Source organism: Pseudoalteromonas sp. 5Ae-yellow (assembly GCF_014077565.1).
Classification (GTDB): Bacteria; Pseudomonadota; Gammaproteobacteria; order Enterobacterales; family Alteromonadaceae; genus Pseudoalteromonas.
Genome location: NZ_JACGWD010000012.1, coordinates 1 through 57,671 on the forward strand (window position 1 = coordinate 1; position 57,671 = coordinate 57,671).

47 protein-coding genes, 1 tRNA gene, 1 other RNA gene and 2 pseudogenes are annotated in these 57,671 nt (G+C 40.2%); 34 read left to right on the top strand and 17 right to left on the bottom strand.

Features of this window, described 5'->3' with window-relative positions; all coding sequences use genetic code 11:
* Positions 1-488: 488 nt before the first annotated feature.
* Genes H4J63_RS05235 through H4J63_RS05245 form a run of 3 tightly spaced genes read left to right on the top strand, consistent with a single transcriptional unit; the run spans position 489 to position 6,290 of the window.
* Positions 489-1,904, top strand: coding sequence for a TolC family protein (locus H4J63_RS05235; protein WP_024604029.1), 1,416 nt, complete (start codon positions 489-491; stop codon positions 1,902-1,904).
* Positions 1,894-3,210, top strand: a complete 1,317-nt coding sequence (locus H4J63_RS05240) for an efflux RND transporter periplasmic adaptor subunit (protein ID WP_182195023.1) — start codon at positions 1,894-1,896, stop codon at positions 3,208-3,210. The genes H4J63_RS05235 and H4J63_RS05240 overlap by 11 nt, the downstream gene beginning before the upstream one ends.
* Positions 3,207-6,290 carry an efflux RND transporter permease subunit gene (locus H4J63_RS05245; RefSeq protein ID WP_182195025.1) on the top strand — a complete coding sequence of 1,028 codons (3,084 nt, stop codon included), beginning with the start codon at positions 3,207-3,209 and terminating at the stop codon, positions 6,288-6,290. The genes H4J63_RS05240 and H4J63_RS05245 overlap by 4 nt, the downstream gene beginning before the upstream one ends.
* A gap of 136 nt (positions 6,291-6,426) precedes the next feature.
* Here the strand turns inward: H4J63_RS05245 and ssrS are convergent.
* Positions 6,427-6,609, bottom strand: a non-coding RNA gene (ssrS, locus tag H4J63_RS05250) — 6S RNA.
* Positions 6,610-6,802: 193 nt separating this feature from the next.
* Here ssrS and H4J63_RS05255 point away from each other — a divergent pair.
* From H4J63_RS05255 to H4J63_RS05275, 5 genes are all read left to right on the top strand, one after another.
* Positions 6,803-7,366, top strand: coding sequence for a UPF0149 family protein (locus tag H4J63_RS05255; RefSeq protein WP_002962745.1), 564 nt, complete (start codon positions 6,803-6,805; stop codon positions 7,364-7,366).
* 28 nt (positions 7,367-7,394) lie between these two features.
* On the top strand, positions 7,395-8,717 hold the full coding sequence (gene pepP, locus H4J63_RS05260; RefSeq protein ID WP_024604897.1) for a Xaa-Pro aminopeptidase: 1,323 nt from the start codon (positions 7,395-7,397) through the stop codon (positions 8,715-8,717).
* 15 nt (positions 8,718-8,732) lie between these two features.
* The gene (gene ubiH, locus H4J63_RS05265) at positions 8,733-9,920 is read left to right on the top strand and encodes a 2-octaprenyl-6-methoxyphenyl hydroxylase (protein WP_182195027.1); all 1,188 of its coding nucleotides are present in this window, start codon (positions 8,733-8,735) and stop codon (positions 9,918-9,920) included.
* On the top strand, positions 9,917-11,083 hold the full coding sequence (locus H4J63_RS05270) for an FAD-dependent monooxygenase (protein WP_024604895.1): 1,167 nt from the start codon (positions 9,917-9,919) through the stop codon (positions 11,081-11,083). Before ubiH ends, H4J63_RS05270 begins: the two co-directional genes overlap by 4 nt.
* 197 nt (positions 11,084-11,280) lie before the next feature.
* Entirely contained in the window at positions 11,281-13,182 is a 1,902-nt protein-coding gene (locus H4J63_RS05275) for a S9 family peptidase (RefSeq protein WP_259365574.1), read from the top strand.
* A gap of 234 nt (positions 13,183-13,416) precedes the next feature.
* Here H4J63_RS05275 and H4J63_RS05280 read toward each other — a convergent pair.
* A pseudogene (locus H4J63_RS05280) lies at positions 13,417-14,615 on the bottom strand (alpha/beta hydrolase-fold protein).
* Positions 14,616-14,960: 345 nt separating this feature from the next.
* Between H4J63_RS05280 and rpsF the strand changes: the two are divergent.
* The 9 genes from rpsF to alr all read left to right on the top strand — a co-directional run bounded on the left by rpsF (position 14,961) and on the right by alr (position 21,161).
* A complete protein-coding gene (gene rpsF / locus H4J63_RS05285) occupies positions 14,961-15,302 on the top strand; it encodes a 30S ribosomal protein S6 (protein ID WP_149593995.1) in 342 nt (113 codons plus the stop codon).
* A 43-nt stretch (positions 15,303-15,345) separates the two neighbouring features.
* Positions 15,346-15,663: a primosomal replication protein N gene (priB, locus tag H4J63_RS05290; RefSeq protein ID WP_004588456.1), complete on the top strand. Its 318-nt coding sequence runs from the start codon at positions 15,346-15,348 to the stop codon at positions 15,661-15,663.
* 12 nt (positions 15,664-15,675) lie between these two features.
* The gene (gene rpsR, locus H4J63_RS05295; protein ID WP_007378475.1) at positions 15,676-15,903 is read left to right on the top strand and encodes a 30S ribosomal protein S18; all 228 of its coding nucleotides are present in this window, start codon (positions 15,676-15,678) and stop codon (positions 15,901-15,903) included.
* 35 nt (positions 15,904-15,938) lie between these two features.
* On the top strand, positions 15,939-16,391 hold the full coding sequence (gene rplI / locus H4J63_RS05300; protein WP_149593996.1) for a 50S ribosomal protein L9: 453 nt from the start codon (positions 15,939-15,941) through the stop codon (positions 16,389-16,391).
* 234 nt (positions 16,392-16,625) lie between these two features.
* A complete protein-coding gene (locus H4J63_RS05305; protein ID WP_182195029.1) occupies positions 16,626-17,174 on the top strand; it encodes an RNA polymerase sigma factor in 549 nt (182 codons plus the stop codon).
* Complete coding sequence (locus H4J63_RS05310; RefSeq protein WP_182195031.1) at positions 17,161-17,643, top strand: hypothetical protein; 483 nt, start codon at positions 17,161-17,163, stop codon at positions 17,641-17,643. The genes H4J63_RS05305 and H4J63_RS05310 overlap by 14 nt, the downstream gene beginning before the upstream one ends.
* A gap of 9 nt (positions 17,644-17,652) precedes the next feature.
* The gene (locus H4J63_RS05315; protein WP_182195034.1) at positions 17,653-18,591 is read left to right on the top strand and encodes a DUF4097 family beta strand repeat-containing protein; all 939 of its coding nucleotides are present in this window, start codon (positions 17,653-17,655) and stop codon (positions 18,589-18,591) included.
* Positions 18,592-18,702: 111 nt separating this feature from the next.
* On the top strand, positions 18,703-20,082 hold the full coding sequence (gene dnaB / locus H4J63_RS05320) for a replicative DNA helicase (protein WP_182195036.1): 1,380 nt from the start codon (positions 18,703-18,705) through the stop codon (positions 20,080-20,082).
* The gene (gene alr, locus H4J63_RS05325) at positions 20,082-21,161 is read left to right on the top strand and encodes an alanine racemase (RefSeq protein WP_182195039.1); all 1,080 of its coding nucleotides are present in this window, start codon (positions 20,082-20,084) and stop codon (positions 21,159-21,161) included. The genes dnaB and alr overlap by 1 nt, the downstream gene beginning before the upstream one ends.
* A 20-nt stretch (positions 21,162-21,181) precedes the next feature.
* Here alr and H4J63_RS05330 read toward each other — a convergent pair whose 3' ends face one another.
* Positions 21,182-21,421: a DUF2960 domain-containing protein gene (locus H4J63_RS05330; protein WP_011329083.1), complete on the bottom strand. Its 240-nt coding sequence runs from the start codon at positions 21,419-21,421 to the stop codon at positions 21,182-21,184.
* A 100-nt stretch (positions 21,422-21,521) separates the two neighbouring features.
* On the opposite strand from H4J63_RS05330, the gene H4J63_RS05335 reads away from it, so the two are divergent.
* The 3 genes from H4J63_RS05335 (at position 21,522) to H4J63_RS05345 (ending at position 23,402) form a co-directional block, all read left to right on the top strand.
* Positions 21,522-21,773: a hypothetical protein gene (locus H4J63_RS05335; RefSeq protein WP_007587304.1), complete on the top strand. Its 252-nt coding sequence runs from the start codon at positions 21,522-21,524 to the stop codon at positions 21,771-21,773.
* 201 nt (positions 21,774-21,974) lie between these two features.
* Positions 21,975-22,592, top strand: a complete 618-nt coding sequence (pnuC, locus tag H4J63_RS05340) for a nicotinamide riboside transporter PnuC (RefSeq protein WP_182195042.1) — start codon at positions 21,975-21,977, stop codon at positions 22,590-22,592.
* Positions 22,593-22,595: 3 nt separating this feature from the next.
* Positions 22,596-23,402, top strand: a complete 807-nt coding sequence (locus H4J63_RS05345) for a phosphotransferase (protein ID WP_182195044.1) — start codon at positions 22,596-22,598, stop codon at positions 23,400-23,402.
* 3 nt (positions 23,403-23,405) lie between these two features.
* Here the strand turns inward: H4J63_RS05345 and H4J63_RS05350 are convergent, their stop codons facing one another.
* On the bottom strand, positions 23,406-23,588 hold the full coding sequence (locus tag H4J63_RS05350; RefSeq protein ID WP_182195048.1) for a helix-turn-helix domain-containing protein: 183 nt from the start codon (positions 23,586-23,588) through the stop codon (positions 23,406-23,408).
* 245 nt (positions 23,589-23,833) lie between these two features.
* On the opposite strand from H4J63_RS05350, the gene H4J63_RS05355 reads away from it, so the two are divergent.
* From H4J63_RS05355 to H4J63_RS05365, 4 genes are all read left to right on the top strand, one after another.
* Positions 23,834-23,908 (top strand) — tRNA-Arg (locus H4J63_RS05355).
* A 213-nt stretch (positions 23,909-24,121) separates the two neighbouring features.
* A complete protein-coding gene (locus tag H4J63_RS20225; protein WP_259365576.1) occupies positions 24,122-24,373 on the top strand; it encodes a hypothetical protein in 252 nt (83 codons plus the stop codon).
* Positions 24,374-24,513: 140 nt separating this feature from the next.
* Complete coding sequence (locus H4J63_RS20230; protein ID WP_259365577.1) at positions 24,514-24,654, top strand: hypothetical protein; 141 nt, start codon at positions 24,514-24,516, stop codon at positions 24,652-24,654.
* Between the two features lies 1 nt (position 24,655).
* Positions 24,656-25,360 carry an NRDE family protein gene (locus H4J63_RS05365; RefSeq protein WP_182195051.1) on the top strand — a complete coding sequence of 235 codons (705 nt, stop codon included), beginning with the start codon at positions 24,656-24,658 and terminating at the stop codon, positions 25,358-25,360.
* Between the two features lie 119 nt (positions 25,361-25,479).
* Here H4J63_RS05365 and H4J63_RS20235 read toward each other — a convergent pair whose 3' ends face one another.
* Together H4J63_RS20235 and H4J63_RS20240 are read right to left on the bottom strand one after the other, a co-directional pair.
* Positions 25,480-26,754, bottom strand: a complete 1,275-nt coding sequence (locus H4J63_RS20235; RefSeq protein WP_310734710.1) for a GNAT family N-acyltransferase — start codon at positions 26,752-26,754, stop codon at positions 25,480-25,482.
* Positions 26,700-27,239 (bottom strand): hypothetical protein, encoded by a 540-nt coding sequence (locus H4J63_RS20240; RefSeq protein ID WP_241764469.1) that lies wholly within the window; start codon positions 27,237-27,239, stop codon positions 26,700-26,702. Before H4J63_RS20240 ends, H4J63_RS20235 begins: the two co-directional genes overlap by 55 nt.
* Positions 27,240-27,573: 334 nt before the next feature.
* On the opposite strand from H4J63_RS20240, the gene H4J63_RS05375 reads away from it, so the two are divergent.
* Positions 27,574-28,788, top strand: coding sequence for an HD-GYP domain-containing protein (locus tag H4J63_RS05375; RefSeq protein ID WP_182195053.1), 1,215 nt, complete (start codon positions 27,574-27,576; stop codon positions 28,786-28,788).
* Here the strand turns inward: H4J63_RS05375 and H4J63_RS20245 are convergent.
* The gene (locus H4J63_RS20245; protein ID WP_165725768.1) at positions 28,748-29,071 is read right to left on the bottom strand and encodes a hypothetical protein; all 324 of its coding nucleotides are present in this window, start codon (positions 29,069-29,071) and stop codon (positions 28,748-28,750) included. The two genes, H4J63_RS05375 and H4J63_RS20245, sit on opposite strands and share 41 nt — an antisense overlap.
* Positions 29,072-29,354: 283 nt before the next feature.
* Between H4J63_RS20245 and H4J63_RS05380 the strand changes: the two genes are divergently transcribed.
* Complete coding sequence (locus tag H4J63_RS05380; RefSeq protein ID WP_182195055.1) at positions 29,355-30,617, top strand: outer membrane protein transport protein; 1,263 nt, start codon at positions 29,355-29,357, stop codon at positions 30,615-30,617.
* Between the two features lie 113 nt (positions 30,618-30,730).
* On the opposite strand, the gene H4J63_RS05385 is transcribed toward H4J63_RS05380, so the two are convergent.
* The 3 genes from H4J63_RS05385 to pepA form a co-directional block, all read right to left on the bottom strand.
* Positions 30,731-33,586, bottom strand: a complete 2,856-nt coding sequence (locus H4J63_RS05385) for a valine--tRNA ligase (protein ID WP_182195058.1) — start codon at positions 33,584-33,586, stop codon at positions 30,731-30,733.
* Positions 33,587-33,639: 53 nt separating this feature from the next.
* A complete protein-coding gene (locus tag H4J63_RS05390) occupies positions 33,640-34,086 on the bottom strand; it encodes a DNA polymerase III subunit chi (protein ID WP_024600719.1) in 447 nt (148 codons plus the stop codon).
* A gap of 158 nt (positions 34,087-34,244) precedes the next feature.
* Positions 34,245-35,756: a leucyl aminopeptidase gene (gene pepA, locus H4J63_RS05395; RefSeq protein WP_024604878.1), complete on the bottom strand. Its 1,512-nt coding sequence runs from the start codon at positions 35,754-35,756 to the stop codon at positions 34,245-34,247.
* A gap of 575 nt (positions 35,757-36,331) precedes the next feature.
* On the opposite strand from pepA, the gene lptF reads away from it, so the two are divergent.
* Positions 36,332-37,444, top strand: a complete 1,113-nt coding sequence (gene lptF / locus H4J63_RS05400) for an LPS export ABC transporter permease LptF (RefSeq protein ID WP_002962016.1) — start codon at positions 36,332-36,334, stop codon at positions 37,442-37,444.
* Complete coding sequence (gene lptG / locus H4J63_RS05405; RefSeq protein ID WP_024603537.1) at positions 37,441-38,508, top strand: LPS export ABC transporter permease LptG; 1,068 nt, start codon at positions 37,441-37,443, stop codon at positions 38,506-38,508. Before lptF ends, lptG begins: the two co-directional genes overlap by 4 nt.
* An 80-nt stretch (positions 38,509-38,588) precedes the next feature.
* Here lptG and H4J63_RS05410 read toward each other — a convergent pair whose 3' ends face one another.
* The 3 genes from H4J63_RS05410 to H4J63_RS05420 all read right to left on the bottom strand — a co-directional run bounded on the left by H4J63_RS05410 (position 38,589) and on the right by H4J63_RS05420 (position 41,409).
* Complete coding sequence (locus tag H4J63_RS05410) at positions 38,589-39,089, bottom strand: RDD family protein (protein WP_182195061.1); 501 nt, start codon at positions 39,087-39,089, stop codon at positions 38,589-38,591.
* Between the two features lie 170 nt (positions 39,090-39,259).
* On the bottom strand, positions 39,260-40,024 hold the full coding sequence (locus tag H4J63_RS05415) for a DUF6515 family protein (protein WP_182195063.1): 765 nt from the start codon (positions 40,022-40,024) through the stop codon (positions 39,260-39,262).
* 245 nt (positions 40,025-40,269) lie between these two features.
* Positions 40,270-41,409: an alkene reductase gene (locus tag H4J63_RS05420; protein ID WP_182195066.1), complete on the bottom strand. Its 1,140-nt coding sequence runs from the start codon at positions 41,407-41,409 to the stop codon at positions 40,270-40,272.
* Positions 41,410-41,489: 80 nt separating this feature from the next.
* Here H4J63_RS05420 and H4J63_RS05425 point away from each other — a divergent pair, with 80 nt between their 5' ends.
* Entirely contained in the window at positions 41,490-42,407 is a 918-nt protein-coding gene (locus H4J63_RS05425; protein WP_198925109.1) for a LysR family transcriptional regulator, read from the top strand.
* Here the strand turns inward: H4J63_RS05425 and H4J63_RS05430 are convergent.
* The 4 genes from H4J63_RS05430 to H4J63_RS05445 all read right to left on the bottom strand — a co-directional run bounded on the left by H4J63_RS05430 (position 42,402) and on the right by H4J63_RS05445 (position 49,792).
* Entirely contained in the window at positions 42,402-43,469 is a 1,068-nt protein-coding gene (locus tag H4J63_RS05430; RefSeq protein ID WP_182195070.1) for a cytochrome-c peroxidase, read from the bottom strand. The genes H4J63_RS05425 and H4J63_RS05430 overlap by 6 nt on opposite strands.
* On the bottom strand, positions 43,462-46,140 hold the full coding sequence (locus H4J63_RS05435) for a TonB-dependent receptor plug domain-containing protein (protein ID WP_182195073.1): 2,679 nt from the start codon (positions 46,138-46,140) through the stop codon (positions 43,462-43,464). Before H4J63_RS05435 ends, H4J63_RS05430 begins: the two co-directional genes overlap by 8 nt.
* A 16-nt stretch (positions 46,141-46,156) precedes the next feature.
* Positions 46,157-48,901, bottom strand: coding sequence for a cadherin-like domain-containing protein (locus tag H4J63_RS05440; protein ID WP_182195075.1), 2,745 nt, complete (start codon positions 48,899-48,901; stop codon positions 46,157-46,159).
* A gap of 198 nt (positions 48,902-49,099) precedes the next feature.
* Positions 49,100-49,792, bottom strand: a complete 693-nt coding sequence (locus tag H4J63_RS05445) for a hypothetical protein (RefSeq protein ID WP_259365578.1) — start codon at positions 49,790-49,792, stop codon at positions 49,100-49,102.
* 152 nt (positions 49,793-49,944) lie between these two features.
* Here H4J63_RS05445 and H4J63_RS05450 point away from each other — a divergent pair, with 152 nt between their 5' ends.
* The 5 genes and pseudogenes from H4J63_RS05450 (at position 49,945) to H4J63_RS05470 (ending at position 57,609) form a co-directional block, all read left to right on the top strand.
* Positions 49,945-51,306 carry a TolC family protein gene (locus H4J63_RS05450; RefSeq protein WP_182195080.1) on the top strand — a complete coding sequence of 454 codons (1,362 nt, stop codon included), beginning with the start codon at positions 49,945-49,947 and terminating at the stop codon, positions 51,304-51,306.
* Positions 51,303-52,445 (top strand): efflux RND transporter periplasmic adaptor subunit, encoded by a 1,143-nt coding sequence (locus tag H4J63_RS05455; protein ID WP_182195083.1) that lies wholly within the window; start codon positions 51,303-51,305, stop codon positions 52,443-52,445. The genes H4J63_RS05450 and H4J63_RS05455 overlap by 4 nt, the downstream gene beginning before the upstream one ends.
* Positions 52,446-52,447: 2 nt before the next feature.
* Positions 52,448-55,637: pseudogene (locus H4J63_RS05460) on the top strand (efflux RND transporter permease subunit).
* Positions 55,637-56,320, top strand: a complete 684-nt coding sequence (locus H4J63_RS05465) for a response regulator transcription factor (protein WP_182195086.1) — start codon at positions 55,637-55,639, stop codon at positions 56,318-56,320. Before H4J63_RS05460 ends, H4J63_RS05465 begins: the two are co-directional and overlap by 1 nt.
* Entirely contained in the window at positions 56,317-57,609 is a 1,293-nt protein-coding gene (locus H4J63_RS05470) for a HAMP domain-containing sensor histidine kinase (protein WP_182195089.1), read from the top strand. The genes H4J63_RS05465 and H4J63_RS05470 overlap by 4 nt, the downstream gene beginning before the upstream one ends.
* Positions 57,610-57,671 lie beyond the last annotated feature (62 nt).

The window sequence follows — 57,671 nt, forward strand, 5'->3', positions numbered from 1 at the left end:
TGGCTTGCTTTATCAGCGTTTAGGAAATAAGTTGATAAAATGTGAAGGGTACAGGAGCCGTATACGAGGTCCGTACGTACGGTTCTGTGAGAGGGATGAGGCATAAGCCTCACCCTACTCGATGTTTCTATATGTCTAATACCAATCCGCAATAATACTTAATTAATTTGAGTGATTAAACCTGCCGTTAACTGCGTTAAAAATTTCTGATATAAGACAAAAATAACGAAATTTTTGCCTTGTTATCGACACGATTTTCTTACCTCAAAATAGATCACTTAATTAAGCGAATAGGTATAATCTTTTAGATACACTACAAAAAGTTAATTTTAGTATTAAAAATTGCTGATCATTTACTCATTTTTACCGTATAACTGGCTATTATGTTAATTCATCGCTAGCTATGTAATGTTATGTAAAGTAAGTTGAGCAAAATTTGCCAAAGTGCTTGAATTACGTTCATAAATAGCAGTAATTTAGGTTTAATTATGATCTGGCAATGCAAGCCAACCCTACTGGCAATTAGTGTGATGCTGCTCAGCGGCTGTGCGAGTGATTTAAACTCGTCGCAGCGCATGCAAGTCCCTAATAATATGCCTCAGCAATGGCAGCAAGAAGCATCAAGCTCAGTATTAAAAGTACAAGAGCAATGGCTTACACAATTACAAAATCCTACGCTTAATAAATTTGTACAACAAGCACTTAAAAACAACCAACAGCTTTTGCAAACGAGTTATGATGTTGAAATTCAAAAGCAGCAACTTATAGTCTCGGGCGCTGCACTTTGGCCAAGCCTCGATTTATCAACACGTACAAGCCGTAGTAAAGACAACCGCCCTGTAAGTTACGACAACGCAAGCTCCGTAAGTTTAAATTTAACTTACGAGGTTGATTTATGGGGTAAGCTTTCTGACGCCAAGCGCGAAGCTAATCTTAACTATTTAGCTCAGCAGGCACGATTTGAGCAAGCTAAACAGCAACTCGTTGCAGATGTGGTAACAGGTTGGTTTGATGTGGTTACGGCGCAGCAATTACTGGATTTATTTAAGCGTCGCGAAGCCAACTCACAACAAAATCTCGATATTATTGAAGCTGGCTATCGCCAAGGCATAAACGAAGCGCTCGATGTGTATTTAGCGCGTAATGAGCTTAATAATGAACGCTCTCGCATTGCCACTCAAACAGCGAGTTTATCGGCATCAGCACGTGTACTTGAGCGTTTACTTGGTGAATACCCAAAAGGCGCTATTACTGCTAGTAGTGACTTACCTGTTATTAATACCGATATTCCTCTAGGATTACCTTCTGAACTTATAACGCGAAAACCTACTCTACGTGCAAGTTGGTATGAGCTTTTAGCAGCCGACGCATCATTGGCATATGCGCACAAACAACGCTTTCCAAGTTTAGATTTAACAGCTTCATTAAGTGATAGTACAGACAGAGTAAGCGACTTGTTTTCTCCATCAAGCCTTGCATGGTCTTTGTTAGGTAGTATTTCAGCGCCACTTTTTGAAGGTGGGCGCTTAAAAGCCAACGAAGAAATAGCGCGTCTTAACACTCAAAAGCAAGAGCAGCTTTATTTGCAAACGCTTTATGACGCATTTGGTGATGTTGAAAATGCAATTTCGCAGCAGCACTCCCTTAAAGCGCAATACAGCAGTACTCTTGAAGCGCAAGAAAACGCACTTGCTGCAGAGCAATTGTCGTTTGAGCAGTATCAAAGTGGCTTGGTAACTTACACGACAGTGCTTGATGCCCAAGATCGCTCTTTCGATGCGCAAAGCTCCTTAATCGATATTAAAAACCAATTAATAGCCAATAGAATTAACTTACACATTGCCCTTGGTGGTGATTTTGCAAAGCCCTCAAGTGAACTAAAGAGCAATAACGATGAAAACTAAAACAGCAAAAATTATTATTCCAGCGGTGGTTATAGTTGCCACTATTTTAATTGTTATGTTTATTAAAAATAACACGCCTGAGGCTAAACGCTTTGGGACACCTCCTAAGGCATCAATAAGTGTGGCTGCGCTTGAGCTAAAACCACAAAATTATCAAGTGATGATAGACAGCTACGGTACTGTAAAACCACGTACACAAAGCTTGTTAGTGGCTCAGGCATCAGGACAAATAATTGAAGTAAGTGATGACTTTAGAGAAGGCGGTTTTTTTGAAAAAGACGATGTACTTTTAAAACTAGACGACAGAGATCATCAGGCTGAAGTTAAATCTGCTCAAGCCAATTTATTAACCGCAGAGCAAGGTTTGCTAGAAGAGAAGGCGCGTGGGCAACAAGCTATTACCGATTGGAAGCGCCTTGGCGGCTCAAATCAGGCAAGCAGCTTAGTACTACGTGAGCCACAACTAGCAGCCGCTGAAGCTGAGGTTTTATCGGCGCAGGCAGCACTTGAAAAAGCGATGCTTGATTTAGAGCGCACTAAAGTAACGGCGCCATATGCGGGGCGTATACTCAGCCGCAGTGTTGATTTAGGGCAAGTTGTTACTAACAACACACAGCTAGCCACCATTTACGCAATCGATAGCGTTGAGATTCGCCTACCAATTAAAAATAAAGATCTCCCATTTGTAAATTTACCAGAGCAGTATCGCGATGGTGCTAAAAACCAAGCGGGTTCAATTGTTAAATTTACTTCTGACTTAGTAGGTGAGCAAACGTGGCAAGGGCAATTAGCACGCACAGAAGGTGCTATAGATGAAGGCGCACAGCAGCTTTATGTAGTTGCTAAAATTAATGACCCGTATAAAGCAACAGCAAATAACCAGTACCCAATAAAAATTGGGCAGTATATAAAAGCGCAAATTACCGGCAGAACAGTATCTAACGCACTTATAATTCCTAACAGTACAATTTATCAAGGAACGTACGTTTACATTGTTGAAGGTGGCGTACTTAAGCGCAAAGACATCACACTAGCTTGGCAAAATGCGACTCAGGCGATGATAAAAACCGGTTTAAACGCAAATGATAAACTTGTTATTACTCCACTTGGCCAAGTAAGTTCAGGAACTCAAGTAAGTATTTTAGGTGAACAAAGCGCAGATCAACCTAAAAGCCGTGGAGCGAATGGGCAAGGTAAAGGAAAGCGCCCTACAGCTGAGCAACTTGAACAAAAAGCAAAAGAGCTTGGTATTAGTGTTGAAGAGTTAAAAAAACGCCGTCCAGCAAAGCAAGGAGATAAGCCATGATAGCTTGGTTTGCCAAAAACCATGTTGCTGCTAACTTATTGCTAGTAACGTTGCTGCTGTCGGGGCTTTTTAGTTTATCGACTAAAATACCGCTTGAAGTATTCCCTTCATTCGAAACCGACATGATAAGCGTGAACGTAAGTTTGCGCGGCTCAACACCAGAGGATGTAGAGCAAGGCGTAACAATTCGTATAGAAGAAGCCGTACAAGATTTAGAAGGTATTAAGCAAATATTTAGCCGCTCTTCTGAAGGCTCAGGCTCTGTAACAATTGAAGTTGAAACGGGCTACGACCCGCGTGAGCTTTTAGCTGATATTAAAAGTCGTGTAGATGCAATTAATACCTTTCCAGCGGATGCTGAAAAGCCAATAGTCGCGCTTGCGGAACGAATTCGCGAAGTTATCGCGGTTACCGTATCAAGTGATTACGGCGAAAAAGAAACCCGTGAATACGCAGAAACAGTACGCGATCAAATTCTACGTTTACCAAATGTGACGCAGGTAGAGCTAAGTGGTGTTCGTGATTACGAAATTGCCATTGAAGTAAGCCAAGACGTTCTTCGCCAGTACGATTTAAGCCTTGCACAAATATCGAGTGCCATTGCTAATTCAAGCTCTGATATTTCTGCTGGTAACTTAAAAACTGAAGGTGGGGACGTACTTATAAGCTCTAAAGGGCAAGCATATCGTAAAGATGAATTTGCCAATATTGTTGTTAAAAACCAAGCTGACGGCACGATTATTCGTTTAGGCGATATTGCAATAATTAAAGACGATTTTGAAGAAACCCCAGTACGTACTCGCTTTAATGGTAAGCAGGCTGCATTTATCGACGTATATCGAATTGGTCCACAAAGTGCGATTACTGTTGCTGACGAAGTTAAAAATTACATAAAAGAGCAACAAAGCTCCCTTCCACAAGGATTTGAACTAAGTTACTGGGATGATGATTCGGAGCTGGTTAAAAGTCGAATTGCCACACTAACGACCAATGCCCTACAAGGCGGTATTTTAGTACTTGCTTTACTTACTTTGTTTTTACGACCTGCAATTGCATTTTGGGTATTTATTGGTATTCCGGTATCGTTTATGGGCGCGTTTATAGCGATGCCTATATTTGGCGTAACCCTTAATATTATGAGTTTATTTGGCTTTATATTAGTACTTGGGATTGTTGTTGATGACGCCATAGTTACTGGCGAAAATGTCTATACCCATTTAAAAACAGCTAAGTCGGGGGAGCAGGCCGCAATTTTAGGTACTCAAGAAGTTGCAACACCAGTAACATTTGGTGTATTAACTACCGTTGCCGCCTTTCTACCTTTGGCCTTTATTGAAGGGGCACGCGGTGCTTTGTTTGCACAAATACCGGTAGTGGTTATTCCGGTATTATTGTTTTCATTGATTGAATCTAAATTTGTACTACCCGCACATTTAAAATATATAAAACTACGCCACGAAAAAGGCGAACCTTCAAAGTTTGATGTTATTCAACAGCGTTTTGCAGATGGATTTGAAAACGCGATTTTAAAATATTACCAACCAACTTTAAATTTAGCACTTCGCCATAAATTGGCTTCGGTAAGTTTGTTTGTTGGTGTGTTTATAATAATTTTAACCATGATCACTAGTGGTTGGACTAAGTTTGTATTTTTCCCGCGTATACCAAGCGAAACAGTCCGCGTTAACTTAACACTACCAACAGGTACGCCGTTTGAAGTCACTAATAAATACGTAATTGATATGTCGCAAAAGGCGCAGCAATTACAAGAAAAATACCGCGACCCAGGTACAGGTGAAAGCGTTATTTTAAATATATTAGCCACAACAGGTGGGCGCGGTGGTGTATCTAATTCAGGTTCTGTACGCTTTGAAATAACACCGGCTGAAAAGCGTGAATCAGAAATAGGATCAAGAGAGCTTGCCAGCGAATGGCGCGATTTAATTGGTGTCATTCCAGGTGCTGAAAGCTTAACATTTAGAGCTGAAATTGGCCGAAGTTCTGACCCAATTGATGTTCAGCTTAGCGGGACTTCGTTGACTATTTTACAAGACGTGGCTGATCACATTAAAACCCGTTTATCGACCTACCCAACGGTATTTGATATTGCCGATAGCATGTCTGATGGTAAAGAAGAGTTACAAATAGAGCTTACGCAGCAAGGCTTAGCGCTGGGATTAAATAGAGTCAATGTTGCAGGTCAAGTGCGTAATTCGTTCTTTGGCTCGCAAGTCCAACGTATTCAGCGCGGGCGTGATGATGTACGAGTAATGGTACGCTTGCCCATAGACGAGCGCCGCTCTGTAGCCGATTTACAAAATATACTCATCAATACACCTACTGGTGGCTCGGTGCCGTTATCGCATGTTGCAACTCTTACTGCAGGGCAAAGCCCGTCAACTATTAACCGAATAGACCGCTACCGTACTTTAAATGTAACAGCGGATATCGAAAAAAATAACACCAACATGACCATACTTCAGGCTGACCTAACGGAGTATTTAGATGAGTTAATGCAACAATACCCTGGAGTAGATTATAAACTAGAAGGTGAGGCTAAAGAGCAGCGAGAGTCGTTTGGGTCATTGGCTTGGGCGCTTGTGTTTGTATTTTTCATAATTTATGCGCTATTAGCAATACCGCTTAAATCTTACTTACAGCCAATTATAGTAATGAGTGTAATTCCATTTGGCATGATAGGTGCTGTAGTCGGGCATTGGATTATGGGCATGGATTTAACCATTATGAGCTTGCTTGGTATGCTCGCTCTAACTGGGGTGGTAGTAAATGACTCGCTTGTACTAGTTGATTTTATCAATAAAAAGCGCAGTGAAGGCGGCAAATTACTAGATGCAGTTAAACTTGCCGGTGCATCGCGTTTTCGCCCTGTAATGCTAACAAGTTTAACGACCTTTATTGGCTTAATGCCGTTATTATTTGAAAAAGCAACTCAGGCGCAGTTTTTAATACCTATGGCGGTAAGTCTAGGGTTTGGGATTATTTTTGCGACCTTTATTACTTTATTGTTAGTGCCAATAAACTACATGATGATGGAGCGCTTTCAAGGTTGGTTTAAGTAAATAAGCGTAAGCATTTAAAATTTAGCTGTAAGTAAGAAATTGCTTGCAGCTTTTTTTGCCAAAAATTATAAAAATAATGTACGAAGGTATAGCAAAAAAATGAATAAGTAATAAGAGGGGGTATTAAAATAAGAAGGTGTTCCCCAAGATACGGTACCCGGTTTCAGTCCTGAAACCAGAAGGTTTCAGGGCGGAAATCTGCGGTTTACCGTAGGCTTCTCGGTACATGCCGAGCTTGCACAATAGTAGACGAACAGAAATCCTGGTATAAAATTTATCGGCTCAGGGACTTAACCAAGCTCCGGTACCCCAGGGAACAATTTAAGTATATAAGACATAATCCAATCCTTAAACCCCAAACGTAAAAAATTAAACCGTTCGCTTAGTTTTCCCGCACCTTTAACTCGCCATTTACTTTATCGCATGGTTTTTGAGCTTGATCATACAATTAATTGGAGTTGCTTTTTATCGAGTGGTAGCATTGCCTTAACTTGCAAAGCGAAGATTCGATTATGAACGATTTACCCGATTACGAAAAAGCTCAACTGCTTTTAGAAAAAAACGAAATATTTGTATCACCTGCCGAAGCGCATGGTGTAATTAGTGGTTTACTTGCGTGTGGTTTAACCATTGACGACAAAGAATACTTAGGCCTTTTGAGCGATGTGTTTAACGATGGTGAATCATTTAGTAACGATTTAAAGCAATTTTTTGGCACTATTTATAAGCAAGTAGTTGCGAGCTTTAATGATGACGAGTTTCAGTTTGATTTATTTTTACCAAACGATGACGAAACACTCATCGATCAGGCTAATGGCCTCGTATCATGGGTAGCAGGGTTTATGCTTGGTTTTGGCTTAAAGCAAAAAGATTACGGTAAGTTATCAAGCGATGTTAAAGAGGTTATTACTGACTTTAGCGAAATCACTCGCCTAGATACCACTTTTGAAGAAACCGAAGAAGACAGCCAAGCGCTGCACGAAGTGATTGAATATGTGCGAGTATCAGCACTACTTTGTTTTGCAGAGCTTGGTAAAGAGCAAAACACGCAAAGTACTAAAAAAACACTTCATTAGTTTAAAAAGTTAAACGGGTTGGTTAATAATGGTTGAAGTACAAAAGTCAGAATTTAAAGCACGCCGTGAGCGTTTACTTGCGCAAATGGATAAAAATAGCGTTGCTATTATTCCCGCTGCGAGCGAAGTTACCCGTAGCCGCGATACCGAATATGCATTTAGACAAGATAGCGACTTTTTCTATTTAACAGGCTTTAACGAACCCGACGCTGTACTTGTACTATGTAACAACAGCGATGCACCTAGTACTTTATTTTGCCTAGATAAAGACAAGCTTGCCGAAATTTGGCATGGCCGCAGAGTTGGCTTTGATAAAGCTAAAAGTGACTACTTGTTTGATGAAGCTTACCCGTTAAGTGAATTAAACGATAAGCTACTCGATATACTAAATGAAAAAGATGCGATTTATTTTGCACAAGGTGCTTATCCTTCATTTGATACCAAAGTGTTTACGTTACTAGGTACACTTAGAAGTGGTGCGCGAAAAGGCCTCAAAGCACCGAGTACTTTAAAAGAAATACGCGGCCTTATTCATGAAATGCGTTTGTTTAAATCGCCAAGCGAGATAGATGTTATGCGAGAAGGCTGTGAAATTAGTGCGCGAGGGCACATGCGCGCTATGCGTTTTTCACACCCCGGAGCTACTGAATTTCAGCTAGAGGCTGAGCTACATCATCATTATGCTATGAATGGTGCGCCGCATCCTGCGTACGGCACAATTGTTGGTAGCGGCAACAACGCCAATATTTTACATTACACGCAAAATAGCGATGTATTAAAAAATGGCGACCTGGTACTTATAGACTCCGGTTGTGAACTACAAGGTTACGCCGCCGATATCACCCGTACTTTTCCAGTAAATGGTCAATTTAGCGAAGAGCAAGCCGCGCTTTACAATATTGTACTTAAAGCGCAAGAAGTTGCCTTTGATGAAGTGAAACCAGGTGGTTATATGTCGCACGCTAATAAACTAGCAATGGAAGTAATGACCCAAGGTTTACTTGATTTAGGTATTTTAACCGGCGACTTTGACGAGCTAATGGCAAAAGGTGCATGTAAAGAATATTACATGCACGGCCTTGGGCATTGGCTTGGTTTAGATGTACATGATGTTGGCGATTACAAAGTAAGTAACGTTGAGCGTGCATTTGAGCCGGGTATGGTACTCACCATAGAGCCTGGGCTTTATATAAGTGAAGACTCAAGCGCACCGCAAAAATACAAAGGCATTGGTATTCGTATTGAAGATAACTTGCTAGTTACCGAAACCGGCCATGAAAACTTGACCCTAAGCGTGCCTAAAAAAATTAGCGATATAGAAGCACTTATGCAAAGTGCTAAAAACGTATAAAGCTCGGAGAGCAAAGTGGCTAAGCAGTTTGATGTAGTTGTTATTGGCGGTGGTTTAGCGGGAGCAAGCTGCGCGTTAAGTGTGGCTAAAACTAATCCGACGTTAAATATTGCCGTTGTAGAAGCGAATCAAGTAACCGGCGACTACCACCCAAGCTTTGACGACAGAAGCATTGCACTTGCTCAGCAATCGGTAGAGTATTTACAAAGCCTCAATTTATTTGAACAAAATGCCCCTTACACCGCAGCAATCAAAAAAGTGAGCGTGTCTGATCGAGGCCACTTTGGCAAAGCGCATATTAATTGCGACGAATTTGCTAAGCCTTCACTTGGTTACGTAGTAGAAGTTAACCCATTTGGCCGAGCGCTTCACCTGCGTTTAACGCAGTCAAACATTGCGCTTTACTGCCCCGATAGCGTAATTGCTATTGAGCAAACATTGCATAGCAATACACTTACCCTGCAAAGCGGCGAGCAATTAAACGCAGCGTTATTAGTTATTGCAGATGGTGCACAATCTCCCACACGTAATTTACTTGGGCTTGGTTTTAATACCCAGCCTTATGAACAAGGCGCAATTATTGCTAATGTAGAAGTGGCTGGTGGGCATAATAATCATGCCTTTGAGCGTTTTACACAAAGCGGGCCTATGGCGTTATTACCCATGAGTAATAACCGTTATTCGTTAGTGTGGTGTATGAGCCAAGATCAGGTTGAACAGCACATGGCACTTAATGAACAAGACTTTATAAGTGCCCTACAAAGTGCGTTTGGTTATCGCGGTGGTCAATTTACTAAAGTAGGCATGCGCACGAGTTACCCGCTCGTTTACGGGCAAGTCGAGTCTTTAATTACGCACCGTACAGTGGTTATTGGTAATGCCGCACATGCTATTCATCCTATTGCAGGGCAAGGTTTTAATTTAGGCCTTCGCGACGTGCAAGTACTAAGTAATTTAATAGCAAACAGCCAACACTGTTTAGGCAGCTATGCGTTTACACGTGAATATTCTAAAAGGCGCAGTGATGATATAAAAACCGTAATGAGCTTAACCGATGCACTTGTTAGGCTTTTTTCAAACTCATCGCGAGTGCTCGCATTGGGGCGCAGTATTGGGTTGTTTTCGATGGATTTATTTCCCGCATTAAAAGCGCCATTAGCCAAACAGTTAATGGGGCAAGTTAAACAAGGTAGGCGTTTATGAAGCAAGCACAGGTTTGTATTGTAGGTGGTGGCTGCGTAGGGCTAACACTAGCACTTGGATTGGCAAAAGCCGATATAAGCGTCGTTGTACTCGACGGCGCACCAACACAAGCGTTGCCAACTGACGAATATGGTTTGCGCGTAAGTGCGCTAAGCATTACAAGTCAAACCTTGCTTGAGCAATTAAACGTATGGCCAGAAATTATCGCACAGCGAGCGTGCGCTTATACGCATATGGATGTACGTGATGCCGACAGTTTTGGCAAAATAGCGTTTGATAACAAACAACTTGAGCTTGAGCATTTAGGCCATATTGTTGAAAACGACATTATCCGCTACGCGCTCATAAAAGAGTTGGAACAACAAAGTAGTGCCACGTTAATGTTCGATACACAGTATCAGCAAATACATCAAAGCGAATCAGATGTATTTATAACGCTTAAAAGCGGCGAGCCAATTATTGCAAAACTGCTGGTGGCCGCTGATGGGGCAAACTCAGCTATTCGCAAACAATTTAATATGGCGCTTAGCTTTAAAGATTACGATCACCATGCGCTAGTTGCGACTGTTAAAACTAAAGAGCCGCACGCAAATACCGCACGCCAAGTGTTTTTACCAACCGGGCCGCTGGCATTTTTACCTCTGAGCGATGCAAATACCCATTCAATAGTATGGTCTACTAGCCCAAACCACTGCGATGAGCTGCTTGCAATGGACGATTGTGCCTTTAATAAAGCCGTAATGGCAGCCATAGATGGCCAATGCGGGCTATGTGAAGTGCAAAGTGCGCGCGCAGCTTTCCCACTTAAAATGCGCTACGCCCAGCAATGGGTTTCAGGCAAAGTAGTGCTCATTGGCGATGCTGCACATACAATCCATCCACTTGCAGGGCTTGGTATGAACCTAGGCCTAAAAGACGCCGCTTATTTAATTGAGCTACTCACAAGTGATAGCAAGGAGTTTGCAAGCACTCGTACACTTCGCGATTACGAACGTACCCGTAAGCTCGATGCGCAAAAGCACATAGCCATGATGCAAGGGCTAAAAGAGTTATTTGAAGGTGCAAACCCGGTTAAAAAACTTATTCGCGGAGTAGGGCTCTCACTCATTGATAATTTAGGCCCAATAAAACACCTGTTCGCCAAAGAGGCGATAGGGAAGTGATGTAGGTTGAGTGAAACAAAACTCCACGAGAAAAGCGGTTAGTTATTCGCTTTTAATAAAAAACCGATGTTTAATTTAAGCATCGGTTTTTTATTAAAATAAATTAAGTACTTACTTTGTATGTTTTTTCGGTAAACTTTGTTATTTTTACATTAAATATAATAAAAAGTTTTTACTAAATTTTAAGGAAGAAATAAATGTTAAAAATAACACTCTTATTTTTTTTATTAACTGCGTCTGTAGTTCATGCAAAAGATAAACCGTGGGAGTCTTACGCTAAACTTCCAATGGTAGAGCAACCACAAATATCGCCAAATGGAGAAATGATAGCAACACTTTATAATACTGCTGAAGGCCCTACTATCAGTTTAGCTAAATTTCCTAGTATCAAATTCAATATATTAGCAAGTCTCAAAAAAGATAAAGACAGAGTCGACTTTATTCGTTGGTCAGGTAATAAATATATCATTGTTTCTGCTAGTTACCCTGAATATGTCAATGGTCAATACATGAGAGTTTCAAGGTTATATTCGATCAATGTTGAAACCAATGAAAGTAAAATGCTAACTACGCGACGTTTTTCTGAATATAAGTGGTATAGATATCAGAGTTTCAGACTCGTTTCCTCACTTAAAAATGAGCCAGATTTCGCGCTAGTGTCAACGTTTGATGAAAAAGATAAAGCTTATTCTGTTTTTAAAGTTGAATTAGGTGATTCTAGTTTTGATAAAATTCAGAGGAATAAAGAAAATATTGGAAGTTGGTATGCAGACCCTAAGGGAGTTTTACGCCTGGGGATCGCAATTGATAAAAAAGATGATAAGTTTATTGCTTCAATATGGTATCGAGCAAAGAAAGATGAAGCATTAAAAATGATTCATACCCATATTTTGGGTGAAGATAGTACTTTCTCCATCCAAGGCCTTAATGAAGATGGTACAAAAGCTTACGTCCTTTCTGATCGTGTATTAAACAGACAAGCTTTATGGTCATATGATATCGAGTCAGGGGAGTTTGAAGAGCTTGTTTATAGCAATGATAAATACGATATAAATAATGCAATCGTTAATAGTGAGGGCGATTTTATAGGGGTTGGCTACTATGATGATTTCTACAAGAGCCATTATTTTTCAGAGGTAGACGGTAAGCAAGAGCTTATGGTTGCTAATTTATTTGGTGATAAGCAAGCTAGTATTGTTAGCCGTAGTAAAGATAGAACACGAATTCTTGTAAATGTAATAAGTGATTCAGTCAGCCCTACTTATTATTATTTTGATTTAAACACAAAGAAGGGCGGCGCTTGGCTATCTAAATTTCCTTATTTAGCACGTAATAAATTTGTACCAGTGCAAAACTATAGCTTTAAAGCGAGCGATGGAGCTGAAATCTCAGGCTATTTTACAAAACCAGAAGGAATTAAAACTCCGCCGCTAATTGTAATGCCTCACGGAGGACCGCATAGTCGAGACTACAAATACTTTAATCGAGAGCTTCAATATTTAGTTAGTTTAGGTTATGCGGTATTGCAAGTGAACTTCAGGGGCTCTGAAGGTTTTGGTAGTGCTTTTGAAACTGATGGTTATTATCAGTGGGGTAAACGTATGCAACAAGATGTATATGATGCAATGGATTGGGCTACTAGAACAGGATTAACATCAAAAAATAATGCATGTATTTATGGCGCAAGTTATGGTGGTTATGTTGCATTAACAGCTGCATGGCAAGAGCCCGAACGCTTTAAATGCATTATTAGTATTTCTGGAATATCGGATCTAAAAGGGTTAGTTGAAGATGAAGAGCGACAAGATGCCTACCTAGGTAATATTGTTGATATGACTGATAGTAAAGCCGTTGATGCATTATCTGAGGTTTCGGCAATCAATATGATTAACCGAATTAAAGCCCCAATTTTGCTTATCCATGGGACAAAAGATACGAGAGTCGACTATCGACAATCAAAATATTTTTATGATAAAGCAAAGCGAAACCTAGATATAAAGTATGTTGAAATTGATGACGGAACACACTTTTTTGATGATCCAGAAAGCTTAAAAGTACAATACAAAGAGGTTACTGAGTTTCTTAAAAAGCATTTGTAAGTAAATCAAATGAGCTTTTTTATTCAAAACCGATGTTTAGTTTAAACATCGGTTTTTGTTTTATGGTGGTTTTAAATATATTAAAAGCTTCGCTTTTCACGCGAGCAAGCTCGGCGTCTACATGCAAAGTTTCACACTGAGCTTAATTTTACCTGTAGGCGTTTAGCTTGCTGACGCGACGAGCGTTGCTCGTAATTACTATCGTTAGCTAAAAAGTGCTTTGCGTTAAATCAGTTACAAATTCTCTTGCGCTTCATTCACCATATCTTTGAGTGCATCAATTAACATTGGATCTCGCGAGTTTTGCTTAGCAAGTTCTAATGCGTATTTCATACTGGTGACGGCCTCTTTGAACTGCTTATTCGCAGTATACCCTTGCGATAAACGCATGTGAGAATAGGCTGCACTTGGGTAATGGGTAGTAAAGTGTTTAAGCGTGGTAATAGCTTTAGCTGTGTTACCAAATTTTTGCTGGCTATGCGCAAATTCTACGTACACATCTTGTGGAATTTTAAGCTCAAATCCGTATTTATCACTCAGTGCTTGGTAGTAACCGGTAATAAGCGATACATCAGCAAATCTTCCGTGCTCATCAGTAACTTTAAATATTAGGTCGCCAAATAAGTGAATTAGGCTATCGCTAAGTGCTGGTAGTATGGTGCCCATATGAGAAAAAGTAGGGTAATGCTTATATTCCCATTTTAGCTGTGTGGGCATTTGTTGCTCTAAATTTACTAAAGTATTTAATACGCCAGTATAAAAGCGTGCTCCTTCGCTTGCTACACTAATAAACAATGATTGACCGCCTTTCGGTTTTTTAGCGTATTTTGTAATATTAGTTTTTAATTCCTCATCACTCCACCAACTGTTTGGGCTTATAGCTATATAGTTGTTAAATAATTCAGGCTGATTAACTAAGGTATAAAGCGCTAATGTACCAGCATTAGAGTGACCAATTAAGGTGCTGTAGCCGTTAGTTGAGTAGTTGCTATTTATATAGGGCATGAGTTCGTCAGACACAAACTTTAAAAAATTGTCAGTTTGCCCAGCGTCAGGCCATTTATTTTTAACAAAGGTTTGAAACTCAGTTTTAGGCTCACCTTGTACTTTAGGTAAGTAATCACGAACGCGGTTAGTTGTATCAATGCCAACAAGCATTACATTAGGTATTTGCTCGTAATCAACAAGGGATTTTATAACACCAGACGCCGTATGGAAGTGCTCAACACCATCAAGTAAATAAATAACATAAAGCGGCTGATCATCTTTTACAGTATCAGGTATAAAGATTTTGATAGGCCTGTCTTCGTTAAGTATGTTTGATTGTAGAATGACTTTTTACCAACGGTAATGTCGGCTGTAGAGGTGTCTGCGTAGCTTAAAAAAGATGTACTAAAAGTAAGTGTTAATACAAGCGATAGTAAGACCTTCATAAATATCCTTATTTAATAATGTGTTGCTCAATAATTGCACGACTTTAGGTTTGAGTAAATGTTTATATTTTACGGGCAAATGTAGAATTCAAGTAATTAAAAGCAACGTTTTTCACGCGAGTAAGTTTGGCGTCTACTTATAGGCGTGCAGCCTGGTGGTGCGATGAGGGAAGCCCATAATAATTACCTTTAGATACTTATCTATAAAAGCTTAAAAAACCTGCTTGCTTAATTATCCATCTAAGCGTAAAATGCGCGCTCATTTCGGCTTTTAAACTATTAATTCCTTGCCTTAAACCGACCGGCCGAAACGGTAGAAGGCTCTATTAACCGTAAGGAATATCCATGCGTCATTACGAAATCGTATTCATGGTTCACCCTGATCAGAGTGAGCAAGTAACTGGTATGATCGAACGTTATACTGGTTCTATCACTGAAGCTGGTGGTACTATCCACCGTCTTGAAGACTGGGGCCGCCGTCAACTGGCTTACCCAATCAACAAGCTTCATAAAGCTCATTATGTTCTTATGAACGTTGAAGCACCTACTGAAGTAATCAGCGAGCTAGAAACTACTTTCCGCTACAACGATGCAGTGCTTCGTAACTTAGTTATCCGCACTAAAACTGCTGAAACTGAAGCGTCTCCTCTTGCAAGAGAAGAGAAGAAAGAAGCACCAGCTGCTTAATTGTTTTGAGTCCTAGCATGGCACGTAGTCAGCAGTTAGTGTAATGGTTAGCCCATATATGAATCAGCTGGTTATATCTGGGGTAGTTTGTAAAACGCCCAAGTTTAGCCAAAGCCCTGCAGGCATCCCGCATTGTATTTTTGTTGTAGAACATAAATCAATGCAAACCGAAGCAGACCTTAACCGTAATAGTTATGTGAGGCTTCAGGTGGTTGCTAGTGGAAAGCAAATGCAACAACAGACTCAACATTTGCACGTTGGGCAGGCATTGCAAGTGAGTGGTTTTTTAAATCGCCACGAAGGTCGTAACGGCCTTAGCCAATTGGTTTTGCATGCTCAGCATATAGAAAGAATTATTTGAGGAATTAATCTCATGGCACGTTATTTCAGACGTCGTAAGTTCTGCCGCTTTAAAGCGGAAGGCGTAAAACAAATCGATTACAAAGATCTAGCTACTCTTAGAAACTATGTTACAGAAAGTGGCAAAATCGTACCTAGCCGTATCACAGGTACTAGCGCTAAATTTCAGCGCCAGCTAGCAACTGCTATTAAGCGTGCTCGCTACTTAGCCCTTCTTCCATACACTGACTTACATAAGTAAGCAGCGGATTAACAGTTTTTAAAAGGTGTAGAAACATGCAAGTTATTCTACTAGATAAGATCGCTAACCTAGGTAGCCTAGGTGAACAGGTTGTAGTTAAATCTGGTTTCGCACGTAACTTCCTTTTCCCTCAAGGTAAGGCAGTTCCTGCGACTAAAGCTAACATTGAAACTTTTGACGCACGTCGCGCAGAACTTGAAGCGAAAATTGCTGAACAGTTAGTTGCTGCACAAGCACGCGCTGACAAACTAGAAGCATTAGCAGAAGTTACATTAGTATCTAAAGCTGGTGACGAAGGTAAGTTATTCGGTTCAATCGGTACTCGTGACATCGCTGACGCTATCTCAGCTGTTGGTGTTGAAGTTGCTAAGTCAGAAGTTCGTTTGCCTCTAGGTACTATCCGTGAGACAGGTGAATTTGACGTATCAATTTCAGTTCACTCAGACGTAACGGCTACTATTAAAGTAATCGTAATCGCTGAAGCTTAATTTTTAATTAAGCGACAAAAGCCGTGCTATTTATTAGCGCGGCTTTTTTGTGTCTGTAATTTGGCTAACTTCGTTTATTAGTTACTAGTTAAGGGCACAGTTAAATACAACCTCGTACAACCCTCTTTTTTATTCAATTATTTTTTCATTCCCTTTAAACCTTTTCGAACTGTTATTACGTCTAACTTATCAATACACTAACCCAATAATAATAATTAAAAGGCGACATCACGGATGTTACACGTTAAACCCGAACAAACGCCTTTATGCGAAGCTACACTTATTGAACGTGTTAAGTCGGGTGAGCAGGCGGCATATACAACGCTTTATGAGTTACATATAAAACGAGTCTACGGTTTATGCTTACGTTTATTAGCCGACCAAGCGCATGCTGAAGATGCAGCGCAAGAAGTGTTTGTACAGGTGTGGCATAAAATAGCGCAATTTGACGGTCGCTCGCAGTTTTCTACTTGGCTTTACAGTGTTGCCAGCAATATTGCGATTAACTACCTACGCAAGCAAAAAAATTGGCTACAAAAAGTAGTGAGCATTGAACACAGCGGTATGGATGAGCAATCAGCTAACGACTGCAAAGGCTTAAATGGCCTTGATAAATTAATAGTAAGGCTTCCTGAGCGTGCACGTATGGTGTTTGTGTTGTTTGCAATTGAAGGTTACAGGCATGAGGAAATAGCCGAACAGTTAGGTATGGCTGTTGGTTCAAGTAAATCGCAATATCATCGTGCTAGGCAGTTATTACAAGAGTGGTATGAAAATGAATAAACCAAATTTTGACGATTACTTAAACAAATCATTAAATACGCTTGATAAAGAGATACCACCACAAAAAGATTTATGGGCAGGGATTGAGCGAGCAATTGTTAATAATAAGCAAAACCCAAAAAATACTGGCACTTGGCCAAAACTAACGGCAATAGCTGCGTGCACATTAGCTACTTTAATTGCTGTAAATATATTTTTTATAGCGCCCGAGCCACAGCCCGTAGTGGCTATCAGTGATTACTTTTCGGCGAAAAAAAACAGTTTGTTAGTTGAATACGAAAATAAAGAAGCATTGACCACTAATTGGCAAACACAACTACAAGAATTAGAAGAGGCTGAACAAGCAATAAAGCAAGCTCTTAAAAATGAACCACAAAACCAAGCGCTTCTGACAATGTTAGCGCAAATATATCAGCAACAACTTGATTTAATTAACAAGGTGCACGCGCCACGTTGGCAGCACATTTAGGAGTACGACATGAAAGCGATTTTATTAGGACTAAGCTTATTTCCATTGGCGGTATTTGCGGGTGAAAAAATAGATAAGCAAATAGACGTACCAAATGGCGGCACTATTTTTATTGAAAACCAACGCGGTGATATACATATTACAGGCTGGGATAAAAACGAATTTAAAGTATCTGGCGAGCTTGATGACAAAGCAGAAGGTTATGAGCTTAAAACGAGTGGCGATAAAACACAGTTCATTGTAAAAATGCCACGTAAATCAAATTGGAATAATAATGGCGATGGCTCAAGTCTAACTATATTCATGCCAAAAAGCAGTAGCTTAGAGTTTGCTGGCGTTAATGTATCGGTGACTGCAAAGGAGCTTAAAAACGGCGCTGAAGTTGATGTGGTTAACGGCGAAATTATGGTAGATGATATTGCCGGTAATATTAAATTGACCACAGTTAATGGCGACGTAAATGCACAAAATTTAAGTGGTAATATTCAATTTGAAACCGTAAACGGCGAAATTAACGATAGGCAATCAAGTGGTGAACTGCGTTTTAGCGCTGTTAATGGTGATATTAAATCAACTTCCAGTGCTAATGATGTGCGCCTTGAAAATGTAAATGGCGACATAGAATTTTCGCTATCGGCTATTAAAAACTTACGTATTAACACGGTGAATGGCGAAGCCGAAGTACACATTAAAGAGCTTTTAAAAGGTGGTGATGTACGTTTTGAATCGGTAAGTGGCGATGGCGATTTTTACTTTCCTGACAGCGTATCTGCAAATTTTGAAATTAAAGCCCATGCTAATGGCAAAATCATTAATAAAGTTACTAGTGACAAAGTCAGTAAAGCTAAATATGGCCCAGCTAGTGATTTAGAGTTTAGTATCAATGGCGGTAATGCTAATGTTGAAATGGATACCATTAGTGGGCGCATAGAGCTTCGTATTAAATAACGCTCTTACCTTTACGATTACAAAAAGCAGGAAAAGATTTCCTGCTTTTCTATTTGCACAGCTCCTTCAAGTCGATAGAATAGAGCCATTCAATTTTACTACTGTGAAGTTATGGCCAAACCAGATAAGCAAGTCGATACTCTTAAAGTTCCTCCCCATTCAATAGAAGCTGAACAATCTGTTTTAGGTGGCTTAATGCTTGATAACCAAGCTTTTGACCGCGTAGCTGAACTTGTTGTATCACAGGATTTTTATACCCGCACGCACAAGTTAATTTTTGAAGCGATGACGGCACTTGCTGAGATTGGCGATCCAATAGATTTAATCACTATTTCTGAAAGTTTAGAAAAAAATAATAAACTTGCAGGAATTGGTGGTTTTGCTTATTTAGCTGAAATAGCTAAAAACACGCCAAGCGCTGCTAACATTGACGCTTACGCAAGTATTGTACGCGAACGCGCTGTTGTACGTGAAATGATTGGCGTAGCGAACGAAATTGCAGAAGCGGGTTTTAATACTGAAGGACGTACTAGTCACGATTTACTTGATTTTGCCGAAAGCAAAGTGTTTAAAATTGCTGAGCAACGAACAAAAAGTAATGAAGGTCCGCAGAGCATTCATAGCATCCTTGAAAAAACTGTTGATAAAATAGAAGAGCTTTATCAATCGCCACAAGATGGTGTAACAGGTGTAAGTACAGGTTATGCCGATCTTGATAAAATGACGACGGGCTTACAGCCATCCGATTTAATTATTGTTGCAGCACGTCCATCAATGGGTAAAACCACCTTTGCGATGAACCTTGCAGAACATGCTGCAATGACTCAAGACAAACCAGTATTAATTTACTCTCTAGAGATGCCTTCAGAACAAATTATGATGAGGATGCTAGCGTCTCTTGGTCGCATTAACCAAACTAAGGTGCGTACTGGCCAGTTAGATGATGACGATTGGGCACGACTTTCATCAACTATGGGTTTGTTGATGGAAAAAGGCAAAATGTACGTTGATGATGCGTCAGGCTTAACACCTACCGATGTGCGCTCACGTGCAAGGCGTATAGCCCGCGACCATGGCGGTATTAGCATGATCATGGTCGATTACTTACAGTTAATGCGTGTACCAAGCCTTGCCGATAACCGAACGCTCGAAATTGCCGAAATTTCGCGTTCACTTAAATCACTAGCAAAAGAGCTAAAATGTCCGGTTGTTGCGCTTTCGCAGCTAAACCGTACGCTAGAGCAACGTGCCGATAAACGCCCAATTAACTCAGATTTACGTGAGTCAGGGTCGATAGAGCAGGATGCCGATTTAATTATGTTTATTTACCGTGACGAAGTTTACAACGAAGACAGTACCGATAAAGGTATTGCTGAAATTATCATAGGTAAACAACGTAACGGCCCAATTGGTAAAGTGCGTTTAACGTTCCAAGGTCAATTTTCTCGCTTTGATAATTACGCGGGACCAGCGGTAGATGACGATTACTAATGCGCTTAGCCACTGCTGAAATTAACTTAACGGCACTTGCGCATAATTTAGCGCAAGTTAAGGGCTTTGCACCTAACAGCAAAGTGATGGCGGTGCTAAAAGCAAATGCTTACGGGCATGGATTAGTAACGATTGCGCAGCATTTAAATGATGCTGACGCATTTGCTGTGGCGCGGATAGATGAAGCGTTAGCTCTGCGAGCGGGGGGCCTAACAAAGCCAATAGTTTTACTCGAAGGCTTCTTTAATAAAGCCGACATACCTATTTTACTTGCTAATAATTTTCAAACTATTATTCACGATGAGTACCAATTAGCGGCGCTTGAAAAAGCAAAGCTAGATGCACCAATAACATGCTGGTTAAAAGTAAATACAGGTATGCATCGATTGGGTATTGCGCCAGAGCAGTTTGAAGCGTTTTATAACCGCTTGCAAAAAACACCTAACGCTAAAAACACTGTTAATCTGATGACCCATTTTTCGTGTGCTGATGATGTTGATAATGCTAAAACGGTTCAACAAATTACGTTATTTGATAACTTAGTGAATGGTATTGACCAAGCGCATTGTTTATCAAATTCAGCGGGTATTATCGCGTGGCCAAATGGTCATGGCGATTGGGTACGTCCTGGTCTAATGCTATATGGCGTATCGCCTATGGCAAATAGTATTGGGCAACAACATAAATTAAAACCAGTTATGCGCTTAACTACGCGCGTAATTGCAGTACGAAATGTGCCTGCTAATGAGGCGGTCGGGTATGGCGGTCGTTGGAAAAGCGATAAACCAACCAAGTTAGCTGTTGTGGCTATGGGTTATGGCGATGGTTATCCTCGGCACGCTAAAGAGGGGACCCCCGTTATAATTGGCAAGCAGCGTTATGGTATTGTCGGTAGTGTAGCTATGGATATGATTAGTGTAGATATAGGCACTAATGAACATAATATTAAAGTTGGCGATAGGGTTACTATGTGGGGCCCTGAGCTACCAGTTGAAGAAATAGCACTATGCGCTGATACTATCCCTTACGAGCTATTATGTAATATTACACCGCGCGTAAGTTATGAGTATCAGCGTTAATACAGCTATAAAGCTTGTATTTACTCTTTTATAAAGTAAATATCGCTAAAGCCCATGCGGGCAAATTCTTGGTCGCGAAAGTTACGAACAGAGGCCGACCCTTTTGAGGTCATTTCTATTTGTTGTACCATGCTTAAGTAATTAGTTAGGTCAATACCTTCAGCAGCAGCAATTGCTTGATACATGTCGTGGTATTTATCTTTAGCGAAATTAATCTCGCGTGGTTGGTTTTTAAATGTATAAGTGATTCTGCGTGCCATATTTAGCTCATTTCGATTGAGTGTTACGGTGATTTTACACTGTATTGAACTGGCATTGAACGATTTTTTGAAATCAAATAATTAATATAAAGAGTTTAAAATGAAATTATCAGTAGAGATCAGTAAATACCCATTGCACCAAGATTACATCCCGTTTATTCAGGGCTTTATTGACCGATTAAATGAATACGATGACTTAAAAGTGATTACAAATACACTATCAACCCAAATTTTTGGTGATTATGATTTAGTAATGCAGGTGTTAAATACCGAAATTAAACGTTCATATGAAGAGTTTGGTAAAGCTATTTTTGTGTGTAAGTTTCTCTCTGGCGACTTATCGCCTGAATAGCCTATAATACCAACCTGCATAAATATTTGATCAATTTAACGAATTAAATTGCACTATAACGTCGTTAAAAATTTTTTATTTAGAACAGCTAGATACAAAAATTTTTGCCTAGTTCTAGCGTAATCTTCTTAACGTTAAATAGGCCCCGTATATAAGCAGATTGGTATAACAATCGGCACAACTAAACGGTAACTGCATAATATGGACTTTTTAACACAAACCTTAAGTGGTTTTACAGCAATGTCGCATTGGGAATACATTGCGGTAGGGTTGTCTATGGCCTACTTATTATTAGCAATAAAAGAAAGCCTATGGTGTTGGCCTGCTGCTTTTTTTAGCACGCTTATTTATACAATAATGTATTGGAATGGCGCATTACTTATGGAGTCATTACTTAATTTTTATTATATGTACATGGCTGTATTTGGCTGGGTTGTGTGGCGTAAAGGCAAAGCTGCAAATTTAAATATTACATCGTGGTCAATGAACCGCCATGCTGTTTTAATTAGTTTAACAACTATAGCTGCAATAGCTATTGGTTACGTTATGCAAAACTATACTCATGCTGATTTTGCTTATCTTGATAGCTTTACAACATGCTTTGCAGTAGTAACTACTTACTTAGTTGCTAAAAAAGTCCTCGAAAACTGGCTGTACTGGATTGTTATAGATGCAGCTTCTATGTATTTATATTACGAAAAAGGTTATTACCCAACGCTAGCACTCTTTATATTTTATACCATTATGGCAGCGTGGGGCTTTAAAACCTGGTACGAAGAGTATGAGCAAAGCCAAGCTAAGCCATTAGCACAGCTTTAATTAATGATTGATTATCATGAGTTAGTAAAAATATGTAGTGCGTTTATAGAGCCTACAAGCATTGTTTCAAGCGAGCGATTACTTAATGGCTTTAGTAACGATAATTTTTTAATACGTACTAAGCAACAAGGGTATTTATTAAAATGTTATAAAAGCCACTGGCCAAATATCGGCCTTGAAGCACAGCGTTTTTTAAGTGACCTTAATATATGTCCAGCGCCTATTTGGCTTGATAAAGAAAACGGCCGTGCGGTATTTAATTATATCGAAGGCAAAAGCGCGCAATCGGATATAACGCTTAGCTTTATTAATAAGCTTGCTCAAGTGCATAAGTACAATGTGTTTACCACGCCAATGGACATAGCTAAAGAGCTGTATTTTTATCAAAACACCGATGTATACACACAATACAAATCTCAAATAGAGCATGTACTCAAAGCAGTTGCGGCTATGCCATTTAATGAAGGCTTTTGCCATAACGATTTGGTAAAAGATAACATTATTGTAAATGCTTCAGGTATGTATTTAATTGATTTTGAATACGCGCAAACTAACGATGTGTATTTTGATTTAGCTGCCCTTGCTGTGAGCTTTGACCTTAACGAGCAAAGTAAAAAAGAGTTGCTGAACAACTATAGAAATAGCGTCGATAAAAAAAGCTCGTTTAGCCCTTCAATGGCCAAGCTGAATTGTTATAAGCTGTTGTTTTTGGTGTTATGTATTGGCTGGTATGAGGAGCGCAGCATAACTAATGAATCTGCAATGTTACGTGCGCAGCTAACTAAACTCGTTAATAGTACTTTTGTATAAAGGCTAAAGGCCACCAAAGCGTTCAGCAAGCTCTTTATACTTTGTTACTTCACCTGTATCAAATTGTGGTTCGCCATTTTCATTTTCTGATTTAGCAATTAATAAACTTTCTCTAGCAAGACGTTTTACACGCTCTGCTTTTACACCTAAAAACTCAGCAACTTGCTCAGTAGACATTAAACTCATCATTATTTCCTCGTATTAAACCGATCTGTACAGTGACAATCATAGTTTCAATGTTGCTAAACCGTTACTGTTTTTTATTTAATTAGAATAAATAGCCTGTTTTTAAGCCATTGTGAAGTGTTTTATTTAAAAGAGTTTAATTAATAAGCATATAAGCTGATGTTACTGGTATTTATTTGAAGATCTCTTTATCATTGTGGGTGCTAAAGCACTGATATCGCGAGTTGGTGTGGCGGCACAAATGTGCTCTCGTGGTGAAATGGATATCACGTGGCCCTCCGGAGGCTGAGTTGTAGGTTCGATCCCTACCGAGAGCGCCATTTGCTTTTACATTTATTAATTATCCCCTCCTACATTATCTAGCTTCTCATTAATTACTTTTGTATTTAAAAATGCACTTACTGAATAAACTTTGAAAGTTAATTTTAAAAAACAGCTTTCTAGTTATTTATACAATGCAAAATTAGCATCCAAAAATCATGTTGTAATTATTTACATATAAGATTTAGTGATAAATGAGGAAGACCGATTCAATGTTAAATAGTCAATTAGAGATACTAGCTCAAGGACACGCTTATCTTGAAGGTGTAACTAAAGAGGACTATTCCCAAGTCATTACTCCTAACTTTATTAGCTCGGCAGGATCTCATATGCGACATATTATCGATCATTATCAATCTTTAATGACCGGCTTTAGCACGCAAAAAGTAGATTATGATTGCCGCTTAAGAGGAGGAGATATTGAAAACTCTCCAACTGCTGCAATAAAAAAATTGCCGAAATAACAACGTGGGTTGAGCAGCTAAGTCCAGATGATTTTAATAAACCGTTATCACTTTCAAGTGAAGTTTCGATTAAAAGCAAAAATGTACAAACAGTAACAACATCACTTGCGCGAGAGCTTATTTTTGTAGGCAGTCACGCTGTGCACCATTACGCGATGATTTCACAAATTTCTTTTGCTCAAAAGTCGCAGCTCGATCAAAGCTTTGGTTTAGCACCAAGTACAGCTACCTTTTTAAGAGAAAATAGCCAGCCAGCACAACCAAAATCGATGCAAAATTAAAATGTGCACGTTAAGTTACTTTTTAACTGATGATGGCTACGAGCTATTTTTAAATCGCGATGAGCAAAAAACACGAGAAACGGCAATCGCTCCAAGTAAGCACACAGGTAACGCAATTTACCCTATCGATCCGCAAGGGGGAGGTACTTGGCTTGGTGTATCGCATTGGGGGCAAACATTAGCTTTATTAAACGATTATCAAAGTGTATTCGACACAACTGCGGTAAAGCACAGTAGAGGCCTTTTAATACCGCATTTACTGAGTAATAAAACTCCTGTGTTGGCTCAGTTACAAAATATGGATTTATCGGGTTATGCGCCTTTTAAATTGTGTATTTTTCCGGATAAATTATCCCTAAATAATAGTCACATCGTTTTTGTTCGGTGGGACACAAAACAATTAATCGATTGCCAAGTTGAATCGCTTGCAACGTCATCTGGCGTTGAGCTAGAAACAGTTACACAAAAGCGTAAACAACAATTTAAGCAACTTATTGACGTAAGGCATCCCACAAGTGAGCAGTTTTTAGCATTTCATTACAGTAAAGCCGAACAAGGGCAATATGGCGTAAACATGCTAAGAGAAGATGCAATGACGGTCAGTATTAGTCATATTAAAGTTGGTAACACTATACGCTTTAATTATTTTGATAAGCAGTCTCAGCTCATTAGTAGCATTGGTTGTTTAAAAGTGGCTGCAGCTTAACTAAATATTTTTATAGCTATAACTATTACATAATTAAAAACAAAAAAGTCGATGTCATTAATTACATCGACTTTTTTGTTAACTGTATTTTACCTGCTGTATTAATACAGCGATAAAAATTATAAGTGATTTATATAACCATCTTTTTTATCGCCAAGATAGAGCTTAAGTAGCTTTTCAGGCGCGCTTGGTAGGTGCACACTTAAAAGTAATCCTGGGGTGTGATTAATTGCTATCAATGCCATACAATGAAATTGAGCGCCTAGCTTATGATATTGCTTTAATAAAATCGGTATGTCTTTTTTATCTTCTTCTATTCCCATAACCAATGTTGATACATGATCTATGTTTAACGTGTGATCATTAATGAAGTCTTCAAACTCTGGATGAATTTTATTATTAAAAGGCGTATTGGCGCTAACACCTTGTTTATTATTAACCATAGCATGGTCAATAATTGCGACAGAACGAGGGTCGTAAAGCTTACTTAATGAAACCGTGCCATATAAAGTCCTATAACGTGGGTTTTGCGCCATAAACGCACCAATCCCTTTAAATAGCAGTAATAAGCCATGGTAACTGCCTTGATGTTTTTGAACTATAAACGAGCGACCCATTTCCAAGCACGGCTGTTGTTGATTAATAAAAGAGGGTTCAAAATTAAACATTTGCGATAAATAAAGGGCGCTCACGTCGCTATTTTTTTGTAATAAATCAGTTTGTCCAATTCGATAAGCTCCAATGATCTCTTCATTTTTATGATCAAAAATAAATAAATGCATGTAGGTTGCGTCAAACTTATCGGTATCACATGGCTCGCCACTTCCTTCGTTTAATGTACGAAAGGTTATTTCTCTAAGGCGTGTTATTTCAGCAACACAATTAGGTATTTGATCTTGATAACCGTAATAAACGGAGTAACTTTTAAAGTCTAATAAGTGCTGCTCGCTTGGCAAGTTGGCAAGCTCATTTTTCATTTTTGTTTTATCAACTTCCTGCATAATGGCTTTGAGCTGTGTTGATTGGTTATCCTCTTGCCAAGGCGTTACAAAGCGCTCATCGTTTAAGTAACATTGCAAGCGCGCAAGTGCGTTTATGTCGTCAGTTTTTTCAAACTTATTTAATAATTTGGGTGTAAGTAAATTACCAGCGCTTAAGCTAATAGAGCTTTTTTGAATTTTAAGTAATTCGCGTATTAGCATTAATAATCTAAATCGGTAGTAAACACGCCCCAAGTTATAAAAGGTTGAGCTATTCTGACCGCTAATAAATACAGGCAATAGAGGAGCTTGTGTTTTTAAAGCTAGTTGAGCGGTTAAGCGATTCCATTGCCCGTCAGTTACACGTTGTTTTTCTGATTGAAAAAATGACACTCTTCCCGCAGGAAAAACCACAAGTAAGCCATCATTTTAACATGACTAAAACACTGTTTTATTGAGCTGGTATTAATGGCTGCTTTTGGTTTTAGTGGGTTAGCAAAAATAAAATAGTCTTTAATTTCTTTAAATATTTTTAAACCCACGTTAGCCATTACTTTTGTATCGCTACGATAATGGGTGAGTAAATTTGCAATAATTACGCCCTCAATCATGCCATAAGGGTGATTACATACCACTATGCAAGGACCATGCTTTGGTATTTTGTTAATAACATCTTGTGCACCAAGCACATTAATACCTAATACATTTAACAGCTTTTCACTAAACTCTTGTTTATCTAAACCCGATAAATTATTACAGAGGTATATATCACGTAGCTTATTGATGCCCAATAGGCTATCGAGCAGCGGAGCGGCTATTTTTAGTATATGACCCAAAGGCGAGGCTGTGTTTATTGCAGCCACACTTAGGTTTGATACGGGGTGGTTTAATTTTGTCATATACGTTGATGCTCTTAAATTTTTATAGCTGTTGTGTATATTTAGACCGAGAAAAAACCACATTATGTTCAAATTAGGTTAATTAAGTTTGTTTAAAAGCTTAAAAATAATACTCAAATAGTCTTTTAAGTGCTAAATGGTTGTAGGTTATTAAGAAAATAGAAGAGGGTTTTAATTATCCATAAAATAAGGTTACCCACTACAGCTAATAAGAGTGATACAGCAAGTAATCCTTTGTAGTTATATATCACTACTTACAACTCAAAAACTAGACTTTTAGGCTTAATTAATGATATTTAAGGTACATATTCCTTAATAGAAAAATCCCGCCTTTATGCTAATTACTTTGCCCGTATCTGAGCTTACTCCTGGTATGTACGTTGATAGCGTTACTAAGCAACATGAAGGGATCAATAGCATAAAAATTAAGACCAGTGGCTTAGTGCGCGACAAATCTATTATTAAGCGTTTAGTCTCTGAAGGGGTGCTTGAGCTGCTTATAGATTTTGCTAAAGGTGATGCCCCAGTTCCTGCCAAATATAAGCCTCAAAGCAAACCTAAAACATCTAATAGCCAGCAAAAAGCCGAAAAAACACCTATAGCAATCTCAATTGAACAAGAATTTGCTAAAGCGAGTGTCAATTACGATCAGCATGGCCGAAAGTTACAATCATTATATGGCGATTTAACATCTGGCCTGAGTGTTAATATAAAAGTGCTTGATGAAATTGCCAGCGAGATAGTCAGCTCAGTCTTTCGTAATGCTAACGCTATGACTATTCTTACTCGTATAAAAGACAAACATAGCTATAACTGGCGGCATATGATCAACTGCGCCATTTTTACTGCTGTATTTGCTAAATACTTAGGGTATGAAAAAGCTGTTGTACAAGAGCTTGCAATGGGGGCGTTACTTCATGACTTAGGCCAAGCTAAATTACCGCAGGGTATATTTTCCAAGCCAACTAAACTAAGTAATAACGAGCTAGCAGCAATTAAAAAGCATGTTGCGCAAGGTTTAGGTTTAGTTAAAGGTGAGAAGGGTATAACTCCCCTTATGCTCGATATGATAGTAAATCATCATGAGCGTTTAGATGGCTCTGGTTATCCGCGAGGCCTGCAGGCTGAAAAGTTAAGTCGCCCGGCGCGTATAATGGCAATTGTAGATGTGTACGATGCTATGACAGCCGATAGAATGCACCAAGATGGTGATGAGCCTATTAATGCATTGCGGTACTTATTAGCCAATAAGCAATTGTTTGATGGTGAGTTAGTACAGCGTTTTATAAAGTGTTTAGGGGTTCATCCGGTAGGAACTATTGTAAAATTAACGAATGAACGTTTAGCTTTAGTGCTTGAAGGGAACGTATTAAATCCTATTAAACCTAAAATTAAGCTATTTTATAATGCTAAGCACAATCATCATGTTACACCGAAAGACATCGATTTAAGTGAGCACACCCAAGAGCTTAAAATACTATCGAGTGTTAAGCCTCTTGATTATCAGATTAATTTGTCTCGCCTGCTAAAAGAGCATTTGTTGAATTAGCCTTACTGCATTGCCTTTTTTTAGTTTGTTTTGCAGAAATAAACGCACCCAAAAAGCAATTTCCCATCAGTGTTAACCATAACAAAGTGCCTAGCTCTACGTGCAATGCAAAACAACACAGCGCTAAAGATATTAACGCATTTAACATTGCCCCTAGCCAATAATGGTTTACGGGGTTATCGCATTGTCCTGCTTGAGTACATGCGCAGTAGTTTGCTTTGTAAAAGCAAAACACACTCGCCCCACAAAATATTAGCCCTGTAATAATAAATAAAATGATCACAGTTTTACTTCCATTGCGATTTTATAATGAGTGTAAGTTGCTACTAATTTCAAGTCAATCTAAATGATAATTAATTACATTTAGAGTGTTTACTCTAATACCACACTTCTCATCCGATGAGTTTTAAATAGTTGTTAAAATGTCGTTAAAAAACATGTTTTTTACTGTCTTTTGACGCATTCATAGAGTTTTTTACAAAAAATTAAGGTAGTGTAATCACGTTTTAAATCCTAATAACAACACACATAGTACCCAGACAGTCAGTTTGGTTAAGGACTCAACAATGAAATTTTCTAAAACTCTTATTGCAGCTTCGCTTGCATTTGTTTCAGCTGATAGCTTTGCAGCTGCGTTTCAATTATCAGAGCAAAATGCATCGGGTTTAGGCCGTGCATACGCTGGTGAAGCTTCTATCGCAGACGACGCGTCTGTAGTTGCACGTAACCCTGCACTAATGACTTTATTTAAAGAAAAGCAACTAAGTGTTGCTGCTATTGGCGTAATCCCAGATGTAAGCTTAGAAGGTGAAGGCGCGCCAACTGGTATTGATCAATCTTCATTAGATGACGATAGCATTGCACCAAGTGCAGTGGTACCAGCAGCTTACTTTACTATGCCTTACAACGATAAAGTATCGCTTGGTTTTGGTGCATTTTCTAACTTTGGTTTATCAACAGACTTTGACGATGACTACTCAGCAGGACAGATTGCTGGTAAAACAGAAATCTTCACCGTTAACTTAAATGCAAGCGTTGCTTATAAAGTTACTGAAAAGTTTAGCTATGGTATTGGCTTAAATGTAATTTACGCTGATGCAACTATTGTGCGTCACCTAGGAACAACTCCGCTGCCTATTCCAGATCAAACTGAAGTTGTAAATCTTGAAGGTGATGATACAGGCTATGCTTTGAACATTGGTTTAATGTATCAATTAGATGAAAACAGTCGTTTTGGTTTTAATTATCGTACAGAAACAGATATTACATTTGAAGGTACTTACTCTAACCAGTTACCTATGACAGACTTTACGCCACAAGGTTTGTCTGGAACTGAGCTTCCAGGATCTGTTGATATTACACTTCCTGCAATAGCTGAATTTTCAGGTTCTCATCAGTTAGATGAAAAACTTGGTCTTCATTACAGTATTTTATGGACAGGTTGGAGTAGCTTTGATTCATTAGAAGCACAAGTTACAGCTCCAACTGGCGATAAGTTTAGCGCATTTAATAAAGATGAAAGCTTCTCTGATTCATACCGTTTCGCTGTTGGTTCAGATTACCAATATAACGAAGATTTATTACTTCGTGCCGGTGTTGCATTTGATCAGTCTCCAGTATCACAAGATCACCTGTCGATCTCTATCCCAGATACAGATCGTTTTTGGTTCTCATTCGGTGGTAACTACACAATTGATCAAAGCTCTAACGTTGATCTTGGTGTAAGTATTATCCGTGGTAAAACTCAGAACTTTGAAGAAGATGGATTTGAGTTTGAGTCAGAAGGTAATGCAGTACTAGTTGGTGCTCAGTACAACTACAAATTTTAATGTAGAAGTGTCTTGTGGTTAATCACAGGGCACAAAAAAGCCGCTCACTTTAATTAAAGTGAGCGGCTTTTTTAATGCCTATTAAATAATGTTAATAGGCATTTTATGAAAGCTTATAAGCTTTCTATTTTAGTTTTTTGCTCAAGTAGCTTAGTTTTAGCATCGCTAAACTCAGCCAGTTTTGCATTTTCTTTAGCAAGTACCGCTTCAGGTGCGTTATTAACAAACTTTTCGTTAGCGAGTTTGTATTGCACTTGTGCTAGGCCTTTTTCTGCTTTTTCAAGTTGCTTATTAATACGCGAAAGCTCGGCTTCTACATCAATTAAGCCCGCCATTGGGATCATGATCTCAAGGTTGCCAACATAAGAAGTCGCACATGCAGGTGCCCCGTCTTTGTTTTCAAGCATTGTAAACTCTTCAATTTTTGCAAGTGATGCTAAAAATGATTTGTTTTCTTCAATGCGGCGCACGTCGTCGCTTGATGCATTAGCAAGTAATACGCTAAGCGGTTTACTTGGGCTAATATCCATTTCACCACGAATATTACGAATAGCTAAAATGAATTGTTTAACCCACTCTAAGTCATCCATTGCCTTAGCATCAACGCTTGACTCGTTATATACAGGGAACGGCTGAACCATAATGCTGGTGTTCTCTGTTTCAAGGCCTGCAAGTGCTGCAACACGTTGCCAAATAGTTTCAGTGATGTACGGCATCATTGGGTGCATTAAACGCAGTAAGCTTTCAAGTACCGTTATTAACGTATGGCGTGTACCACGTTGCTGTGCTTCATTGCCTTTAAACAATACTGGTTTAGTTAGCTCTAAATACCAATCACAAAATTGATTCCAAGTGAATTCGTAAAGCGTGTTAGCAGCTAGATCAAAACGGTAGTTATCTAAGTGCTCAGTGTAGGTTTTAACGGTAGCTTCGTATTGACCTAAAATCCAACGGTCAGCTAATGAGAACTCTTTATCAGCATCGTTTGCAAAACCACAATCGAGCTCTTCTGTGTTCATTAGCACGTAACGGCTTGCGTTCCATAATTTGTTGCAGAAGTTACGGTAACCTTCAAGGCGGTTCATATCCCAGTTAATATCACGACCGGTAGACGCCATTGCAGCAAGGGTAAAACGAAGTGCGTCGGTGCCGTGTGCTTCAATACCGCCGGCAAATACTTTACGCGTATCTTTTTCGATTTTGGCGGCAAGTTTTGGCTGCATCATGTTACCAGTACGTTTTTGTACTAGGTCTTCAAGTTCAATGCCGTCAATCATATCTAGTGGGTCAAGTACGTTACCTTTTGACTTAGACATTTTATCGCCATTGTCGTCACGTATTAAGCCAGTTACATACACGGTTTTAAATGGAACTTGTGGTTTGCCATTTTCGTCTTTCACAAAGTGCAGCGTCATCATAATCATGCGCGCAACCCAGAAAAATATAATATCAAAACCAGTTACCAATACGTCAGACGGGTGGAAGGTTTTTAAATCATCGGTATTTTCAGGCCAACCTTGTGTAGAAAATGTCCAAAGCGCTGATGAGAACCACGTATCAAGTACGTCTTCGTCTTGGCTAAGCGCAACATCATCTGCAATGTTGTTTTCACGGCGTACTTCAGCTTCGTCGCGACCAACAAATACGTTGCCTTCATTGTCGTACCAAGCTGGGATGCGGTGACCCCACCAAAGCTGGCGTGAAATACACCAATCTTGTACGTCGTTCATCCACGAGAAGTACATGTTTTCGTATTGCTTAGGTACAAATTGAATATCGCCGTTTTTAACAGCGTCTTTTGCAGGTTCTGCAAGTGGTGCAACACGCACATACCATTGGTCGGTAAGTAGTGGCTCAATTACAACGCCAGAGCGATCGCCGTAAGGAACCGTTAAACCATGGTCTTCAATTTTTTCAAGTAGGCCTAGTTCTTCAAATTCTTCCACAATCGCTTTACGCGCAGCAAAACGATCTAGTCCATGTAGGCGCTCAGGAATTGGCGCATCAAACTCAAGCTCTTTACCGTCAAAGGTGTATGTTTCACCTTGGGTAAGAATAGCGGCGTCTTTATCGAAAATGTTGATCATCGGCATTTGATGACGCTTGCCCACTTCGTTATCGTTAAAGTCGTGCGCTGGGGTGATTTTTACACAACCCGTGCCTTTATCTTTATCGGCATGTTCGTCAGCAACAATTTTAATACGACGATTAACGATTGGTAATAAAATCTCTTTACCGATTAAATCTGTGTAGCGTTCGTCATCAGGGTTTACTGCAACACCCGAGTCGCCAAGCATGGTTTCAGGGCGAGTTGTTGCTACTACTATGTAGTCTTTACCGTCTTGTGTTGTAACGCCATCAGCCAGTGGGTAACATAAGTTCCACATGTGGCCTTTTTTGTCTTTGTTTTCAACTTCAAGATCAGATATAGCGGTGTGTAATTTAGGATCCCAGTTTACTAGGCGCTTACCACGGTAAATTAGGTTTTCTTTATGAAGGCGTACAAACACTTCTTTAACAGCTTCAGATAAACCATCATCCATGGTAAAGCGTTCACGATCCCAATCAACCGATGCGCCAAGGCGACGAAGTTGTTTGGTGATAGTGCCGCCAGATTCTTTTTTCCATTCCCAGATTTTATTAATAAAATCTTCGCGGCCTAAATCGTGGCGTGTTTTACCTTCTTCTGCATGAAGCTTACGCTCAACCAACATTTGCGTTGCAATACCTGCGTGGTCAGTACCTACTTGCCATAATGTGTTGTTACCTTGCATACGTTTAAAACGCGTTAGGGTATCCATTATTGTGTCTTGGAAGGCGTGGCCCATGTGTAAGCTACCAGTAACATTTGGCGGCGGAATCATAATTGAATATGGTACGCCTTTGCCAGATGGCTTAAAGTAGCCTTTTTGTTCCCAGTCTTGATATAGAGACTGTTCAATATCTTGCGGATTGTAGGTTTTATCCATTACACAGAACCTTAAATAAGTACTTAAATTAGTTGGTTAGTTTGCCTGATTGGCTAGCTATTAATATCTTGCGTGGTGAGATTGGCACCGAGTTGGCGTAGCTTTTTAAAACGCTCGCGGGCTGCCTGTTTAGCAGCTGCTTCTACGGGTACAAAATCAAAAACTTGGTTAAACCGACGAATGTAATCCGGTAACTGAGTAGCCAAGTTAATTAAAACTTTACGATTGCCAACAGGTGGCGTAATACCAATTTCTACAGGTGCGCCGCCTTTAGGGCCTTCACCTTGTAAATTATGTGGCACAAAACTATCTGGATCGAATGCCCAAATTATTTCATCAATGGCACAGGCTGCTTCATTATCGTTAACACAAATAAACACACGCTGCCCATTTCGATACTGATCGGCCGCAATTTGAGCAGCCAAAGCAAAATGATCGTCAGCCTTAGCTGTTAACTCATCTTGTTGCTTTAGAACGAAAAATTTAGCGTTCATGTTCATTGTATCGGGGTTTCCCATGACATTGAATGTATACCAAATTGATATACATAAATTAAGAGGCAGATTTTGCCATATAACGGGGTTTGCTTCAATTAATACACAAATAAATAAGGCGCCAAACGGCGCCTTATAAACAGATATTAATTTAAACTAAACGTTTAATCTTGAGCTGCTTCACTTACACCAGCTCTATTTAGTAAATACTGAGTAAGCATTGGAACAGGGCGACCCGTTGCGCCTTTTTTAGCGCCACTGCGCCACGCTGTACCAGCAACATCTAAATGCGCCCAATTATACTTTTTAGTAAATTTAGACAAGAAACATGCCGCAGTAATTGTTCCTGCAGAGCGTCCACCTAAGTTTGTAAAGTCAGCAAATGGGCTATCTAGTTGATCTTGATAGTCATCCCATAACGGTAACTGCCATGCACGGTCGCCACTTTGCTCTGACGCTTTTAACAAATCGTGTGCAAGTGGGTTATGGTTTGATAGCAAACCAGTTGCATGCGCGCCAAGGGCTACAATACAAGCGCCTGTCAGTGTTGCCACGTCAATAACAGTATCTGGGTTAAAGCGCTCAACGTACGTTAGTGCGTCGCACAATACTAAACGACCTTCAGCGTCGGTGTTTAACACTTCAACTGTTTGGCCCGACATTGTTGTTAAAATATCACCCGGGCGATATGCGTTTGAGCCAGGCATGTTTTCACAGCCAGCTAAAACACCAATAACGTTAATCGGCAATTGCATTTGTGCAAGTGCACGCATTGCACCAATAACACCAGCAGCGCCGCCCATGTCGTATTTCATCTCATCCATGCCTTCGCCTGGTTTTAATGAAATACCGCCTGAGTCAAACGTCAAGCCTTTACCAACAAGTACAATAGGGGCTTGGTCGTCAGCGGCGCCTTTGTAGTTAATAATCGACATAATTGATTCGTTATCACTACCGCGGCCAACAGCTAGGTATGAGTTCATACCTAGTTCTGCCATTTGCTTTTCGCCAATAATATCAACGGTGATATTGTCAAAATTAGTTGCCAGCTCTTGTGCTTGTTCCCCTAAGTACACTGGGTTACAAATATTTGGTGGCATATTAGCCACGTCTTTACACAGCTTACTACCTGCGGCAATGGCTAAACCATGCTCAATAGCACTTTCGCCAATCGTTAGTTCGCGTCGAGTTGGTACGTTAAACACCATTTTACGAAGTGGACGACGAGGGTCTACTTTTTTACTTTTTAATTGGTTAAACGTGTATAAGCAATCTTGTGTTGTTTCTACTGCTTGACGTACTTTCCAGTAAGTGTCGCGACCTTTAACGTGTTGCTCTGTTAAAAAGCAAACTGCTTCCATAGAGCCCGTTTCGTTTAAGGTATTAATAGTTTTAGAAATAATTTGTTTATATTGCTTATCATCAAGCTCACGCTCTTTGCCACAACCAACAAGCAATATGCGCTCGCTTAATACGTTTGGTACATGATGCAATAATAAAACTTGGCCTGGCTTACCTTCTAAATCGCCACGGCGAAGTAAATTAGAGATATAACCATCGCTAATTTTATCGAGTTGTTCACCAATGGGGGATAACCTACGTGGCTCGTAAACGCCAACCACAATACATGCGCTGCGCTGTTTTTCTGGGCTACCACTTTTTACGTTAAATTCCATTGTCACTCCTGATTTTGAGTCATTTAAGTTAGTAAGTTGGGGCTAAAAAAGTATTTTCTAGTCTTATCTACGTAACTTATGTAAGGATAATTCTTATTTTAGCTGATTTTGTTAGGGCCTGTTGACCTTTCAGGATTAAAATTTGTTCAATCTAGGGGCTATTTAATCGCGGCGCGAGGTGTGTAACTTAGTGGGCTAAGTAAAAACCGAGCAACAAAGAGTAAATTGCCCCTAGGCAGAACCCTTCGGGCAGCGCATGTTTGGCATTTATGCTGCGTTATCGCCTATTTATGGGGAATAACCACACTACATAGGCTCTGCCTTACCTAAATACCAAACGTACTGCTGCAAATTTAACCTCGAAAGATAAACAGGCCCTAGACTCTTACTGTGTAATTGAACTTTATATGCTTAAGGGCTACTAATGCAACATTATATCGTGCACTTAGGTAGGATAATTAATTTTGATGGCTTATAATAATAGCCTATTTGCCGGTATTAATTGGGTAAAATAGCTATTTAACTATTCAATTCTCACTATCGTAGTGAAATTCCATGTTTAACAGGGGCGAGCATTGCTAATTTTCCGTTATTTGACCGCTGAGGTTTTAAAATCGCAGGTCGCCGTATTTTTAACTTTGATGACAATATTTTTGTCACAAAAGTTAGTTGGTATTTTAGGTGATGCCTCTGAGGGCAGCATTCCTGCTAAATTAGTGCTATCGATGATTGCACTAAAACTTCCACAACTAGCCTCGCTAATACTTCCGCTGAGTATATTTTTAGGCATTATTTTAGCCTACAGCCGTATTTACGCCGATAGCGAAATGACCGTACTTAAAGCCTGTGGCGTAAGTGAATGGTATGTTGTGCGCGTAACACTTATATCAAGTGTAGGGCTTGCTATATTAGCCGCAGCACTGACTATGTATATAGCGCCGTGGGCAAGCGAGCAAGAGTATCAATTAAAAGAACAAGCCAAAGCCGATGCGGGGCTATCCGCACTCAGAGCTGGGCGGTTCCAAGAAACCGGTAACGAAAAAGCCGTGGTGTTTATTCATAATATTGAAAAGGGTGGCAAAGAGCTCAATAAGGTATTTGTTGCACAGTTACCCGATAGCGAAAAAGGCAACCTAGCGCGCTTAGTATATGCAGAGCAAGGTGTTGTGGTTGAAGCAGTAAATGGTGAGCAACAGCTCGTGCTAACAGACGGTAAACGTTACGAAACAGATGGCACAACGCCTGCACTTAACTTAACAGAATTTGATGGTTACAGCGTACAAATACGAGAACAAGAAATAGAGCACCAACGCCGTAAATTAGAGGCTGTGCCTACTAATCAATTACTCGCCATTAATACTCCTGAATCTATTGCTCAATGGCAGTGGCGACTCGCTATTCCATTATCAATTCCGTTACTTACCTTACTGGCAGTACCGCTAAGTGTGGTTAATCCTCGCCAAGGTAAATTTGCAAAACTAGTGCCTGCTATAAGCTTGTACTTAGGCTATTTTATTTTACTAAATGCCGCTAAATTTGCAGTTGAAGATGGCAAAATTCCGCCTTCAATTGGCTTGTGGTGGATTCACCTAAGTGCCTTGTTTATAGGTGGATTATTAATTATAAAAGGGCGGCCGCTGGGCGCTTGGCTTAAAGCCGTTGTAACTAAGCGGGAGTTAGGCTCATGATGAAAACGCTTGATTGGTATTTAGGCCGCAGTATTTTACAAACTACCGGCTTTGCATTGTTGGTACTTGTTGGTATTAGCACCTTAATTAAGTTTATCGACCAGCTAAAGTCGGTAGGGCGTGGCAGTTACGATTTAATGACCGCAATGCTTTACACGCTTTACACAATACCTGGCGATTTAGTGGTGTTTTTTCCGATGGCTGCGCTAATTGGTGGCTTAACGGGGTTGGGGGCACTTGCCTCAAACAGTGAGCTGGTAGTGATGCAAGCGGCTGGTATGTCGCGCTTACAAATAATTGGCTCTGTAATGAAAACGGCTATATTTATGGCTGTATGCATGATGGCACTTGGCGAATGGGGTGCACCTGAAGCGCAATTACACGCCAAAGAAATGCGTAACCAAGCAATACATGGCGGCGATGTATTTAACACACAAAAAGGTGTATGGGCTAAAGACGGCAGCAATTTTATTAATATTGAAGATGTTGACGAAAACGGCAGGCTCAACGGGGTACACATGTACCACTTTGACAAATCGTTAGAGCTTACCCAAATCACTAAAGCAAAAGATGCACTGAGCCGAAAAGAAGGCTGGCTACTTCGTGATGTAAATAAGGTTATTATTACGAGCGAAAAAACCACAACAGAGCAACTACCAGAAGAGTTTTACCCTTCACAATTGACCGCTGAAAAGTTAGGGGTTGTTTCGGTAAAACCAGAGTCACTTTCATTTACTGGGCTATGGTCGTATTTAACTTACTTAGAGCAAAACGAACAAGACACCAGTACCTACGAGCTCGCTCTGTGGCGTAAGCTTATGCAGCCTGTATCTGTAGCGGTAATGCTGCTGGTGGCGCTCTCGTTTATATTTGGCCCGCTGCGTACCGTTACTATGGGCGCACGTATTATTATGGGTGTTGTAACGGGGATCGTGTTTCATTTAACTAATGAAATATTTGGCCCTGTAGTTATGGTTTACCAAATACCTGCCATTATAGGTGCGGTATTGCCCAGTATTATATTTATAGGCTTTGCGACATATTTGATGAATAAACGGGTATAGAGTACCTATTCAAAGCATTAAAAAGGGTGACCAGTAGTCACCCTTTTTGCTTTTTAATTACCAGTTTTGGAAAGCTGGTATTAATCAAGCTCACTATAAATACGTCTGTTTTCTTCTTTAGTAAGTGCAATAACTTCTGTTTTAGAGATGTAATCTTGCAGTGCTTTTTTGTTTTTAAAATCGACTAACACCACCAAATTACCTAGACCGAGTAAAGCGCTAACGCTGCGGATAATTGATTGCGGCCAGCTAATTAAATTACCTTCAAGAGTTTGTACTTTTAAACGCCATGCACGCATGCCAATGGTTTGCCCGCTTTTAGTCCAAAAGTAGCCAAAAAATACTAAGCTAACAATAATTAAAAGAGCGGTACGAATACCCGAAAGAAGATTTGAATTTTGAATAAATGCAGATACATCCTCTGCGCCATTTAAACTAATTACATCGAGAGAAATAAACCCCTGTACTGCAAATAAATACAGCACTACAGTTAACATCGCAAACGCAATAATGGCTAACGTATCGTAGACCAACGACGCAAAACGGCGCCAAAAACCAGCACGTGGAAACTCACCCGACATAAATACACTCTCACTATTAATATGCGAGCTAGTTTAACAAAAAAGCTTACAAATACTAAGACATGTTAATGTTTAGAGAGAATTGATTTTATTGCTGTAAATTACTACCTACGGAGGGGAATGAAAAAGACCCTACTATTTACAGTAAGGCCTTTTAATTTATAGCGAGTTTAACCTAGCTTAATGGCAAGGTATTTTATGTCGTCACCACTTATTTGCGGTAAAAAATAAATATCGCCGTATTTAAAATACTGCTGTGAGTTAATGATTACGGCCTGTGCAGCCTGAGGCAGTGAGTCGTAAGTTTGGCCCAAGCTATAGTCATTCACATTACCCACTTTTACTGCCTGATTAAGGCGAGTTGATGGCTCATCAACAACCGTATAACCATCATTATCCGCAATGTAGTACACATTTTGATAAGTGTAGTAAGTCGTATTATGGTGTTTAAAATGCCTGTAATTTCTTGGTAGCGTATTTATACGCAGGCCTCTAGGTGGTTTAACAACATGATAGCCTCTTTTAGCTTTACGGTAATAAAGGCCGTCGTTAAACGTAAACGAAATACCATTAAATCTGATTGATGCGCTATTGCGTGGTAAATGGTTTATAAATCGATTTTGTCTGTAAGCGACTGAATTGTGATGGCTTGTTAAGTAGTTATATTTTCGCTGGTTGTAGCGGTGTAGTTCACGCTTTTCCTGTTTGTACTTAGCAAGTTTACGTTTGTCTTGCTTACGGTCTTCTCGTTTTTCTTTTTTATGTTCAATACGCTGCTTTTTTTCATGGCGGCGTTCATCGCGTTTATATTCAACACGTTTTTCGTGGTCACGTTTAAAGCTTTTATCATTCTCTCGCTCGTTTTGTGCTCCAAGCGCAGAGCCTGATACTGTGCCAATGGCGAGCAGGGCAGGTAGTAAAAAAGTAAGTTTCATAGTATTGCCTCGTTTATGTTTTTACATAACTGGGTTCAATACTAGCGGCTCAAACTGAATGTTAACTGACATACAACAGCAAACGGAGTTATGCTTACAGCTTTTTACATTTTACTGACGGTTCTTGACATAATCTCTAGTTTTTGACGATTTTAGGAACGTTTTAATATATCAAAATGATTAGTCGTGTCACAAAAAATGGATATGAAATTAGTAATTAAGCCTTCCTTGGCTTTGCAGGTTAATTACTTTTGATAAAAAGGATAATCGCTATAACCTACTTCGGTGCCGCCATACATAGTGGCTGCATCGGCCTCGTTAAACGTCCAATTATTTGCTATACGCTCTGGTAAATCAGGGTTAGCTATAAATGGGCGACCAAATGCAAATAAATCACCGTAACCTTCACCTAAAATACGTACCGCTTTTTCTACTGTGTATTTACCTGCATAAATAATGCGACCTGAAAATTCAGCTCGTACTGCTTTATAAAACTCTAGTGGTAAATCGGGAGCGTTATCCCAATCAGCTTCAGCAATCGATAAGTAAGCAATACCCGCTTGCTCAAGTAATTTAACGGCTTGGATATAAGTGTGATGAGGGTTTGATTCAACAAGCCCTAAATACACTCGTGTTTCATCTGTGCTTTCAAATAAAGGAGCAAAGCGAACACCTAAACGGTTTGCGCCTACAACGTCACTTACCGCTTCAACTATTTCTTTTAAAAATCGCAGGCGATTACTAAGCGTTCCACCGTATTGATCGTCACGGTTATTAGTATGCTCAGAAATAAACTGATTAACTAAATACCCGTTAGCACAATGAAGCTCCACACCATCAAAGCCAGCTTCTAGAGCATTGCGTGCAGCTTGCGCATACATGTTTACTAGCTCGCCAACCTCAGTAGTACTTAATGCTCGGGGCTCACTTGGGTCAGCCAATACGCCTTCACCAGGTGCGGTTTCAATAAATACTTTTACGTTTTCAGCAATAATATCTGAAGGGCCAACCGGTTTACCTGAATTTGGTTGTAGCGTGGTGTGCGATACGCGCCCTACATGCCAAAGCTGAGCAAAAATAACACCGCCTTTAGCGTGTACTGCTTGTGTTACTTTTTTCCAGCCTTCAATTTGTGCTTGCGAGTGAATACCTGGGGTCCAAGCGTAACCTTGCCCACGAGGCTCTATTTGTGTGCCTTCGGTAACCATAAAACCAGCCGATGCACGCTGCGAGTAATACTCAGCCATTAATTCATTAGGAATATTGCCAGGCTGAGTACTGCGAGAGCGAGTAAGAGGTGGCATCACAATACGGTTTTTAAGTGTAAAAGGGCCAAGCTCAATTGATGAGAATAAAGGAGCGGTATTAACTAATTCTGATTTCATTTTAAATTCTCTTATAAAGCAAACAAAGGCTTAAATAGTGGTTAAGTAACATTGGCAGCATAGAGATTTAAGGATACAATTTGAAACAACACTTTTTTGTACAGCATACAATTATGAATGGTATTAGTCGGCTCGATATAAAGCAGTTAAGAGTACTCAGTAGCTTATTAGAACTGCAAAATCTTTCGCAAGTAGCCAAAAAAATGGGGTTAACGCAACAAGCCATTAGTGAGCAACTACGAAAACTACGAGACTTATTTGACGATCGCTTGTTTATTCGCCAAGGCAATAACATGGTTGCTACTCCTAAAGCGCAAGGGCTCAAGGCACCTATTAATAATATTTTAAAGCAATTAGAGTCGTTACTAGAGCCCGAGCAGTTTAGCCCGCAAACTTATAAAGGTGTGTTTACCATAAGCGCAACCGACTACGCCACGCAGGCCTTATTGCCGCAATTATTTAATATTACTCGCCGCGAAGCCCCCGGTTTAAAGCTGATAGTGCGCGACTTTGCATCCGATAACGTTAATCAACTTATAATAGCAGGCGAGCTTGATTTGCTGATTAGCTTTCCGGAATTTATACCCGACAATCTTTCTTATATTACTTTGTTTGAAGAGCAGCATTTGTGTATTTCTGGTGTTGGTAACAGCACTTATACGGAGCCTTTGAGCTTGGCGCAATTTGCAAAGCATCCTCAGCTAGTTGTATCGCCATCGCGCGCTAATTTACGCGGATCGCACGATCAGTGGTTTGAAAGCCAAGGGCTAAAACGTAATATTGTTATGTCGGTACCAAGTTTTTCTGCGGTGCCCGACATTTTACATACAACCGATATGCTCGCGTTTTACCCATCAAGATTATTACCAAACAGCAAAGTTAAACAGCTAAAAATAGAAGCTCTGCCCCCTACATTTAAAGTAATAGCCGCATGGCACCCGCGTACTAATAACAGCCCTATTCATAAATGGTTGATAGAGCAATTACAAAACTTATAAAATCCGTAAAAATGCAACAAGATCTAAACGCTCTTGCTTGGTGAGTTTTAATGGTTTTAACAGTTTCGTCGTTTTAGGAAAGTGTGGATCGTTTAATTGGCTTTTCCTAGGCTTAGGTCTTGCTCCACCATGGTTGTACATGTTTACTATGCCTAGTAGGTCATCAAAAAGCCCATTGTGCATCCAAGGAAATGTTTCAGTTAAACCAAGTAGAGAAGGGGTTCTAAATAACCCTATATTACTTGGATTATTTGTAAAATTAAACCGCCCTTTATCTTCAAAACTACGGCCGTAATAATGAAGGCCAGTGCCATGAAATTGGTTGTCACTTAATAGTGCGTCATTGTGGCAAGTCATACATTTTGCTTTGGTTCTAAATAAATGTAATCCGTTTAATTCATTATCGGATAAACGTCTAAGCGCTTTTTTTGGATTACTCTGAACCTCATTAATAAATGATTTAAAGCGAGTATTAGGTGCAATGAGTGTTCGCTCAAAAGCTACGAGGGCTTCTGCCATTTGTGCCATAGAGAGCGTATTTGAATTAAAAGCACTTTTATTAAATGCCGTATAGCTTTTATCTTTATTGACCCGCATTAAAGCTTTTTGTGGATCTAAGTCCATTTCAATTGGGTTGCTAATGGGCATAAGTGCTTGTTGCTCAGCTGTTTTAGCGCGACCATCCCAAAAAAAACTTTGCCACTGATCTATACCAAAAATTGCAGGGGTATTGCGTGTGCCTATTTTCCCATCAATACCCACTGCGGTTGTGCGGCCATCATGAAAGCCTTTGTCGCGCTCATGGCAGGTTGCGCAGCTAACGGTATTATTACGCGAGAGCTGCACATCATGAAAGAGCTTGTCACCTAAAGCAACATGCTCAGGTTTTGGCGAGGCTACAGGCAAAAGCGACATGGGCTCAACGCTTCTGCCATCACTGGTTTGAATAGCAGGCCAGTGTGCTTGGCCTTTGCTATACAGTGAGCGTAAATCGTGGCTACTTGTTGGTGTGGCGTTTAAGCTAAATGAGCACAGAAAAAAAATGCTTAATAACCTAATCATAGTTATAGCTAACTCCTAGCCAGAACATACGCCCAGGCTCAATACCAGATGCGCCTTCGTTTACTGTGTAAGTACGTGCATTCAACAAGTTAGAAATATCTGCTCTTATTTCAACTGACTGGGTTTTTGTTAGGTTGTGGCTATAGCGCAGGCTAAGGCCTAACATGGTTCTGGCACGAATTTCTTGTTCTTCGTATACATCAACAAGTGTTGATTCTGCAGGACAATTTGCACAGCTCTGTTCAAGGCCTATGCTTTCGCTTGCGCCGGTACTCACTGCGCTGGTGTAGCTATCACTGAAGGTTACGTTAAGCCCTGTGCTTAATGAATTGCTCCAATCAACATTCCAACCTAGCGCACCGGTAATCGGAGTGCCAAAGTTTGTACGAATTTGATCAAGTTGTCCAAGCGTTACAAGCTCGCCGCTGCCACTTGCATTTACGTAGTAAACGAGTTCGTCAAGGGGGGTATTTTCAGCAGTGGCATTGTAGTCGTCGTTAGAGACTTTGTTTTCAGCGTATGAGGCGTTAGCCCATAATGAATGGCTACCAAACTGCGCGCTCCACGAAATAGAATAGCGCTCTGAGCTACCATCACCTTCGTTGGTCATACGAATATATTTATAGCCATCGCTACCTGCTTCTTCATCGGTAACCTGAGAAAATTGCTGATGCTTTTTACGTTTGACATATTTAAGCGATACATTACCTGCTTTTTCAAATGAATGTGCAATACCTAATGCGAGTTCGTCATCGTACGGGGTGTTTACATCATCAAAGCGGTACTTAAACGCGCCAGTATAGTTAGAAGGTAGCCACCCTTGCAGGTAACCGTTTTCAATTGGGCGGTATTCTCGATATGAAAAACGCTGCTGTTCTTTGACTTTATAACCAATAATGGCAGAGTCGTAATAGCGGTTAACGCCTGCACTAATAATAGTGCGGTTGTCGTTAAATACGTCGTAACCCAGCGATATACGTGGCGCGATATTATGATTTGCTAAAAAGTCATCATATTCGTAGCGCATACCTAAGTTTAGGTTTAGCTGCCCTAATGTGATGCTATCGGTTACATAAAACGAGGCACGATTAAGTGTTACGTTAATGTATTCGGCAGGGGTGACTAAACGGCCATTAAAATACTGCGCTGTAGCGGTTACATTATTTGTATAGGCAGTAATGTGCGATTGATTATTAAAATCAATTTCGCCACCAAGTTGTGCTGCTAACTCATCAATAGAAATAGTGGTTTGAAGTGCTTGGCAATCAAGTGTGTAACCGCTGCAATTAAGTGGCGTACTCGCGCTAGACCATATAATAGGGGAGTCGTAGCTGTAGCTATTTTGTATGCGTTCGCGTTCTACTTCTTGGCGAATAAGTTCAATACCGGCTTTAATGCGGTGCTCAGTGCCTGCAAACTCCAGCGTTTTAAAATCAAGGGTGTTTTTCCAGCTGGTGGTGTATTGGGTATTATCTAGGGCGCCATATCCCCCTTGGCGAGAGTAACGAGTTTGCGCATCGCCTTGGTCGGCGTATTGCCCCCAATCTTTCCCTTTGGCTTGTAGCCAGCTATAAAAGTGAGCTGGGCCTTCTCGGCTGCTGTCACTCATACTAAAATTAAGATTACTGTGCCACGATGCAAAGTCAAAATGCTCGGTTAATGCCGCAACGGCGCCAATAGCACCGCCTTCTAAATGAAAGTCACTGTCTTTGGCATCCGTTATAAAGTTATCAACTTCGTAGGGGGAGTACATTAGTGTTAAATCTAGTGCATCTACCCAGCCATTTCGGTAGCCATACTTCACAATCGCATTTATGTTTGTTCTGCTTTGGGTTTTTACTTCCCCTAGCGATAAATCGCTGATGTCGCTGGTTAAGTAATTAACGCTCATCATTAATCCATGGCGCTCATTAATTTGTTTATTAGCACGCAGGTTATAGCTAATTTTTTCGTATTTAGGCTCTTCAAGAGTACTTTGGTCAACATTTTGCTGTGAACTGTCTTGATCAGCCTCAATAAAATGATAACTCCCCCAGCTACTTTGATTCCCCCGCACGCCAAAACTAAAGCTGTTGTTTGCAAATACGCTTTTGGTTTTACTATCAACAATACCACCCGAAAAACCACCAAATTCAGCCGGTATGTTATGGTCGTAAACTGTGATTGATTCAACTATATCGGAGTTCACGTTCATACTTTGTACGCCACCCGACACATCGTCTGATGAAGAGCTTAATCGGCTGCTGCTTGCTGGGTCTATACGGTTATTGTAATTTAACCCATCTAACGAAAACCCTGTTTGCCAAGGCTGCGCCCCTGAGATTGATATTTCTGGCGCGCTGATCTCAGCTAAGCTACCAATAGAGTACGCTTCGTTACTTAGCTGCACGCCAGGGAGCAATGCAATTAGCTCATTTATATCGCCATTGCCTTTAGGTGTGGCGTTTATAAAATCACGGTTTAAATAAGAACGCCCAATAACTTCGGGTACTTCTATGCCTATGTACTGGCCTTTTACTTCAATATGCTCAAGTGCTTCACAGCGCTCTTTTTGCTCATCTTTAAGTTCGTTACATGGCTGTGGCTTTGGTTCGGTCTGCTGTTGCTGCTCTGCGGCGTATACACCCTGAGAAAGCAAAAGCAGACACGCGAGGGTAGTCGGTGTCTGCATTTATTACGGCTCTTATTTAAATACCTAGTGGGGTAGTGTCTTCGCTATCAATGACGCCATCGTTATCGGCATCTTGGTCGGCAATTAATCCTGCTAAGGCTATGTCTTCATCGCTGGTGTTAGGTAAAAAGAAGTTAGGTAAGCCGTCGTGGTCGGTATCTACGCTTGCTATCGCTATGCCTCTAAAGTCATCGCGAGAGGCGACTAAGTTGGTCATGCCTATGTAAAGCTCAAGCTGATCGGCTTCGCCATTAACCCCGTTACTAATTAAGCTTTGTGCTTTGCTAATATCGTTAATTAACGTAAAACTGTTAACTAAGTCTGCCATGTTGTCGGCAATAATTGTATCGGCAAAGCCCAAAATAAGAGGCTCAAGCGTATTTAAAAGCGTGCTAGCTTGTGTTTTTGCATTACTATAATTTGCTGAAAAGTCGCTAATGTTCGCTGCGTTTGAACCCATACTTGAAAGCATAGAATAACGTAAAAATTCACCTGTTTGAGCTTCTTCTAAACCAATTACTTCGGCTTTAACAGCGGCTAAAATAGTTTCTAGCTGATCGCTTGTTAACTCATTTAACGCAGGTGTTATTTCTGTAATTGCATCATTTAAAGTGGTGCTTGCAAGCGATGTTTGGTTTGCATTAACTAAGTAACCTAAGGTTTCTAGGCGGGCTTCAAATCTGTCTTCGGTATCTTCATCTAGTGCAATATAGCTAAGTAGTTGATTGTGTACACCGGCCACTTGCTCCGCTAAGCCGCCTTCAATTAGCGATACTATTACTTGATTATGCGCCGTAATTGATGAGCTATTACTTAGCGTGCGTATGTCGCCATCATCAAGCGTATTAAGTATGGTTAAACATTTATTAGCCGCACTTGCTGTATCACCACCAACTCGCGCTGTTAAGCTTACTAATGACTTACAGCCTTTGAAACCCGTTAAAAACGTGGTTGATGACTCTTTGCTAATGTATTCATCAGAGGCTAAAAAATCGCCCGCATAGGTAAATACTTGCTGTGCTAAGTCGTTTCTGCCGGCCTCACTTAAAATTAGGCCTGTGCCTGGGACGTTATCAAGTTCGGTAAGTGCTCTAAAAAATTCGTTGTAATCGCCATTTTCAGTAAAAAAGTTGCGAGCTTGTGCTGCGGCACTTGTTATATCTTCACCGGCAAGTAGGCGGTTAGCTATATTAAAGCCATATACTTGCTCTTGCGCGTTGTTTATATCGGTTTCGCTGTCTGACAGCGTTATTGCTGGGTTTTCGTCGCTTTGGTATAAGCCTTCAATTAAGCCCGCTAAAAATTGAATAGGGTAAGTGTAGTTATCTAATGTAGCGGCGCTGTATGGCGACGCTGAGTAGGCGTAGTTACTATCAAAACCGGTAGAGTCATACATAGCAAGGACTTGGTTAGTGTAATCTTTTGCTGTTTCAAATTCGCCAGCTCTATAAAGGTATTGCGCAGCCCAAGCCCCGTGCAACGTTTTGTATTGCTCGCATGGTTGGCCTTCGTATTCGCCGCTACGTACAAGTCTGTAACCCGTTTTTACCGCAAGTTGCGCGTAGTTATTGGCAAGTAATTTGGCTTGAGTTAAATCGCTTTCATCTAGGCTTTGTGCATAGCTTTGTAGGGCATCATCTATTGATAAGCGTACGCTATTTAAAAAGTAGCCATAGCTTGATGTGTATTCGTCTTCGCGTACTTGCTCAGCGTATAACGAAATTGTATTCAACAAATTACTTGCTTGCGAGACTTGATCGGCGTCTAGGTAGCTTTTTACTAAAGAGTAAAGTGCTGATGCGTCTGATGAGGCAATGTTATCGAAACCTTTATCAGCTAAGTATTGGTTGTAGGCCGCTACCGCTTGAACGCGATAATCGTTTGCTTGCTCTGTTTGGCCTATTTCATCAAGTGCTTGCGCCACATCTTTTAGTGCCGAAGAACGCGCCGTTTGCTCGTTTATAAGTGCTAAATAGTCGTTAGCAGTATCTAAAAATCCTGCACGCGCATAGGCCGCAGCTTGGGTTGCGTATATATCGTAACGAGACAGTTCGTCAGTAATATTTGCGCTTAGTTCATCTGCTTGTTTTAGATGAGATAGTCTAGAACTGTAGTAATAATTAAGTTTGTCTTCGTTAGTTACATAAGAAGGGCTTAACGAAATAATTGCAGTTAATGGCTCGCTAATTAGGCCATCTGTGTAACTAATTTCAAATTGCTCATCAATGCTGCTTAGAGTTTGTGCCTCATAGGTAAATTCACCCGTGGTGCTATTTATGCTCATTACACCATTACTAGGTGGTGTAATTAAGCTAATAGTTACGGTGTCACCATCTAAATCTTGCGTAGTAATAATCCCTTGTGTGGTGGTTGAAGAGGTAACAAACACATTAGTGGTTAGTAACTGTGGTGCATCATTAACATTTTCTACGCTAAAACGTACTACAACATTTGCTGTTAAGTTGCCATCGCTTGCGCTAATTGTCGCGGTATCTTCGCCATAATAATTACTAAAAGGCGTATACGTAAATTGACCATTTGCTTCTACTGCTATAGTGCCGTTACTTGGTGCATTAGCAAGTGTGTAGCTAAGGGTATCGTCGTCGGTGGCTGTTACTTGAGCAGTAAATGGAGTGTCTTCATTTACAGTAAAGCTTAAATTAGGTTGTGCAAACTGCGGGGCTGTGTTGCCAGAGCCACCACCACAGCCAGCTAAAGCAAGGGCGCATAATATTGGGGTAAACTTAATTAGCTTGTTCATTATTGTTAATATAAAAAGTTAATGATGTTGCGAATGATAACTGATATCAATTAGATTTAAAAGTTTAATCTGTATTTGTATTATAAATATTGAGTATTCAATTGAGGTTGAAAATGTCCCTAAAAAGCAAAACCCTGCGCTTAACAGGGTTTATATTGCAAATAAGAGAGTGTTACTAAATGGAGGGGTAGCAATTAATTATTTAAGATCGTTAATAATAAGAAGGGGGAAGTTTTTAGCTGAGCGAGGTTGCCAATTATTATAGCTAATATTGCTAATTCCAAAATAGTTAAGCACTTTAGGTGAATAAGTCCAGCCACGGGCACGTTGCTTTATAGCTGCGCTGCGTAAATTGGGTTTTAACCCTACAGTGAATAAATCATGATTTACGTTTAATTTTTTGTATAGGGCTTTTTCGCGCAGGCTTGCTTTATTAATTATCTCATCGTAATGAGCACGTAATTCTTCCCACTTTTGGCTTTTTTGCGGCTCTTCTAAATGCTTTACCATGGCATCAATATCACTGTCTAACCATTTTGCTGAGGCTGCATCGCCATGCCAACCGATAATTGCATTAGGTTCTATTGTAGTAGGGTGCCCAGCAAGCAACACATAATTAGCACACGATGAAAAACAAAACTGCTTTATATTTACGGTTAATTTATGCGCCAAAATTAGCTCGGCTAAATCCATTCCTAAAGCTATGTTTCCGCCGCCGCTGGTAATAGTAAAGGTATTAATTGTGGGATTGTTTTTTAACAGCTCAGCTGCTGTATTGTTATTTTGTTTGTTGATTTGACCACTATAAATAAGCGTTTTATCGCTTAAAGTGACTTGAGCCTGCAATAACGTAGGGAGTATTAAAAAAAGGGTAAAAATTAATTTATGCATGTGGGTTTTGAATGAGTATTTTTGCCAAAGGCTACGTAATTTGGCTAAGCGAGGCAAATACTAATTTGTCTAAAGTAAGTTAACTCCTTTAACCCACTCTTAACCCTTGCCCTAATAAGCTATGTGTAATAGTACGAATTAGGCATAGTTAAATGGTTTATTTTAAAAAGCACTCAACCAGTTTGTTATTTGCACTTAGTTGTACGCTTGCTGCATGTAGTAGTCAGCCAAGCTATCAAGGTAATAGTACTGAGCAGTCGCTAAAACAACATACAAACTGGCAGTACACGCAAAATAACGCACAGCAAGTAAATTACATTACCGATTTGGTGGATATTGAAGGGCTTGATTCGCTTATTGAGCAAGCTGTTACTAATAACCCATCGTTTAATCAAGTGCATGTTGCATTAAAATTAGCTTATGCGCAGCGTGATGTAACTGCTGCAAGTCAGTGGTTTAGTGTAGATGCAGGATTTGACGCGCAGCGCAGTGAAACCGAAGGCACGCAATATAGCTCATCAGTAGGTATAAGCTGGGAAGCCGATATATGGCAAAAAATTGCTGACAACGTAGCCGCGCAAGATATGACTATTGCCAGTAACCAAGCTACTTATCAAGGCGCTAAAGACACATTAGTAGCGAGTGTTATTCGTACTTATTTAAATATTATTTTGCAGCAAAATTTGCTCGATATAGAGAAGCAACGTTTAGTTGTTTTACAAAATAATGAGCAAAGTATTGTAGAGCGCTACCAATATGGGTTAGGTGATTTAGAAGCGCTTGATACCGCCCGTACTAGCACGGCATCTACTCGCGCAACCATTGCCGATTACAAAGAACAAATAGCAAAAGCAAAGCGTGCTTTAATGCTAATTGTAGGCACTGATAAACTTCAAAACCTGCCAAGTACATTAACTCTACCAAGCGTTATTGAGCCATTAAGTACCTTACCAGAGCAAGATTTAGCGCGCCGACCTGACTTACAAAGTGCCTATTACAACATTCAGGCAAAGCATTACTTGGTTGATGTATCGTACAAAGAGCTACTACCGAGTATTTCGCTTTCGGCATCACTGAGTGATTTAGCAAGCACGCCAAGCCAAGCATTATTAACTAGCCCAGTGTGGAGTTTATTAGGCAGTTTAAGTGCCCCTTTATTTGAAGGTGGAGCACTGCGTGCGCAAGTTGATATTGCAAAATTAAATGCCGAGCAAGCGTTTTGGCAGTACCAAGATACGCTGCTAAGTGCGGTAAACGAAGTTGAAAATGCACTCGGGCAGGAGCAATCATTAACCGAGCAGCAACTGCAAATTAGCAATGCACTTGCTAGCGCTAAACGCAGCTTTAGTAACTATCAAAGTAAGTATCAACAAGGTTTGGTTGATATTTTAGATTTGCTAACAGTGCAACAAAAAGTATACGACCTGCAAGCCCAGCTTAGCCAAATAAACTACACCCTTTTAACTAACCGCATAGATTTAGGCCTCGCTTTGGGCCTTGGAGTATCGTCATGAAAATTTCGCCAACACCGGTTGTTGTAACGCTTGTTGCTATTGTTTGTATAGGGCTTGCTATTATGTATAACGGTCAAAAAATGGTTGAAAAAGCAAATAGTCCACAACCAGCCGCTATTAAAGCTATTGCCCCAAATGTATCGGTAATTAATGCAGCTCCGAGCACTTATCAGGCTTATGTTAGCGGCCACGGTGAAGCTAAAGCGCATTGGTCATTTAGCTTAAAAGCACAAGTTAAAGGCGAAGTAACCAGTATGAGCGAGCAATTTTCGACCGGTAACTTAATAACTAAAGGGCAGGTGTTTGCACAAATTGATGACACCGAATACTTACAAGCTCTAGCTAGCGCAAAAGCAACATTGGCTGATGCAAAACTAGCACTGCAAGAAGAACAAGATTTAGGTAATCAAGCAAAACGTGAATGGGATCGCTCAGGCGTTACGCAAGCGCCAAGCTCGCCGCTTGTATTTAGAACGCTGCAGTTAGAAGCCGCGCAAGCTACGCTCGATAAAGCACAATATGCACTTAAAACCGCACAGCGTGATGTAAATAACACCCAGTTAAGTGCACCATTTGACGCTGTTATTTTATCGCGCGATATAGATTTAGGTACTTATGTGAGTATTGGCGATACGCTTGCCACGCTAAACAGCACTGACAAAGTAGAAATAACGGTACCGCTTTCATTAAGTCAGTGGCAAAACCTAGCAAATAATAAATCAGGCGAGGTTATTTTAACTGATGTAACCACTAATACTAAATGGAACGGCTACATTGAGCGTTTTGAACAACACCTAGACGAAAGCTCTCGCCAGCGCAGGGTAGTGGTTGCGCTAGATAAACCTTTTGAGCAAGCAACACCATTGTTACCAGGCACATTTTTAGCGGTAGAAATTGCCGGTAAGCAGTTAACTAACGTAATAAAACTGCCTGCTTCGGCGGTATCTCAAGATGGCTTAATTTGGTACGTAAATGATCAAAATAGCTTAGTAAGCACACACGCTAATAAAGTATTTGAGCGTGGGAATTACGTATATATTACGCCAGTAGATGGTGCTAAAAATCTAAAAGTGGTGGCGCGCCCACTTGTTAGTTACTTAAACGACATGAAAGTAAATCCAATAGTTGAGGAGATATAATAATGAGCCCTCATCAACCACCTCAAATACCCAGTAATAATAACCCGCTGCACGGTATTATTAATTGGTTTGCAAATAACTCTGTTGCCGCTAACTTATTGTTAGTTAGTGTGATTGTAATGGGTATTATGTCGCTTACGACTTTACGTAAAGAGGCTTTTCCGAGTTTAGAGCCAGATACTATTTCGGTATCGGTGGTTTTCGACAGTGGCGATGCATTGCAAGCCGAAGAAGGAATAGCGTTAAAAATAGAAGAAGCGCTCGAAACCGTATCGGGTATTAAACGTATTACCTCTACATCCGATGCTAGCGGCAGCCATGTAAGCATTGAAAAAAGTACTGATTACTCACTCGATGAGTTACTTGTTGACGTTAAAAACCAAGTTGACGCTATTAATAACTTTCCGGCAGATGCTGAGCAACCTGTTATTGATAAAGCCCGTAGGCAAGATCATGCATTAACGCTGCAACTTTTTGGGGATGCAGATCGCCATACATTACAAAACCTGGGTGAAAAACTTAAAGCCGATTTATTAGCGCAATCAGGCATTAGCGACGTAGAGCAATCGGGTGTGCTCGACCCGATGATGTCCATAGAAATCGACGAAGGTAAATTACAAGCGTATGGCTTAACTATTAGTGATGTAAGTGAGGTCATTAACAATGAGTCATCAAGCCCGCTTTCGACTAGTTTGCGCGATAGCAGTAAAATTATACGCTTAAAAGCCGCCGACCAAGCTTACTGGCAGCGCGACTTTGCCAATATTGTATTGTTAAGAACCGCATCAGGCACACAAATTAAGTTAGGCGATGTAGCAACCGTTACCGACTCATTTGCCGAAGATAGCAACTCATTAAGCCGTTATAACCAACAAAATGCCGTAGGCGTTGAAATTTTAATGGGCGATAACAGCGATATAACTACCATTGTTGAACAAGCTAATAGCGTAATAGATAAATGGCACGAAAGCGGTTTATTACCCCAAAATGTAGAGCTTGAAAGCTGGCACGACAAAAGCACCATGATCACCGAGCGTTTATCGCTACTTACTAAAAATGCGGTGACCGGTATTATTATGGTGTTTGTAATACTTGCCATATTTTTAAATGTACGTGTAGCACTGTGGGTGGCTGGTGGCTTGCCGTTTGTATTTTTTGGCACGCTTTATTTTATGACCGATGGCTACACCGCACTGACCATAAACGAAATGACCACCTTTGGCTTTATTATGGCGCTGGGCATAGTGGTAGACGATGCCGTTGTTGTAGGCGAGAGTATTTACACCACACGTAAAAAGCATGGCGATACATTAAATAATACAGTTTTAGGCACCATGAAGGTTGCTGTGCCAACAATATTTGGGGTGTTAACCACGGTGGCTGCGTTTGTGGCGCTTTCGAATGTGTCAGGTAACTTAGGTAAAATTTACTCTCAATTTGCCACTGTAGTGACTATTTGTTTACTGCTTTCAGTTGTTGAATCAAAAACTTATTTTACCCTCGCATTTAGCCCACATAAGTACTAAACGCCAAGTTAAAAAAGGCTTAGGAGGTCTGTGGTCAAAAATACAACATGGCGCCGATAGCGGCTTAAACTGGTTTAGTAAAAACATTTACTGCAAGGTTATTGAATTTTCACTGCGCTTTAGATACGCCGTAGTGGCTGCGTTTATCGCCTTTTTTATATTAGTTATTGGCATGCCGATGACAGGCACAGTTAAAGTTGGTTTTTTCCCAAGTATTGCAGGCGATACCGTAACAGCCGATTTGGTTATGCAAAACGACGCCGCTTATGGGCAAACAAATACAAATTTACTAACGCTTGAGCAAAGTGCATTACAAGCTGAGCAAAACTTAATGACTAAGTTGAGCTCTGACAAAAGCGAAATAACCAGCCTACAAGTCATTAGTAGCAGCGACACCAGCGGTGAAGTAAGCGTTGAGCTATTAAACGAAGGCGCTTTTACAGCAAGCGAATTTGCTCAAGAATGGCAGCGCGTAGCAGGTAGCCTTGAGGGCAGTAAAAAATTACAAATATTAGCCATGCGTAAAATGGTCGATAACTTTAAAGTTGAACTTAAAGCGTGGGACGACGAAACCGTAATGGCGGCGGGCGCACTATTTAAGGAGCGCTTACAAAATACCGCAGGCGTTAACGGAATAGACGACAACTTAAACCCAGGTCAGCCACAGCTTAAATTTACCCTAAATGCACAAGGGCGCGCGCTTGGCATGGATACAGCCAGTTTATCAAAGCAAGTACTGCAAGCCTTTGGTGGTGCAGTTGTACAGCGCTACCAACGTAATAAAGACGAAGTTAAAGTACGTGTACGCTACCCAGAAGATGCTCGTAAAACACCTGCCGATATAATGCAGTCGCGTATTCGCCTGCCTGATGGCACCGTTGTCCCTTTAGTTAACGTAGCCACAGTAAGCAGTGAATATCAGCAAGATGAAATAACCCGCATTGATGGACTTCGTGCAATTTATTTAAGCGCCCAAGTAGATAAAAACGTGATTGCTCCAAACGAGTTAGTTGCTAACTTAAAGCGCGACTTAATTCCAGAGTTAACACAGCAATTTCCTAACTTAAGTGTGTATTTTGCAGGAGAGGCAGAGCAACAAAGCGAAACCACCAGCTCAATGAGCACTATGTTTGTAGCGGCTTTATTAGTTATTTACGTGTTGCTGGCTATTCCGCTTAAATCGTACATTCAACCTATGTTGATTATGGTAGCAATTCCGTTTGGCATTGTGGGCGCTATTTTAGGACATTGGTGGAACGACTTAACCATTAGTATATTGTCGTTAAATGGTATTTTGGCGCTCAGTGGGGTAGTTGTAAACGACAGCTTATTACTTGTTTCACGCTTTAACGAACTAGTAAAAGAAGAGAGCATGAGCACGCACGATGCCATAGTTGAGTCGTGTACGAGCCGATTACGTGCGGTATTACTTACCTCAATTACGACGTACGCAGGCTTAGTGCCGCTACTTAGCGAAACCTCAATGCAGGCACAGTTTTTAATTCCTGCTGCGGCATCACTTGGCTACGGTATTTTGTTTGCCACGGTTATTACCTTAATACTTATACCTGCATTATTGATGATTCAAACCGATGCTAAACGCGGTATTGATGCTGTGCTAATATCGCTAGGTGCTAAAAATAAAACGCAGGAAGTAGCCTCTTAATGATAAACGTACTACTGGTTGAAGACGACATAGATTTGGCAACCACCATTGTTGATTATCTCGAAATTGAGTCAATAGAGTGTGACCATGCAAGCAATGGCGTAATGGGTTTAAATTTAATAGAACGTAATCAATATCAAATGATTATATTAGATGTAAACATGCCCAAAATGGACGGTTTAACCATGTGTAAATCATTGCGTGAGCAAGGCATTGATATACCAGTATTAATGCTGACAGCGCGCGATAGCCTCGACAATAAGCTTGAGGGGTTTGCAGCCGGTAGTGACGACTATTTAGTAAAACCATTTGCGATGAAAGAGCTAGTAGCGCGGGTTCAAGTATTAGCAAAGCGTAAAAGTGGAGAGGTTAAGCGACTTACATTTGCTAATTTAACACTTAATTTAACCGCGCATACAGCAACAGTGGAAGAGCACAGTTTAAAGTTATCACCCATCACTTTTAAGTTATTAGAAGTGCTTGTACGAGAGCAGCAAAAACCGGTAACCCGACAGGTAATTATGCAAGCAATTTGGGGAGACGATCAGCCAGGCAGCAATAGCTTAAAAGTGCATATTCATCATTTGCGTAAACAGCTAGAGCAGGCGCATTGCCAAGCCATACTAGAAACAATACCCAGTGTAGGGTTTGCGCTAAAATTAAAAAATGGGACACAAGCATGAAAATTAGACCCAGCCTGAGGTTGTATTTTTTTGCCACCATGGTGCTTTTAAGTTCATTAATGGCAATTGGTTTTTCGTTTTTAAGTGTTAATTATTTTATTGATGGCTTAGACCGAGGGTTAAACGGAGTTATGTTTGAGCTTTCGCAAACCACTGAAGTTGAAGACGGTCAGCCAAAAAATATTGTTGGATTTAATGTGGCAAGCCGTTGGGAAGACATGCCAGAAATAATACAGCAAAAATTTGAAGTTATGCCAAATGAAGCAGGCGTACTACAAAAAATGAAAGATGACACCTCATTGTTTGCTATGCCCGCAGACTTGTTTTTTGTTGTTTACTATCAAAACCCAAATGGTGAGGCGCGTTATATATCGCGCATTATGCTTGAAAAAGATCGCCCTAAAAGAATGGGAACTGTAAAACCAATACACCGTATGACATTGATAGCCATAACAGGTTTTGCAGCCATTGCTTTATTTACCTTCTTTTTGTTTATGGTAATGAAAAAAATAGCTAAGCCAGTAGAGTCACTACGCGGTTGGGCTAAGTCGTTAAATCAAAAAAATTTACAAAACACGCCGCCCGACTTTACCTATAACGAACTAAATACCTTGGCAACGCTAATACGCAGTAGCTTGCTTTCAGCTCACGACAGCCTTGAGCGAGAACAGCGCTTTTTAAGTTATGCGAGCCACGAGTTACGTACACCAATTTCGGTTATTCGCAGCAACGTTGAATTACTTAACCGCTTAAGCGAAAAAGCACCTTTAAGCGACAAACAGCAACTTACACTGCAGCGAATAGAGCGCGCCGGTTTAACCATGAGCGATTTAACCGAGACGTTATTGTGGCTTAGCAGAAATGACGACCAGCAAAGTGCACCAGAGCCTGTAAACCTAGCCGAAAAAATAACGACTTTGAGTAACGAACTCGATTATTTACTCAATTCAAAACAAGTTGATGTACTTATAAATACCGATAACCAAAGTACAACTATTAATACCGAAACCACCGCATGCCACATTGTGCTTACTAACTTAATACGTAATGCGTATCAGCATACGCAACAAGGGCAAGTGCGTATTACTCAACAAGGTAGCCGCGTAATTATAGTAAATAGCAGCGCACAAACAGATACGCCACACAGTGCTAATAACACAAACAAGCCCGCTAATATTGGCTACGGTTTAGGGTTGGAGTTAAGCGAAAAAATAATAAAACGACACGGTTGGGTATACGAAGTAAACGACATGCCTGGGCGTTATGAAGTGGTGGTCGATTTTAGTTAATAGACTTTTTTATACTTAGGTTGTTACATTCAAAAATATTTAATTTAACGCTGAGAATATAA

Excerpts from the sequence above, each read along its gene's own strand:
- H4J63_RS05235 (WP_024604029.1), top strand. The coding sequence starts at position 489 with ATGATCTGGCAATGCAAGCCAACCCTACTGGCAATTAGTGTGATGCTG.
- H4J63_RS05240 (WP_182195023.1), top strand. The coding sequence starts at position 1,894 with ATGAAAACTAAAACAGCAAAAATTATTATTCCAGCGGTGGTTATAGTT.
- H4J63_RS05245 (WP_182195025.1), top strand. The coding sequence starts at position 3,207 with ATGATAGCTTGGTTTGCCAAAAACCATGTTGCTGCTAACTTATTGCTA.
- H4J63_RS05255 (WP_002962745.1), top strand. The coding sequence starts at position 6,803 with ATGAACGATTTACCCGATTACGAAAAAGCTCAACTGCTTTTAGAAAAA.
- pepP (WP_024604897.1), top strand. The coding sequence starts at position 7,395 with ATGGTTGAAGTACAAAAGTCAGAATTTAAAGCACGCCGTGAGCGTTTA.
- H4J63_RS05270 (WP_024604895.1), top strand. The coding sequence starts at position 9,917 with ATGAAGCAAGCACAGGTTTGTATTGTAGGTGGTGGCTGCGTAGGGCTA.
- H4J63_RS05275 (WP_259365574.1), top strand. The coding sequence starts at position 11,281 with ATGTTAAAAATAACACTCTTATTTTTTTTATTAACTGCGTCTGTAGTT.
- rpsF (WP_149593995.1), top strand. The coding sequence starts at position 14,961 with ATGCGTCATTACGAAATCGTATTCATGGTTCACCCTGATCAGAGTGAG.
- priB (WP_004588456.1), top strand. The coding sequence starts at position 15,346 with ATGGTTAGCCCATATATGAATCAGCTGGTTATATCTGGGGTAGTTTGT.
- rpsR (WP_007378475.1), top strand. The coding sequence starts at position 15,676 with ATGGCACGTTATTTCAGACGTCGTAAGTTCTGCCGCTTTAAAGCGGAA.
- rplI (WP_149593996.1), top strand. The coding sequence starts at position 15,939 with ATGCAAGTTATTCTACTAGATAAGATCGCTAACCTAGGTAGCCTAGGT.
- H4J63_RS05305 (WP_182195029.1), top strand. The coding sequence starts at position 16,626 with ATGTTACACGTTAAACCCGAACAAACGCCTTTATGCGAAGCTACACTT.
- H4J63_RS05310 (WP_182195031.1), top strand. The coding sequence starts at position 17,161 with ATGAAAATGAATAAACCAAATTTTGACGATTACTTAAACAAATCATTA.
- H4J63_RS05315 (WP_182195034.1), top strand. The coding sequence starts at position 17,653 with ATGAAAGCGATTTTATTAGGACTAAGCTTATTTCCATTGGCGGTATTT.
- dnaB (WP_182195036.1), top strand. The coding sequence starts at position 18,703 with ATGGCCAAACCAGATAAGCAAGTCGATACTCTTAAAGTTCCTCCCCAT.
- alr (WP_182195039.1), top strand. The coding sequence starts at position 20,082 with ATGCGCTTAGCCACTGCTGAAATTAACTTAACGGCACTTGCGCATAAT.
- H4J63_RS05330 (WP_011329083.1), bottom strand. The coding sequence starts at position 21,421 with ATGGCACGCAGAATCACTTATACATTTAAAAACCAACCACGCGAGATT.
- H4J63_RS05335 (WP_007587304.1), top strand. The coding sequence starts at position 21,522 with ATGAAATTATCAGTAGAGATCAGTAAATACCCATTGCACCAAGATTAC.
- pnuC (WP_182195042.1), top strand. The coding sequence starts at position 21,975 with ATGGACTTTTTAACACAAACCTTAAGTGGTTTTACAGCAATGTCGCAT.
- H4J63_RS05345 (WP_182195044.1), top strand. The coding sequence starts at position 22,596 with ATGATTGATTATCATGAGTTAGTAAAAATATGTAGTGCGTTTATAGAG.
- H4J63_RS05350 (WP_182195048.1), bottom strand. The coding sequence starts at position 23,588 with ATGAGTTTAATGTCTACTGAGCAAGTTGCTGAGTTTTTAGGTGTAAAA.
- H4J63_RS20225 (WP_259365576.1), top strand. The coding sequence starts at position 24,122 with ATGTTAAATAGTCAATTAGAGATACTAGCTCAAGGACACGCTTATCTT.
- H4J63_RS05365 (WP_182195051.1), top strand. The coding sequence starts at position 24,656 with ATGTGCACGTTAAGTTACTTTTTAACTGATGATGGCTACGAGCTATTT.
- H4J63_RS20240 (WP_241764469.1), bottom strand. The coding sequence starts at position 27,239 with ATGACAAAATTAAACCACCCCGTATCAAACCTAAGTGTGGCTGCAATA.
- H4J63_RS05375 (WP_182195053.1), top strand. The coding sequence starts at position 27,574 with ATGCTAATTACTTTGCCCGTATCTGAGCTTACTCCTGGTATGTACGTT.
- H4J63_RS05380 (WP_182195055.1), top strand. The coding sequence starts at position 29,355 with ATGAAATTTTCTAAAACTCTTATTGCAGCTTCGCTTGCATTTGTTTCA.
- H4J63_RS05385 (WP_182195058.1), bottom strand. The coding sequence starts at position 33,586 with ATGGATAAAACCTACAATCCGCAAGATATTGAACAGTCTCTATATCAA.
- H4J63_RS05390 (WP_024600719.1), bottom strand. The coding sequence starts at position 34,086 with ATGAACATGAACGCTAAATTTTTCGTTCTAAAGCAACAAGATGAGTTA.
- pepA (WP_024604878.1), bottom strand. The coding sequence starts at position 35,756 with ATGGAATTTAACGTAAAAAGTGGTAGCCCAGAAAAACAGCGCAGCGCA.
- lptG (WP_024603537.1), top strand. The coding sequence starts at position 37,441 with ATGATGAAAACGCTTGATTGGTATTTAGGCCGCAGTATTTTACAAACT.
- H4J63_RS05410 (WP_182195061.1), bottom strand. The coding sequence starts at position 39,089 with ATGTCGGGTGAGTTTCCACGTGCTGGTTTTTGGCGCCGTTTTGCGTCG.
- H4J63_RS05415 (WP_182195063.1), bottom strand. The coding sequence starts at position 40,024 with ATGAAACTTACTTTTTTACTACCTGCCCTGCTCGCCATTGGCACAGTA.
- H4J63_RS05420 (WP_182195066.1), bottom strand. The coding sequence starts at position 41,409 with ATGAAATCAGAATTAGTTAATACCGCTCCTTTATTCTCATCAATTGAG.
- H4J63_RS05430 (WP_182195070.1), bottom strand. The coding sequence starts at position 43,469 with ATGATTAGGTTATTAAGCATTTTTTTTCTGTGCTCATTTAGCTTAAAC.
- H4J63_RS05435 (WP_182195073.1), bottom strand. The coding sequence starts at position 46,140 with ATGCAGACACCGACTACCCTCGCGTGTCTGCTTTTGCTTTCTCAGGGT.
- H4J63_RS05440 (WP_182195075.1), bottom strand. The coding sequence starts at position 48,901 with ATGAACAAGCTAATTAAGTTTACCCCAATATTATGCGCCCTTGCTTTA.
- H4J63_RS05445 (WP_259365578.1), bottom strand. The coding sequence starts at position 49,792 with ATGCATAAATTAATTTTTACCCTTTTTTTAATACTCCCTACGTTATTG.
- H4J63_RS05450 (WP_182195080.1), top strand. The coding sequence starts at position 49,945 with ATGGTTTATTTTAAAAAGCACTCAACCAGTTTGTTATTTGCACTTAGT.
- H4J63_RS05455 (WP_182195083.1), top strand. The coding sequence starts at position 51,303 with ATGAAAATTTCGCCAACACCGGTTGTTGTAACGCTTGTTGCTATTGTT.
- H4J63_RS05465 (WP_182195086.1), top strand. The coding sequence starts at position 55,637 with ATGATAAACGTACTACTGGTTGAAGACGACATAGATTTGGCAACCACC.
- H4J63_RS05470 (WP_182195089.1), top strand. The coding sequence starts at position 56,317 with ATGAAAATTAGACCCAGCCTGAGGTTGTATTTTTTTGCCACCATGGTG.